56 protein-coding genes and 3 pseudogenes (2 of these 59 running past the window's edge) are annotated in these 57,174 nt (G+C 52.4%); 38 read left to right on the forward strand and 21 right to left on the reverse strand.

Features of this window, described 5'->3' with window-relative positions:
• From BSZ31_RS08165 to BSZ31_RS08220, 12 genes are all read right to left on the reverse strand, one after another.
• Positions 1–436: the 5' portion of a ferritin gene (locus BSZ31_RS08165; RefSeq protein ID WP_105028331.1), read on the reverse strand. 428 nt of this gene lie to the left of the window's left edge; the window shows 436 of its 864 coding nt (coding positions 1–436); its start codon is at positions 434–436; the stop codon falls past the left edge of the window.
• Positions 437–567: 131 nt separating this feature from the next.
• Positions 568–1,056: a nuclear transport factor 2 family protein gene (locus tag BSZ31_RS08170; protein ID WP_105028332.1), complete on the reverse strand. Its 489-nt coding sequence runs from the start codon at positions 1,054–1,056 to the stop codon at positions 568–570.
• Positions 1,040–1,849 (reverse strand): SDR family oxidoreductase, encoded by an 810-nt coding sequence (locus BSZ31_RS08175; RefSeq protein WP_105028333.1) that lies wholly within the window; start codon positions 1,847–1,849, stop codon positions 1,040–1,042. Before BSZ31_RS08175 ends, BSZ31_RS08170 begins: the two co-directional genes overlap by 17 nt.
• A gap of 12 nt (positions 1,850–1,861) precedes the next feature.
• Positions 1,862–2,440, reverse strand: coding sequence for a DUF3833 domain-containing protein (locus BSZ31_RS08180; protein ID WP_105028334.1), 579 nt, complete (start codon positions 2,438–2,440; stop codon positions 1,862–1,864).
• On the reverse strand, positions 2,437–3,822 hold the full coding sequence (locus BSZ31_RS08185) for an MFS transporter (protein ID WP_105028335.1): 1,386 nt from the start codon (positions 3,820–3,822) through the stop codon (positions 2,437–2,439). The genes BSZ31_RS08180 and BSZ31_RS08185 overlap by 4 nt, the downstream gene beginning before the upstream one ends.
• A gap of 15 nt (positions 3,823–3,837) precedes the next feature.
• Positions 3,838–4,164, reverse strand: coding sequence for a chalcone isomerase family protein (locus BSZ31_RS08190; RefSeq protein ID WP_369907288.1), 327 nt, complete (start codon positions 4,162–4,164; stop codon positions 3,838–3,840).
• Positions 4,152–4,406 (reverse strand): hypothetical protein, encoded by a 255-nt coding sequence (locus BSZ31_RS08195; protein WP_105028337.1) that lies wholly within the window; start codon positions 4,404–4,406, stop codon positions 4,152–4,154. Before BSZ31_RS08195 ends, BSZ31_RS08190 begins: the two co-directional genes overlap by 13 nt.
• Positions 4,403–5,629 (reverse strand): cyclopropane-fatty-acyl-phospholipid synthase family protein, encoded by a 1,227-nt coding sequence (locus tag BSZ31_RS08200; protein WP_105028338.1) that lies wholly within the window; start codon positions 5,627–5,629, stop codon positions 4,403–4,405. Before BSZ31_RS08200 ends, BSZ31_RS08195 begins: the two co-directional genes overlap by 4 nt.
• The gene (locus tag BSZ31_RS08205; protein WP_105028339.1) at positions 5,626–6,444 is read right to left on the reverse strand and encodes a DUF1365 domain-containing protein; all 819 of its coding nucleotides are present in this window, start codon (positions 6,442–6,444) and stop codon (positions 5,626–5,628) included. Before BSZ31_RS08205 ends, BSZ31_RS08200 begins: the two co-directional genes overlap by 4 nt.
• Positions 6,444–7,757 carry an NAD(P)/FAD-dependent oxidoreductase gene (locus BSZ31_RS08210; RefSeq protein WP_105028340.1) on the reverse strand — a complete coding sequence of 438 codons (1,314 nt, stop codon included), beginning with the start codon at positions 7,755–7,757 and terminating at the stop codon, positions 6,444–6,446. Before BSZ31_RS08210 ends, BSZ31_RS08205 begins: the two co-directional genes overlap by 1 nt.
• A 106-nt stretch (positions 7,758–7,863) precedes the next feature.
• Positions 7,864–8,667: a GTP cyclohydrolase FolE2 gene (folE2, locus tag BSZ31_RS08215; RefSeq protein WP_105028341.1), complete on the reverse strand. Its 804-nt coding sequence runs from the start codon at positions 8,665–8,667 to the stop codon at positions 7,864–7,866.
• A 21-nt stretch (positions 8,668–8,688) separates the two neighbouring features.
• Positions 8,689–9,246: a glutathione peroxidase gene (locus tag BSZ31_RS08220; RefSeq protein ID WP_240605774.1), complete on the reverse strand. Its 558-nt coding sequence runs from the start codon at positions 9,244–9,246 to the stop codon at positions 8,689–8,691.
• A gap of 233 nt (positions 9,247–9,479) precedes the next feature.
• On the opposite strand from BSZ31_RS08220, the gene BSZ31_RS08225 reads away from it, so the two are divergent.
• The 18 genes and pseudogenes from BSZ31_RS08225 to BSZ31_RS08315 all read left to right on the forward strand — a co-directional run bounded on the left by BSZ31_RS08225 (position 9,480) and on the right by BSZ31_RS08315 (position 29,458).
• The gene (locus tag BSZ31_RS08225) at positions 9,480–10,421 is read left to right on the forward strand and encodes a MerR family transcriptional regulator (protein ID WP_105028343.1); all 942 of its coding nucleotides are present in this window, start codon (positions 9,480–9,482) and stop codon (positions 10,419–10,421) included.
• A gap of 5 nt (positions 10,422–10,426) precedes the next feature.
• Positions 10,427–10,600, forward strand: a complete 174-nt coding sequence (locus BSZ31_RS08230) for a DUF2256 domain-containing protein (protein ID WP_105028344.1) — start codon at positions 10,427–10,429, stop codon at positions 10,598–10,600.
• Between the two features lie 16 nt (positions 10,601–10,616).
• Positions 10,617–12,158 carry a cryptochrome/photolyase family protein gene (locus BSZ31_RS08235; RefSeq protein WP_105028345.1) on the forward strand — a complete coding sequence of 514 codons (1,542 nt, stop codon included), beginning with the start codon at positions 10,617–10,619 and terminating at the stop codon, positions 12,156–12,158.
• 53 nt (positions 12,159–12,211) lie between these two features.
• Positions 12,212–13,207 (forward strand): glutathione S-transferase family protein, encoded by a 996-nt coding sequence (locus tag BSZ31_RS08240; RefSeq protein WP_105028346.1) that lies wholly within the window; start codon positions 12,212–12,214, stop codon positions 13,205–13,207.
• A 41-nt stretch (positions 13,208–13,248) separates the two neighbouring features.
• Positions 13,249–14,421, forward strand: coding sequence for a multifunctional CCA tRNA nucleotidyl transferase/2'3'-cyclic phosphodiesterase/2'nucleotidase/phosphatase (locus BSZ31_RS08245; RefSeq protein ID WP_105028347.1), 1,173 nt, complete (start codon positions 13,249–13,251; stop codon positions 14,419–14,421).
• A gap of 73 nt (positions 14,422–14,494) precedes the next feature.
• Positions 14,495–14,806 (forward strand): quaternary ammonium compound efflux SMR transporter SugE, encoded by a 312-nt coding sequence (sugE, locus tag BSZ31_RS08250; RefSeq protein WP_105028348.1) that lies wholly within the window; start codon positions 14,495–14,497, stop codon positions 14,804–14,806.
• Positions 14,803–15,369 carry a TIGR00730 family Rossman fold protein gene (locus tag BSZ31_RS08255; protein ID WP_105028349.1) on the forward strand — a complete coding sequence of 189 codons (567 nt, stop codon included), beginning with the start codon at positions 14,803–14,805 and terminating at the stop codon, positions 15,367–15,369. Before sugE ends, BSZ31_RS08255 begins: the two co-directional genes overlap by 4 nt.
• 6 nt (positions 15,370–15,375) lie before the next feature.
• Positions 15,376–15,924: a GNAT family N-acetyltransferase gene (locus BSZ31_RS08260; RefSeq protein WP_105028350.1), complete on the forward strand. Its 549-nt coding sequence runs from the start codon at positions 15,376–15,378 to the stop codon at positions 15,922–15,924.
• Positions 15,925–15,928: 4 nt separating this feature from the next.
• A complete protein-coding gene (locus BSZ31_RS08265; RefSeq protein WP_105028351.1) occupies positions 15,929–16,681 on the forward strand; it encodes a sulfite exporter TauE/SafE family protein in 753 nt (250 codons plus the stop codon).
• A gap of 41 nt (positions 16,682–16,722) precedes the next feature.
• Positions 16,723–17,112 carry a hypothetical protein gene (locus BSZ31_RS08270; RefSeq protein ID WP_146106641.1) on the forward strand — a complete coding sequence of 130 codons (390 nt, stop codon included), beginning with the start codon at positions 16,723–16,725 and terminating at the stop codon, positions 17,110–17,112.
• 4 nt (positions 17,113–17,116) lie between these two features.
• A complete protein-coding gene (locus BSZ31_RS08275) occupies positions 17,117–17,749 on the forward strand; it encodes an FMN-binding negative transcriptional regulator (RefSeq protein WP_105028353.1) in 633 nt (210 codons plus the stop codon).
• 150 nt (positions 17,750–17,899) lie between these two features.
• Complete coding sequence (locus BSZ31_RS17065) at positions 17,900–18,055, forward strand: hypothetical protein (protein WP_206018573.1); 156 nt, start codon at positions 17,900–17,902, stop codon at positions 18,053–18,055.
• A gap of 10 nt (positions 18,056–18,065) precedes the next feature.
• Positions 18,066–19,313, forward strand: coding sequence for a DUF2254 domain-containing protein (locus BSZ31_RS08285; protein WP_105028355.1), 1,248 nt, complete (start codon positions 18,066–18,068; stop codon positions 19,311–19,313).
• Positions 19,314–19,799: 486 nt separating this feature from the next.
• Positions 19,800–21,803 carry a GAF domain-containing protein gene (locus BSZ31_RS08295; protein ID WP_146106642.1) on the forward strand — a complete coding sequence of 668 codons (2,004 nt, stop codon included), beginning with the start codon at positions 19,800–19,802 and terminating at the stop codon, positions 21,801–21,803.
• A 93-nt stretch (positions 21,804–21,896) separates the two neighbouring features.
• Positions 21,897–23,635, forward strand: a pseudogene (argS, locus tag BSZ31_RS08300) (arginine--tRNA ligase).
• A 132-nt stretch (positions 23,636–23,767) separates the two neighbouring features.
• Entirely contained in the window at positions 23,768–27,748 is a 3,981-nt protein-coding gene (locus BSZ31_RS08305) for an FAD/FMN-binding oxidoreductase (protein ID WP_105028358.1), read from the forward strand.
• Positions 27,745–28,233 carry an HIT family protein gene (locus tag BSZ31_RS08310; protein ID WP_105028359.1) on the forward strand — a complete coding sequence of 163 codons (489 nt, stop codon included), beginning with the start codon at positions 27,745–27,747 and terminating at the stop codon, positions 28,231–28,233. Before BSZ31_RS08305 ends, BSZ31_RS08310 begins: the two co-directional genes overlap by 4 nt.
• 430 nt (positions 28,234–28,663) lie before the next feature.
• Entirely contained in the window at positions 28,664–29,458 is a 795-nt protein-coding gene (locus BSZ31_RS08315; RefSeq protein WP_105028360.1) for an RES family NAD+ phosphorylase, read from the forward strand.
• Between the two features lie 322 nt (positions 29,459–29,780).
• Here BSZ31_RS08315 and phoR read toward each other — a convergent pair whose 3' ends face one another.
• Positions 29,781–31,127: a phosphate regulon sensor histidine kinase PhoR gene (phoR, locus tag BSZ31_RS08320; protein ID WP_105028361.1), complete on the reverse strand. Its 1,347-nt coding sequence runs from the start codon at positions 31,125–31,127 to the stop codon at positions 29,781–29,783.
• Between the two features lie 40 nt (positions 31,128–31,167).
• Complete coding sequence (phoB, locus tag BSZ31_RS08325; protein ID WP_008250307.1) at positions 31,168–31,875, reverse strand: phosphate regulon transcriptional regulator PhoB; 708 nt, start codon at positions 31,873–31,875, stop codon at positions 31,168–31,170.
• Between the two features lie 184 nt (positions 31,876–32,059).
• Between phoB and BSZ31_RS08330 the strand changes: the two genes are divergently transcribed.
• The 9 genes from BSZ31_RS08330 (at position 32,060) to BSZ31_RS08370 (ending at position 40,764) form a co-directional block, all read left to right on the forward strand.
• Positions 32,060–32,485 carry a gamma-butyrobetaine hydroxylase-like domain-containing protein gene (locus tag BSZ31_RS08330; RefSeq protein WP_008250308.1) on the forward strand — a complete coding sequence of 142 codons (426 nt, stop codon included), beginning with the start codon at positions 32,060–32,062 and terminating at the stop codon, positions 32,483–32,485.
• Positions 32,486–32,503: 18 nt separating this feature from the next.
• Positions 32,504–33,244, forward strand: a complete 741-nt coding sequence (gene ubiE, locus BSZ31_RS08335) for a bifunctional demethylmenaquinone methyltransferase/2-methoxy-6-polyprenyl-1,4-benzoquinol methylase UbiE (protein WP_105028362.1) — start codon at positions 32,504–32,506, stop codon at positions 33,242–33,244.
• A 50-nt stretch (positions 33,245–33,294) separates the two neighbouring features.
• Entirely contained in the window at positions 33,295–34,308 is a 1,014-nt protein-coding gene (locus tag BSZ31_RS08340) for a Tim44 domain-containing protein (RefSeq protein WP_146106643.1), read from the forward strand.
• A gap of 78 nt (positions 34,309–34,386) precedes the next feature.
• Positions 34,387–35,088, forward strand: coding sequence for an SCP2 domain-containing protein (locus tag BSZ31_RS08345; protein WP_146106644.1), 702 nt, complete (start codon positions 34,387–34,389; stop codon positions 35,086–35,088).
• Positions 35,085–36,680 carry a ubiquinone biosynthesis regulatory protein kinase UbiB gene (gene ubiB, locus BSZ31_RS08350; protein ID WP_105028365.1) on the forward strand — a complete coding sequence of 532 codons (1,596 nt, stop codon included), beginning with the start codon at positions 35,085–35,087 and terminating at the stop codon, positions 36,678–36,680. Before BSZ31_RS08345 ends, ubiB begins: the two co-directional genes overlap by 4 nt.
• Positions 36,681–36,741: 61 nt before the next feature.
• Complete coding sequence (locus tag BSZ31_RS08355) at positions 36,742–38,187, forward strand: sodium:solute symporter family protein (protein WP_105028366.1); 1,446 nt, start codon at positions 36,742–36,744, stop codon at positions 38,185–38,187.
• 41 nt (positions 38,188–38,228) lie between these two features.
• On the forward strand, positions 38,229–39,131 hold the full coding sequence (gene cysM, locus BSZ31_RS08360; protein ID WP_105028367.1) for a cysteine synthase CysM: 903 nt from the start codon (positions 38,229–38,231) through the stop codon (positions 39,129–39,131).
• A gap of 118 nt (positions 39,132–39,249) precedes the next feature.
• Complete coding sequence (locus BSZ31_RS08365) at positions 39,250–40,065, forward strand: N-acetylmuramidase family protein (RefSeq protein ID WP_168426902.1); 816 nt, start codon at positions 39,250–39,252, stop codon at positions 40,063–40,065.
• 9 nt (positions 40,066–40,074) lie between these two features.
• Positions 40,075–40,764 (forward strand): hypothetical protein, encoded by a 690-nt coding sequence (locus BSZ31_RS08370; protein ID WP_105028369.1) that lies wholly within the window; start codon positions 40,075–40,077, stop codon positions 40,762–40,764.
• 6 nt (positions 40,765–40,770) lie between these two features.
• Here the strand turns inward: BSZ31_RS08370 and mltB are convergent, their stop codons facing one another.
• On the reverse strand, positions 40,771–41,826 hold the full coding sequence (gene mltB, locus BSZ31_RS08375) for a lytic murein transglycosylase B (RefSeq protein WP_105028370.1): 1,056 nt from the start codon (positions 41,824–41,826) through the stop codon (positions 40,771–40,773).
• A gap of 115 nt (positions 41,827–41,941) precedes the next feature.
• Here mltB and BSZ31_RS08380 point away from each other — a divergent pair, with 115 nt between their 5' ends.
• The 6 genes and pseudogenes from BSZ31_RS08380 (at position 41,942) to BSZ31_RS08405 (ending at position 47,691) form a co-directional block, all read left to right on the forward strand.
• Positions 41,942–42,862: a histone deacetylase family protein gene (locus tag BSZ31_RS08380; protein WP_105028371.1), complete on the forward strand. Its 921-nt coding sequence runs from the start codon at positions 41,942–41,944 to the stop codon at positions 42,860–42,862.
• Positions 42,859–43,548 carry a carbonic anhydrase gene (locus BSZ31_RS08385; RefSeq protein ID WP_105028372.1) on the forward strand — a complete coding sequence of 230 codons (690 nt, stop codon included), beginning with the start codon at positions 42,859–42,861 and terminating at the stop codon, positions 43,546–43,548. The genes BSZ31_RS08380 and BSZ31_RS08385 overlap by 4 nt, the downstream gene beginning before the upstream one ends.
• A 123-nt stretch (positions 43,549–43,671) precedes the next feature.
• Positions 43,672–44,420 (forward strand): annotated as a pseudogene (locus BSZ31_RS08390) (electron transfer flavoprotein subunit beta/FixA family protein).
• Positions 44,421–44,445: 25 nt separating this feature from the next.
• Positions 44,446–45,375, forward strand: coding sequence for an electron transfer flavoprotein subunit alpha/FixB family protein (locus tag BSZ31_RS08395; RefSeq protein WP_105028373.1), 930 nt, complete (start codon positions 44,446–44,448; stop codon positions 45,373–45,375).
• A gap of 50 nt (positions 45,376–45,425) precedes the next feature.
• On the forward strand, positions 45,426–47,231 hold the full coding sequence (locus BSZ31_RS08400; protein WP_105028374.1) for an acyl-CoA dehydrogenase: 1,806 nt from the start codon (positions 45,426–45,428) through the stop codon (positions 47,229–47,231).
• Between the two features lie 67 nt (positions 47,232–47,298).
• Complete coding sequence (locus BSZ31_RS08405; RefSeq protein WP_105028375.1) at positions 47,299–47,691, forward strand: DUF2784 domain-containing protein; 393 nt, start codon at positions 47,299–47,301, stop codon at positions 47,689–47,691.
• Here the strand turns inward: BSZ31_RS08405 and BSZ31_RS08410 are convergent.
• Positions 47,688–47,897 carry a hypothetical protein gene (locus BSZ31_RS08410; protein ID WP_105028376.1) on the reverse strand — a complete coding sequence of 70 codons (210 nt, stop codon included), beginning with the start codon at positions 47,895–47,897 and terminating at the stop codon, positions 47,688–47,690. The genes BSZ31_RS08405 and BSZ31_RS08410 overlap by 4 nt on opposite strands.
• Positions 47,898–48,012: 115 nt before the next feature.
• Positions 48,013–48,261, reverse strand: coding sequence for a hypothetical protein (locus BSZ31_RS08415; RefSeq protein WP_105028377.1), 249 nt, complete (start codon positions 48,259–48,261; stop codon positions 48,013–48,015).
• A gap of 90 nt (positions 48,262–48,351) precedes the next feature.
• Here BSZ31_RS08415 and BSZ31_RS08420 point away from each other — a divergent pair, with 90 nt between their 5' ends.
• Entirely contained in the window at positions 48,352–49,299 is a 948-nt protein-coding gene (locus BSZ31_RS08420) for a LysR family transcriptional regulator (protein WP_105028378.1), read from the forward strand.
• Between the two features lie 372 nt (positions 49,300–49,671).
• Here BSZ31_RS08420 and BSZ31_RS08425 read toward each other — a convergent pair whose 3' ends face one another.
• Genes BSZ31_RS08425 through BSZ31_RS08440 form a run of 4 tightly spaced genes read right to left on the reverse strand, consistent with a single transcriptional unit; the run spans position 49,672 to position 52,347 of the window.
• The gene (locus BSZ31_RS08425) at positions 49,672–49,998 is read right to left on the reverse strand and encodes a cytochrome c (protein ID WP_105028379.1); all 327 of its coding nucleotides are present in this window, start codon (positions 49,996–49,998) and stop codon (positions 49,672–49,674) included.
• Entirely contained in the window at positions 49,995–51,197 is a 1,203-nt protein-coding gene (locus BSZ31_RS08430; RefSeq protein WP_105028380.1) for a sulfite oxidase, read from the reverse strand. Before BSZ31_RS08430 ends, BSZ31_RS08425 begins: the two co-directional genes overlap by 4 nt.
• Before the next feature lie 21 nt (positions 51,198–51,218).
• A complete protein-coding gene (locus BSZ31_RS08435) occupies positions 51,219–51,812 on the reverse strand; it encodes a hypothetical protein (protein WP_105028381.1) in 594 nt (197 codons plus the stop codon).
• On the reverse strand, positions 51,805–52,347 hold the full coding sequence (locus BSZ31_RS08440; protein WP_105028382.1) for an RNA polymerase sigma factor: 543 nt from the start codon (positions 52,345–52,347) through the stop codon (positions 51,805–51,807). Before BSZ31_RS08440 ends, BSZ31_RS08435 begins: the two co-directional genes overlap by 8 nt.
• Before the next feature lie 98 nt (positions 52,348–52,445).
• On the opposite strand from BSZ31_RS08440, the gene BSZ31_RS08445 reads away from it, so the two are divergent.
• From BSZ31_RS08445 to carB, 4 genes and pseudogenes are all read left to right on the forward strand, one after another.
• The gene (locus BSZ31_RS08445; protein ID WP_105028383.1) at positions 52,446–52,649 is read left to right on the forward strand and encodes a hypothetical protein; all 204 of its coding nucleotides are present in this window, start codon (positions 52,446–52,448) and stop codon (positions 52,647–52,649) included.
• Positions 52,650–52,676: 27 nt separating this feature from the next.
• The gene (locus BSZ31_RS08450; protein WP_105028384.1) at positions 52,677–53,546 is read left to right on the forward strand and encodes a bile acid:sodium symporter family protein; all 870 of its coding nucleotides are present in this window, start codon (positions 52,677–52,679) and stop codon (positions 53,544–53,546) included.
• A gap of 162 nt (positions 53,547–53,708) precedes the next feature.
• Positions 53,709–54,884, forward strand: coding sequence for a glutamine-hydrolyzing carbamoyl-phosphate synthase small subunit (carA, locus tag BSZ31_RS08455; protein WP_168426903.1), 1,176 nt, complete (start codon positions 53,709–53,711; stop codon positions 54,882–54,884).
• A 59-nt stretch (positions 54,885–54,943) separates the two neighbouring features.
• Positions 54,944–57,174, forward strand: a pseudogene (gene carB, locus BSZ31_RS08460) (carbamoyl-phosphate synthase large subunit); it runs 999 nt beyond the window's last position.

Raw genomic sequence — 57,174 nt, forward strand, 5'->3', positions numbered from 1 at the left:
GCTTGATCACAGGCTCCGTGTGCCAATCGGAGGCGCAGCGGTACCAGTGGTTCAGGCGAATTTCACCGCAAAAATGCAGCATCAGTGTTTCAAGCGGCGGTGCCGGGTCGAATTCAAATCGCACGGCGTGCAACTCTTCTTCGGTGGGCAGCAAATCGGGGCGGAATCGGCGCAAATATTCCATCAAGACCAGCGAGTGCTTTTGCTCTTCAAAAAACCAGATTGACATGAAGGCCGAGAAGTCGCTGTCGTGTTTGTTGTCACGCAAGAACATTTCTGTGGCGGGCAAGGCCGACCACTCGGTAATTGCGTTCATCTTGATGGTTTGGGCCTGCTCTTCAGACAACTTGGAGGCATCAAACTGGTCCCAGTTGATGTCCTTTTCCATGTTCCAACGAACGGACTCCAATGACCTGAATAACTCTGGATACAACATGTTGCTCCACCTTCACTGAATAGATTTGATTTTGTGATTTTAACAAGACATGTCATGAAGCGCATGAAGATTTGGTGACACGGGGCGTTTATGTGCACATGTGTACGCCGAAACAGGTCTGATTCCCGCTTTTAGCCTGCCTGTTTTTTCAACCAGCGCATCAGTCCCCCCAGCACCGGGATCTTCTCGTACAGCTCTTCAGCCGTGTCCCAATAGTCCCTGTGTGACTGAACAAGGCCGTTTTGGTTCAATTGCAGGTGAGATGAGCCTTTGATGCACTGCACTTGCCCCACCTTGAAACGCTTCATCTCGAACAGGAAGTCCCAAGCCATGAACACTTGTTGACCGGATTGAAATGCAGTGTGCACCACAAAGCGCGGGTTGTTAACCTGATGGAACATCTCGCCAAAAATTCGCGCGATGTCCTCCACCCGGTTTACCTCATTGAATGGGTCTTTGAAGTAAGCGTTGTCTGCATAAAACCTGGGCATGTCGGCTACGGTGTGCTCGGTCAGGTGCTCAAAAAAATCGATTAGTCTGCGCAAAGGTTCAGACAATTGCTGGCGATCCAGCGGGGCCAAGCCACCTGTTTTGTTGATGGTGTTATTTGATTTGCTCATGGCCCAGTTCCGCTTTGTTTTTGTTCGCAGTAATTTTGCGCACAGCAGCAAAGTACAGTGAATACGGCAGTATGCGCAAGGTGCGCAAGGTGCGGGTGAATGCTTTGGGGAAATGGATTTCGAACTCTCCCTTCTCAAGACCGGTAATAATTTCTTGTGCGGCTTTTTCAGCAGTAATCAGAAATGGCATGGGAAACGTGTTTTTGCGGGTCAGCGGCGTGTCTACAAAGCCCGGGTTCACCACGCTTACACCCACATGGTGGGGCTGTAACTCCACATGCAAAGCCTCGGCCAGGTTGATCAAGGCCGCCTTGGTGGGGCCATAGGCCAGCGAATTTGGCAAACCCCGATAACCTGCCACGCTCGAAACAATTGCCAGGTGCCCCGACTTTTGCTCAAGTAGTTTGGGTAGTGCATTGGCCAGCACATACATGGTGCCGTTCAGGTTCACATCGATTTGTTGTTTTACTTTTTCAATGTCGAATTCTGCAACCGACATTTCCGAGTAAGTGCCTGCCATCAGCACGATCAAATCCACGCCACCCCAAGCGGCGATTACATTGTTGAAAGCCGTTTGCACAGCAGTTTGTTGGGTGATGTCCAGGGGCAGGGCGGTGGCATGTTGTAACTCACCAGCCAGTGTGGTCAGTTTGTCTGCACTGCGCGCTGACAACATTTGTTTGCAGCCTAGTTGGTCTAGCTGACGGGCCAAGGCTTCACCAATGCCGGTGGAAGCGCCCACCAGCCACACCCGCTTGTTTTGCCACTGGGTTAGTTTCGGGTTAAAGCTCATGCGGGTTCCTTCCTAATCTCGTTTGCGAAAGCTCAAAAGTACCTCGCCCAATTCAATGCCAAATTTACTCATGGTCGCTCGGTTCAGCATCACCTTGTCATCCATCTGGTACATCCAGTCATCGAACTGCACTTCATAGGTGGTGCCGTCGACTGGCAGCAGCATGGTGTATTTCCACTGAAATGCATTGCCTGAAGTTTCGCCATTGGCTTGCCCCAGCACATCGCCGGCGGTGCCAGTGTACTTGTTGCCGTCTTTTTTCAATGTCCACACCCTTTTTTGGGTGGTGCCATCGGAGTAAATAAAGTCTTCATCCAGCACGCCGGTGTTGCCATCCCAGGTGCACTTCATGACCACGGTGAAGCGCTTCACCACTTTACCCGAGCGGTCTTGAAACACACCCCATGCATCAATGGTGCCATTGAAATATTCTTTCAAGTCCAGCACCGGTTTTTCCTGTGCATAGTCTGCTGGTTGCGGGCTTGCGCAAGCGGTTAAAACCAACGCACCTGCCAGGGCTAAAAATGCCAGTTGCAGCTTACTAGCCCATTGCTGTGCCCATTGTTTTACCCATTGCTTTGCGATAGTCATGCTGTACTCCCAATTGCGGTGTTGCTTGTTGTTTGGTTCAGGCTGGCCAGGCCACTACGGCCCAATAGCACAATGGCCAGCAACTTCAATGCGCAAGGCACCAAGGCATAAACCCACAGCAGTGGGTCATTGGCCAGTTGTTGCAGCAAGCCCATGCTTTGGTAAGACTCGGTTTTTGCCATGTCGGCTGAATAGCTGAACCACTGCAAGGTACCCAGTGCAAAGCTGGGTGCCAAGGCCAGGTTGAATTTGTTGATCCAGTTCCAAAGCCCAAAGTAAGTCCCTTCGGTTTTGCCTCGCTCACCGTTTTCTTCAATCAGCCGGGCCACGAGGGCTGCGGGTAGTGACAAATCGGCGCCCAAGGCAAAGCCGGTGACTATGCATACCAACAGGTAGCCTGCCAAGTCACCTTCACCCAGCACAACTACAATGATGAAGGCGGGTATGGACAACACCATGCCCAATAACCATGAGCGCGCCAGGCCAATTTTACTGGCCAGCCATACCCAGAATACTGTGGATGCAGCACCCACTAAAAAGTACACAGCCAGCACCCATTGATCAGAATCGCCCAAGCCAAGGCGATCGCGCATGTAAAAAGGCACCAGTGTGGCAGGCAGCGCAGCGGCCAGACCGTTGCACAGAAATACACCCATTAACTTGCGAAAGTTTTGCCGACGCAATGGTTGCACGATGTCGGCAAAGCCTTTGCGAAGCGCTGCAGCCGCGCTGACCTGCGCGTTGTTGAAAGTTTCAGCAAACGGGCTCGCGGCTTGTTGTGCTGTTCGATCGGGTTGAGGCGAAAATTTCAGCAACAAAAACATGCCCAGTATCAGCATGATCGCGAACACTGTGAATATCAACCCAGCATGGGTCTCTAGTGCCAGCGATACTGCGAACACCACACCCAGAATGCCCACGCCCTCGCGCACCGCGACATAGGTTGAGCGTTCTTTGTCGGTATGGCCAAGCTCTGCTCCCCATGCTTGGTAGGCGATGCTGGCAAAGCTGTAACCAAGGTGCACCACGATCAAGCTCACCATCAGGCTGGCTGCATATTCCGTGGGTGTATTGCCCACCGGGAAAAACACACCTGCCATGCCCAGCAACAACAAAGGCACAGCCAGGAGCAAGGGCAGGGCGTAGCGGCTTCCCTGGCCGCTGCGTCGGTCAACCCACAAGCCGATGGCGGGGTCAAGCACTGCATCGAGCAGGCGCGACAACAGCAAGATGATACCCACCCAAGCGGAAGGTACTTCGTAAATGCGGGAGTAAAGGTAGGGTACCTGAATGTAAATGGGCACGGCCACCGCGCCCAGAGCCCAGCCCAGAAGGCCGTAGTTCAGCAGGTCTTTGGCGCTGGTGCGGGGCAGTTGGTTCATGTCGGCGAGGCCGTATTAGCGCTTCAAACCAATCAATTCGCGGCGCATTTCAGGCGCAGAAGTTTTTGGATCCAGCCAAATACCCATGAAAGCCTCGGCAAGTTCCGGGTCGTCCACTTTGGCCAGCGGCAAACCGTTGCGGAAAAATTGAACTCCCTTGCCCGGTGTAAAAAGGGCGCTCAAGGTGTGGCCTTTTTTTACGTCCGGAAAAATCTCGTTCAGTTTCACCAGCCAACCTTGGCGTTGCACCTCAGTGCCGGCGCCAATTTCTTCCATTTCATCAATGCTGCGCTCGGCAATGTCGCTGCCTTCAAAATCGCGGGCGTATTTCAGTTCAAGCAGGAGGGGTCACGTTTGTAGTTAAATCCTTCGGGGTCAGCGTTCGACCACAATTGCCCGTCATACACCCGCAAACCAAACCAGCGCAGTGTACCGTAGCCCATCAGCTTTGCATTCTCAATGGTTTGCGTGACCTGTTTGGGCGGGGCATTCAAGTTGCTGTTGGCCAGCGCCAAGGGTGCAGTGCCCAGCAAGACCAGGCACAGCAATGTGCGTTGAATGAACTGAATCGAAAACAACTTCATTGATTCTCCACTTTCTCGAGATAGAACTGAATGACATCGGTGCTTTCATATTCAAAGCCGGCTTCACAGTAGGCCAGGTAAAACTCCCAAGTGCGAATGAACGGATCATCAAAGCCCTGGTTTTTCACCTGTTCCAGTGTTTTCATGAATTGCACTCGCCACCGGCGCAATGTTTCAGCGTAGTCTTTTCCAAAGGCTTTTTCCGACACCACGCGCAAACCGTGCTTTTCTGCCATGGCTCTGAACTTGGCGGGCGAAGGCAACATGCCACCCGGAAAAATATACTGCTGAATAAAATCGGTGCCTTTGCGGTAACGGTCGAACAATTCGTCTTGAATCACGATGGTTTGAATGGCCGCTTTGCCGCCCGTCTTCAGAAGGCGATTCACCGACTGAAAATACGCTGGCCAGTATTCTTCGCCCACAGCTTCAAACATTTCAATCGATGCAATGTGGTCAAATTGGCCACGGCAATCCCGGTAATCTTGCAGGCGGAAGTCGGCTTGTTCTGCAAAACCCAGTTTGGCCAAGCGAGCTTTTGCGTAAGCCAGTTGCTCTGTTGACAAGGTCAGGCCCACCAGGTTTGCGCCTGCAGCACATGCTTTCTCGGCAAAACCACCCCATCCGCATCCAATTTCCAGAACCTGCTCACCAGCCTTCGGGCTCATGTAGTTGAGCATGGCTTGGTATTTGGCGTGTTGGGCTTGTTCCAAACTCAAGCTGGTGTCACCGTCAAACAGTGCACTGGAGTAGGTCATTGTGGGGTCTAGCCACAACTGGTAAAACGGATTGCCCAAATCGTAATGGGCATGAATGTTTTTCTTGGCCTGTGCTTTGGTATTGCGGTTTAGCAGGTGTTTGATTTTGTAGGCAATGCCACCCAGAAAACTGCCATAAATAACGGTTTCTACTGCTTTGCGGTTTTCCAGAAACACACCAAGAACAGAGGCAATATCGTGTGTTTCCCATTCGCCTGCAATGTAAGCTTCAGCAAAACCAATATCGCCTGCCTTCAAAGCCCGCTGGCACACAGCCCACGAGTTCAGCTTGATTTTCGCGCTGGGTTGGTCATCTTCGCCACCAAACAACAGGTGTACGCCTTCGGGAGTCACAATCTCCAGGCGGCCTTTTTTCAGTTTGGTCAGCAATTTCAGGGTCCACTGGGCCGACGAGGGTGCGTGGCTGGGCAGTTGGAACTGGGAAAAAGTAATGGCTTGAGTCATGCTTCGAGTTCAGTCTGCGTAATAGTTTGACGGGGTGGTGCGGGCTTGCCGTGAAACTTTGCGCCTTTGAGCAGAAGTTTCACCGCTTGCCAATGAATTTTTGCGATCACGGCCAATGTAAACCAACCGTATTTCAATAAGGTTTTACCCCAAAGCAGGGTGCTTGGATGCATCAGTTCTCCGCTCACGCTGGTGCTGAGCTGTTGAACTTGTCCTTCAAAATAGTTAATGCGCGCCAGTGAGTGGTCTGCACTGCTGACAAACCGGAACTCATAACGACCCGATACCGGGAAAAAAGGCGACACATGAAATTCTTTCCGGGCATGCAGCAGCATGCCTTTGTTCAATGGGGCCTTGCTTTCCGGGGCTGTTAGCAAATAGAAGTGCCGTTCACCAAAGGTATTGTTCACCTCGCACATCACGGCACGGCACTGTTGCGCGTCATTGTGGAAATACCAAAAACTGACTGGGTTGAATACGTAGCCCAGCACCTTGGGGAAGGTGTGCAAATGCACAGGGCCTTGAAGTACCAAGCCTGTTTCCGATTCAACCTTGCGCACCAAATTGCAAACAAACTCGGGAAACTTCAGCGTGTGCGCCTCGAACCCGTAATTGTGTGCCGACACCGACACCAAACCCTTGCCGTCAATTACCGGGTAAGCATGTGTGGGTTTTGGATCGGATTGAGTCGAAAAAACAAGGCGAACAAAGCAGGCGCCGGTGGTAAAACCATTTGCTTTGGGATGTGCACGGTGATGTTTCACCATGCCCCAAGCCAGTTTCACTTCATTGAGTTGAAAACGCCCTTGCGCCATCAAGCCGCCTTTTGTGTGGTTTTCGCCAACTTGTCGATCACCGCGCGCGCGGCATTCAAGCCAGAGGTATGTCCGTCTTCGTGAAACCCATATTTCATCCACGCACCTGCCAGATAGACATTGTTCAAGCCCTGAAGTTCGGCCAATGCTTGCTGGGCCTGAACCGCTGGCACATCAAAAACGGGGTGCGAATAATGAATTTCCCGAAACACCTGCTTTGGATCGGGCTGAATAATCGGGTTCAGTGTCACGAAAATTGGCGTTTTCACGGGCAGTGGTTGAAGCAGATTGCTCCAGTAGGTAACCGACACACTGGGTTGAGGATTCAGCACATCACTCAAATAATTCCAGGATGACCATGTGCTGCGGGTTTTGGGCATCAGTTTTACATCGGTGTGCAAGTACGCCACGTTGGCTTGGTACTTGATGTGTTGTAACTGGTGTTTCTGGGCCTCGTTGCCTTTGAGCATGCCCAGTGTTTCATCGCTGTGGCAGGCTAAAATCACATAATCAAATTCCTGCTCGCCCAATTTCGTTTTTACAGTCGGTTTTGTACCTGTGGAATTTACTTCCAGTACGGGGGTGCTCTGGTGTACCTCGTCGACAAAAGGCAATATTTTTTGCACGTAATTGCGCGCGCCGTTCTTAACAGTGAACCACTTGGGCCTGTCGTTCACCTGCAACAAACCGTGGTTGTGGCAAAACTGAATGAATGTGGCCAAAGGGAAGGCAAGCATTTGTTCGCTGGGGCAAGACCAAATTGCAGCGGCCATCGGGATCAAATACCAGTCTCGGAATTCAGCGCTGTATTTTTCCTCGATCAGGTAGTCGCCCAAATGCATTTTCGCCTTGCTTTGGAACAGGGCTGCACGCCCCGCATCGGCCACCATTGCGGTGGCCTCTTTGTTAAATCGCAAAATATCCAGCAGCATGCGAATAAAACGGGGGCGTAACAAATTGCGGCGTTGCGCAAACACCGTGTTCAGGTTTGTGCCTGCCCATTCAATATTCAATTCAGGCAAGCACACTGAAAAGGACATATCCGATTCCACGGTTTCAACCGAAAGTTCGTCGAACAGGCGAATCAGGTTGGGGTAGGTGCGTTCGTTGTACACCAGAAAGCCGGTGTCCACCGCCACTTGCTTGCCTTCCACTTCGATGTCCACCGTGTTGGTATGGCCCCCAATGTAATCGTTGGCTTCGAACAGTGTGGTGTGCGCGTGGTCGCGCAGAGCATGGGCAGCGGTCAGGCCGGAAATTCCGCCACCCACAATGGCAACTTTGGGCAGTAATTCTTTTGAATTCTTGATCATGTGTACTCAAAATAGAAAAAGCGAGGGTATACCAGCATCCTAACCTTTTATTTACTGCAGTAAGTGAAATTGGTTCTGGCTTTTCCAGCCAGAACCAGCTCGTTTATTAATTTTGTTTGCGTTTGTCTTCTTCAATCCAGGCCACGGCAGAGTGGTTGTGGATCGATTCAAAGTTTTCGCTTTCAATGCGGTATGCCAAAACTTTCTTGCTGGCCCTCAGGCGAATGGCGACATCACGCACCAGGTCTTCAACAAATTTGGGGTTGTCATAAGCGCGCTCTGTCACATATTTTTCGTCAGGGCGCTTCAGCAAGCCCCACAGTTCGCAAGAAGCCGATTCTTCCGCCATGCGGATCAGTTCTTCCACGGCAATACCGTCGGCCACCAGTGCTCGAATCGTGATGTGGCTGCGTTGGTTGTGGGCGCCATACTCAGAAATTTTCTTGGAGCAGGGGCACAGGCTGGTCACGGGCACCACCACCGTCATGAACACGTCTGTGTTTGCGCCATTGTTGTCGGCTTCCAAAGTCACTTCATAGTCCAGCAGGCTGGCTACACCCGATACGGGTGCAACCTTGCGCACGAAATAAGGAAATTTCATCGTGATGGTGCCGGCGTTTGAATCCAGACGTTGAAGCATGTCCCTCATCATCTGTTTCATGCCAACGGGCGTCAGTGCACTTTCCTGGGTTTGAAGAATTTCAAGGAAACGCGACATGTGCGTTCCTTTCACGTCGCCGGGCAGGAACACCGACATATCAATCGTGGCCACCGAAGGTTGTGGGCCTTCCAGTGTTTCCACAATGATCGGGTGCTTGATCGCGCGCACCCCCACTCGTTGAATGGCGATGTTGCGTTTGTCTGCACGTGATTGTTCGTCAGGTAAAAAAAGTCCGTCCGGTGCATTCATAATGAAGCGCTCCAATAATAGTTACTGCTTTGTGATTGGATGTGCATCGAGTGCACGGCGAATTGCCTGGGTAATCTGAGGGCTTGTGGGTGAGACACCGCTTTTGAAGGTGCCGACCACTTCGCCCTGGCGATTGATCAGGTATTTATGAAAATTCCAGCCGGGTTGTTCTCCGCTGGCATTGGCCAATTGTTTGTACAAAGGGTTGGCCTCATCCCCTTTCACCACGGTTTTTGCAAACATTGGAAACTTTACTCCGAATGTGTTGTTGCAAAAAGCCGCAATTTCCTTGTTCGATTTGTATTCTTGATTGCCGAAGTCGCTTGATGGAAAACCCACCACACTAAAACCTTCGGATTCGTATTGGCTGTGCACTTTTTCGAGTTCTTCATACTGGCTGGTAAAACCGCAGAAGCTCGCAGTATTCACCACCAACAAGACTTGTCCCTTGAAGTTGCAAAGTGAAATCGACTTCTCGTCTTGAAGTCTGGGAAATTCATGGTTCAGCAGGGCAGGGCATTGCAGGCCGGGCTTGGCTTGGGCAGAGTTCCACAGCAGTAAGCCAAACACCGCAATCATGCCAGCCATAACCCGCTGCCCAAGGTTTACCCGGACTGGACTAGACAGATGCTTGTCTTTACAATGCATATTATTCACTTGAATGTCTCTATATGTGTGGTTAAATCTCAGCCAATGTGCTAATTTGATTGGCAATCATGCTTTGAGTTCCATTATTATTCGTTCAGTGTGGCAAGTCAATTTGTCTAGGACAAAACAAAGATGTTGAAGTTTCACCGTGGTCAGGTTCAGGTATGAATGAGCGTGCAGATTTAAGCCAACCCTCATTTTCAATTGCAGCAGTCGAGCGGGACACGGGCTTGCCCAAAGACACGCTGCGCGTCTGGGAAAAACGCTACAACTTTCCACAACCTGGTCGGGATTCTTTCGGTGAGCGTATTTACTCCATCGATCAAGTCGAGAAATTGCGAGTCATCAAAAGGCTTCTCGATGGCGGTCACCGCCCAGGGAAAATCATTGGTTTGAGTATCGACGAACTCGTCAAGTTGGCAGAGGTCAGTAGCGCGGGTTCGAGAATGAACGTGGCGCCAGACAGCCTGGACGAATTGAATGGCTACATGGAGCTCATCAAGCGACATGATGCAGAAGAATTCCGCCAGGCGATGTCTCGCCTGGCCTTGACTATGGGTCTGCGCCGTTTTGTGGTTGAAATCGTGGCGCCCATGAATGCAATGGTGGGAGATGCCTGGGCTCGTGGGTACTTTGAAATTTTTGAAGAACACATTTACACCGAGACCATTCAGGTGGTGCTGCGCAATGCATTGAACACCATTCCCTCCACCCGAAAGGGTCCACGCGTACTGCTCACCACACTTCCCAACGAGTTGCATGGTTTGGGTTTGCTGATGGCCGAATGCATTTTTTCAATGGAAGGTGCTCAGTGCGTATCACTGGGTACCCAAACGCCCATCTACGACATTGTATTGGCTGCCCGCGCGCAGAACATCAATATTGTGGCCTTGTCATTCTCGGTGATACAAAGTTCGCCCGCAGTGCTTGAAGCGGTTGCCGAGTTGCGCGAGAAGTTGCCTCCCATGGTTGAAATCTGGTGTGGCGGTTCCTCCACAGCACTGCGCAAAAAGCCTTCAGAAGACTTCGTGCTGCTCTCCAGCCTTGAGTCGATCAGCGAGTCGATTGCAGACTGGCGACTGCGCAACAAATTCAATCAGCAGTAACTCCAGTGTCGGGCAAGCAGCAAACTTTCAAAGGCAACAAGTCGTATTTGCCCAGCAAGCCGTGTACCGTTTGCGGCAAAGACATGACCTGGCGCAAAAGCTGGGCCAGGAACTGGGATGATGTGAAGTACTGCTCCGACGCATGCCGCAAGGCTGCGCCACGAACGAGCGGCAAATAAACTGGCAGCAAACAATATGGGCAGTGACACAAAAGCAGTGGTGGTGTTGGGCGACCAACTCGATATGAACAACCCCGCGCTGCGACTCAATCCCCCGGAAAACACACACATCATCATGGTGGAGTCCGCCACCGAATCCACTGTGGTTTGGGTTCATAAGGTTCGCATTGCTTTGTTTCTAAGCGCCATGCGCCATTTCGCCGATGAGTTGCGCCATGCAGGTTACACGGTGCACTACCGCACTTTGGCAGACACGGGTAGACGCAGTCTTGTGCAGGAAGTCGCTGCACTGTGCAAGCAACACGGATATACCAGCATCGACATGGCCGAGCCCGGAGAATGGCGCTTGGAGCAAGACTTCCTGACGCTTGCCAAATCAGACAATCTCAAGTTGCGTCTTCTCGAAGACTCGCATTATTTGTGCAGCCGCGCTGAATTCGCAAAGTGGGCCAGTGGCTACAAACAGATGCGCATGGAGTATTTTTATCGCGAAATGCGCAAGCGCACGGGCGTATTGATGGAGGGTGCTGAACCGGCGGGTGGCAAATGGAATTTTGACGCGGACAATCGCAGTGCCTTTCCCAAGGCTGGTCCTGGAGACATTACGCCCCCTGCATTTTTCGAACCCGATGAAATCACTCAGGCAGTATTTGCAGAGGTTGAAGCGAGTTTTCCTGATCACCCAGGCACATTGAAAAATTTTGCATGGCCAGTGACACGTGAACAGGCTCTGCAGGCGCTCGATGCCTTCATTGAGAACCGTTTTGTCAACTTTGGCACCTATCAGGATGCGATGTGGACTGACACGCCGTTCGGTTGGCATTCATTGGTTTCGAGCGCAATCAATCTGCATTTGCTCCATCCGCTCGAGGTGATTGAAAAAGCCGAAGCCGCGTACCGCGCGGGCAAGGTGGATGTAGCCAGTGCAGAAGGGTTTATTCGCCAAATTCTGGGCTGGCGTGAATTCATGCGCGGGGTGTATTGGCTCGACATGCCGAAGATGCGCGAAGACAACCATTTGCAAGCCAAACTTGATTTGCCCAAATGGTTTTGGACCGGCAATACCCAGATGAACTGCCTGAAAGATTCGATTGGCCAAACGCTCGATTACGGCTATGCACATCACATTCAACGCCTCATGGTGATTGGCAATTTTGCCTTGTTGGCTGGGCTGGTGCCACAGCAGGTGGAAGACTGGTTTTTGGCGGTGTACGTAGATGCGGTTGAATGGGTTGAGCTGCCCAATGTGGCCGGCATGGCCTTGTTTGCAAATGGCGGGCGTTTCACCAGCAAGCCCTATATTGCCTCGGGTGCCTATATCAAGCGCATGAGCAACTATTGCAGCGGTTGCAAATACAACCCGGCCGAAAAAACAGGCGACAAGGCTTGCCCATTCACCACGCTGTATTGGGGGTTTCTGGACCAGCACGAAAAAATGCTGTCCGCCAACCCGCGAACCGGCCTGATGGCCAAAAACATTGCCCGACTGGATGAAGCCCAACGCCAGGCCCTTCGGCAAAAAGTGGCCGACACCTTCAAGAATATTGAACAACTGTAAGGCTCTGTTTTGTTAAGGTGAGGCCTTGTTGTTGCAGTTCAAGGAGTAATCGCATGGGTTTGTTGGTCGATGGTCAGTGGCAAGACAAGTGGTATGACACCAGTTCAAGCGGTGGCAAATTTCAGCGAGAAAGCGCCAAGCTTCGCAACTGGGTGACTGCCGATGGCAACGCCGGGCCCAGCGGTGTGGGTGGATTCAAGGCAGAAAGTGGCCGCTACCATTTGTATGTGTCGCTTGCCTGCCCGTGGGCACACCGTACCCTTGTTTTTCGCAAGTTGAAGAATCTGGAGCAGCACATCGATGTGTCGGTCGTTAGCCCGGACATGCTCAGCCATGGCTGGACATTCAACACAGATGCGGGCAGCACTGGTGACCAATTGTTCAACAGCGAATTCATGCACCAAATTTACACGCGCAACAAAAGCGACTACTCCGGGCGGGTCACTGTGCCGGTGTTGTGGTGTAAAAAAACCAATCAGATTGTCAGCAATGAATCGTCTGAAATTATTCGTATGTTCAATTCAGCGTTCAATGAAATCACTGGCAATCACGATGATTACTACCCTGAAAACCTGCGTGCCATGATCGATCGGGTCAACGGACTGGTGTATGACAACATTAACAACGGTGTCTACCGGGCTGGCTTTGCCACTGCGCAGGGCGCTTACGAAGAAGCCTACAACGCCGTGTTCATGGCGCTTGATTCTGTCGAAAAAATCCTGGAGAACAACCGCTATTTGGTGGGTGCAAGAATGACAGAAGCGGATTGGCGCTTGTTCACCACCTTGATTCGGTTTGATGCGGTGTACCACGGCCATTTCAAGTGCAATCGCCAAAGGCTTGAAGACTTTCCAAACATATCCAACTATGTGCGCGAGTTGTATCAGTGGCCTGGCGTGGCAGAAACCGTCGATTTTTATCACATCAAACGTCATTATTACTACAGCCATGACATGATCAACCCCACACGGGTTGTGCCCGCAGGCCCAGCCATCGACTTCACCCGTGAGCACAACCGCACGCGTTTGCCTGCAAGCCACGCCGCATAATTCGGTGGTAATCTTGGGCAACATTCATTCTCGTGTTGCTCATGGCCCGCCACCCTGAACTGCAAGGTTTTCAAGTCGATTCCGCCATTGAACGATTGCCCGCCCGTGCCAAAGTGTATGTGGTGGGCGGTGCAGTTCGCGATGCGCTGATGGGTCGCACCAGCAGAGATAGGGACTGGGTGATCGTTGGTGCGACCGTGGACAATATGCTGGCTGCTGGTTTTACTCCGGTGGGTTCAGACTTTCCCGTGTTTTTGCACCCGCGTACCCACGAAGAATATGCCTTGGCCCGCACCGAGCGCAAAAGCGGACATGGCTACAAAGGCTTTACTTTTCACGCAGACCCCTCGGTTACCCTCGAAGAGGACTTGGCTCGCCGTGACTTCACCGTGAATGCCATGGCCATGAATGCGAAAGGCGATTTGATCGACCCATTCCAGGGGTTCACCGACCTTCAAAACAAATGCATGCGCCATGTTAGCCCCGCTTTTTCTGAAGATCCGCTGCGAGTGCTTCGCCTGGCACGCTTTCTGGCCCGTTTTCTTGATTTTTCAGTGGCCGAGGAAACCATGGACTTGTGCCGGGAATTGCGGGCAAGCGGCGAGTTAAAACACCTTGTGGCCGAGCGTATATACGCCGAGTTGAACAAAGGCATGGGCGAGGTGAAGCCTTCCCGCATGATCAAATTGATCAGCAAGCTCAATGCCTGGGGTGAGTTGGCACCGAGCTGCCCTGTGCCGTTTTCTGGTTTCGACAAGCCAGAATACGATCGTTTGAATGGTCTTTCCGCCGCTGAAGCGCGCTGGGTTTATTGTCTTGGGTTTTTCCTGGATGTTGCACAGATCCGGGCTTTGGCCAAGGCATGGCGTTTACCGCGCAACACCGAAGATTTGTCGATCGTCACGCGTCAGTGCCTTGATTTTCTGGCGCAGTGTACGACCGATTCCAACAGTTTTGGCAGGTTTTTCAATCAGGTCGATCTTTACAGAAAGCCAGCCCGTTTGCGGCAGATTAACCAGCTTGTGGCCCAGCTAAGTGGTACAGGGCCAGTACACGAATTTGTCGAGAAGGCTGTCGCGGAATTGGAACAAGGGCATTACAAAACTTTTGTTGGTGATAAAATTGCTAACGCCCTGCCAAGTGAACAGGTGGCCCAAGTGGCCTCGGAAGCGCGACAGGCTTGGGTCAGTGAATTACATTCCAGATACTTTTGATTCTTGAAGTGAGGACGACCTCACCGCTCAACCTTCGATCGGGGACGGCCCCATTTGCTTGATGGGAGTTGTCATGTCCTGGTTAATTCTGTTTGTCGCGGGTCTCTTTGAAATCGTTTGGGCCATTGGCCTGAAATACACCGATGGTTTCACCCGTCTGCTCCCCTCTGCGGTCACCTTGATTGCCGCTGCAATCAGTTTTGGGCTGTTGGGCCTGGCCATGAAAACCCTGCCTGTGGGCACCGCGTATAGCGTTTGGGTCGGTATCGGCGCGGCTGGTACGGTGTTGATGGGTATTGTCTTGTTCAATGAGCCTGTCAATGCACTGCGCATTGGCAGCGTGGTGCTGATTGTGTTGGGTGTATTGGGCTTGAAGCTGTCATGAAAAATATTTGTGTGTACTGTGGCTCCAGTGCGGGCAACCGGGTTGAATACACCGAAGGTGCCAAGGCTTTGGCACGTGCGTTGGTCGACAACAATTTCGGCCTGGTGTACGGCGGGTCTAATTTGGGCTTGATGGGTGTGGTGGCCGAAGAGGTGTTGGCTTTGGGTGGCAATGTCACTGGCATCATTCCCGAATCGCTGGTGACCAAAGAGCTTGCGCACCCTGCCTTGACCGAGTTGATCGTGACCCGCAACATGCACGAGCGCAAAGCCATGATGGCCGAGCGTTCTGACGGCTTTGTCGCTTTGCCCGGTGGTTTGGGAACTTTCGAAGAACTCTTTGAAATCCTGACCTGGGCACAACTCAGTTTTCATCACAAGCCTGTGGGTGTGTTGAATGTGAGTGGCTATTACGACGGTCTGCTCGCCTTTCTGGATCATGCTCACCAGGAGGCATTCATTCGGCCCCAGCACCGCAATATGTTGATGGCCAATACCTGTGCATTCTCGTTGCTTGAAGCTTTCAAAACGTACAGCGCGCCCGCGGTCGTAAAGTGGGTTTAACCGGCCATGCAACACGCCACTCGATCAGCTTTTCAGATTCGGGATGCCTGCCTGGCCGACATGCCCGCCGTGCAGGCTTTGTATGCGCATTATGTACTTCATGAGCTGGCCACATTTGAGCTGGTTCCGCCGACACTGGAAGAAATGTGTGCCCGACGGCAAGCCATACTCGAGTCCGGTTTGCCTTATCTGGTTGCACAAATCGATCAGGAGATTGTTGGTTACGCCTATGCAGCCAGTTACAGGCCCAGGCCCGCTTACCGCTACACCGTTGAAGATTCAGTGTATTTGACACCAAACCACAAAGGCATGGGTCTGGGTGCGGCTTTGCTTGGTGAGGTCATTCGCAGGTGCGAGCAAGGCCCGTGGCGGCAAATGGTGGCGGTAATTACCCAGGGAGGCACAGCAGGTTCGGCCGAGTTGCATCAAAAACTGGGCTTTCTGGAAGTTGGGCGCATGCCCAACGTAGGCTACAAATTCAATCGTTGGGTGGGCACGCTCATCATGCAACGTGCTTTGGGAGAGGGTGGTAATTCTTCACCCGATCCTCTTTAAGGAAATGGCTCTGAACATTAACGACTACACCCTGATCGTCGGCTTGGCATTTTTGGTAGCAGGTTTCGTCAAAGGCGTCACCGGCATGGGTCTGCCCCCAATCGCAATTGGTTTAATGGCGGTCGCGGTGGCGCCAGTGCAGGCTGCCGCGCTCATTGTTGTTCCCTCCATGGTCAGCAATGTGTGGCAAATGCTGATTGGCCCAGGTTTTTTGATTGCCTTGCGCCGCTTTGCCGGTTTACTCGTCATGGTGTGTATCGGCGCTGCCTTCGGGGTTGGCGTTTTGACCGGTAGCACGCCTTCGTATGCCACCCTGGCTTTGGGTCTGGTGTTGTTTGTGTACGCCGTGTTGGGTCTGTTCAAGTTCAACATGCATGTGAATGCCAGCCAGGAAAGCTGGGCTTCGCCCCTGGTGGGTGGGCTTACCGGGTTTCTGGCGGGTGCAACCGGCGTTTCATCGGTGCCTTCCGCACCGTACATGAATTCTTTGGGTATGGACAAAGACGAGTTGTTGCAGGCTTTGGGTTTGGTATTCACCGTGGGCACCTTTGCACTGGCAGTGGGCCTGTACCTCAAGGGGCGGTTTGAATTGGCTGCGGCCTGGGAATCCACTTTGTGCCTGATACCCACCATGGCTGGGGTGCTGGCGGGGCAAAAATGCCGAGCCCTGTTGAGCGCAGAGACTTTCAAAACCGTGTTTTTCCTAGGCTTGCTGCTATTGGGCAGCTACATGATTGCCCGTGTGCTTTGGCTGTAGGCTGATATACACTGAGAAGTCAAACACCCTGGGAGAAAAGCATGCGTAGCATGTGGGTAGCAGTGTGCATCATGGCGGGCGCTGCTGGTTTGCTCAACACAGGTCAACTTTATGCCGCACCTATCACAGTCGAGAAAGCACTGGCCCGTTTGAATCAGGAAGTGCAGGTTCAAATGAAAGTCCGTTCCAGCAAATTGCGCACCGAGCGCGATGAAATCGACTTGAATTCACACACCAGTTTTCGGGATCCAGCCAATCTCTCCGTGGTCATTGATGGTCGCGTGGCGGCTTGGTATTCGTATCAAGGTATTCACGACTTGCCAAAATTCTTTTTTGGTAAAAATATTGTGGTGTCAGGTGTGGTTGAGCAATTTGGCGATCAAACCCGAATCCTTGTTGTCGACCCAGCCCAAATTCAAATCGTGAAGTAGGCTCATGTATTTGCCCAAGCAGTTTGAGGAAACCTCGATTCCGGTGTTGTTGAATTTGATCAAGGCTCACCCCTTGGCCACTGTCATTACGATGTCAACTTCGGGGCTGAACGCCAACCATATACCCATGGTAGTGGCGGAAAATGTGGGTGCAACAATGTTGTTGCGCGGCCATGTGGCTAGGGCCAATCCAATCTTGGCTGATTTGGCGGTGTCATCACAAACTTTGCTGGTATTTCAAGGAGCCGAACATTACATCACTCCCTCCTGGTATGTCACCAAGCAGGAAACAGAAAAGGTGGTGCCCACCTGGAATTACGCGGTGGTGCATGTCAAAGGTCAAATGCGGGTTGTGGATGATGCAGCATGGCTACATCAGCAACTGGAAGATTTGACTGCGCAGCAGGAAGGCACGCGAGATCGGCCTTGGTCTGTCAACGATGCACCTGCCGAATTTCTGGATCAAATCAAGCAGGCGATTGTGGGTTTTGAAGTTCAAATCGAGAGCATGGTTGGCAAATGGAAAGTCAGTCAGAACCAGCCGCCCAAAAACAGGGCGACCGTGGTAGAGGGGCTGGAACAGGAAGGCACCGAAAAAGCCCTTCTGATGCGCGATTTGGTGAAGAAAAACCTTTAGGCGAGTTGGGTACACACAATGCCTTCTTCCCGGCTAAAAAGCGGTCAGTGTTTGTGTTGTGGGCGCGTTACCGCGCTGACCTTTCATCACCTCATTCCTAAAAAATTACATCGACGTGCTTTTTATCGAAAAAATTTTGACAAGGAAACCTTGAATCAAGGCGTCAATATTTGCAGGCTTTGCCACGATGGTATTCATGATTTGTACGATGAAATGAAATTGGCCAAGCAATTTTCAAGCGCCGAGACGCTGCTGGCCGATGAAGCCCTTCAAAGGCATTTTGCCTGGGTGGCCAAAAAGAAATAAGGACCGTTCGATGCGAGAAAACCTGTTGTTCCACTGGAATCGAATTGGAGAAAAACTGTGGGTGAAGCCCTTGTTGGTCAGCATCCTGTCAGTGGCCTTCGCATTTGTGGCCTCCCTCGCTGATCAAACAGATTCGGTAGCCTGGGTTCCCAATATCAGCACTGAATCTATTGAGGCCCTGTTGAACTTGGTCACCTCAAGCATGCTGGTCATTGCCATGTTTGCGGTGGGGGCTATGGTGACCGCCTACGCATCAGCCAGCAATTCCGCCACGCCACGCGCTTTTTCCGTTGTTTTGGCTGATGACACTTCGCAGAATGCCTTGTCGATTTTTATTGGTGTTTTCATTTATGGCGCCGTCGCCCTGGTGGCTTTGAAAAATGACGTATACGATCACGCTGGCCGTTTTGCCCTGTTTATCGTCAGTGTGCTGGTGTTTGCGCTGGTTATCTTGACCTTTATCCGCTGGATGGACAGCATTGCTCGCCTCGGTCGCATGGGCAACACAATCGACAAGGTCGAGGTGGCTGTGGCGAACTCGTTTTCTGTGTGGTGGAACCAGCCACGTCTGGGTGCTTCGCCATTTTCAAATCAATCCTCCATAACAGGGGAGCCGCTTGCACTGCCCAAGGTGGGTTACTTGCAACGTGTGGATATGGCAACGCTTCAGGCTGTGGCTGCGCAACATGACTTAAAAATTTTTCTTTCAGTATTGCCGGGCAAATTTTGTACGCCCAGTAACCCGGTTGCACAGGTGCAGGGTTTGAGCCCCGACAACATGCAGTGTCTAGACGAGTTGTCCAGCGCGTTTCATTTGGCTGATCAACGCACCTACGATCAAGATCCTCGTTTTGGTTTGGTAGTGCTCTGTGAAATCGCATGTCGGGCCCTGTCGCCTGCCGTCAACGACCCGGGCACAGCAATCGATGTGGTTGGCACCGTAACCCGACTGTTTCACTTGTGGGTTCGTGCACGGCAGGCTTCGACCACAGAGCCCCTTCATGACCGCATTTTCGCGCCCGACTTGCGGGAACAAGATCTGTTTGATGATGCGTTTAACGGTTTAGCCAGAGATGGTGCGGGCTTGGTTGAGGTGTCAATTCGCTTGCAAAAAGCGTTTCAGGCCATCTCCGGGTTTGGTGACAACGATCTTCGGGACGCCAGTATTGAACATTCCCAGCGCGCTTTGGCCCGCAACGAGCTCTCCATGACTTTGCCGCAAGACATTGAGGCAGTTCGAAATGTCGCTCGCTTTTGAATGAAGCCAACAGGTTTATTTTCTGGGTTTGTGTCTGAATACCGCAACTGAATGAAAACGATTGTTTCGCCACGGAATATTTAACAATTCACCACAGTCAATTCAAATACTTTGTGCGATAACTAGTCGCATGTGCAATGTGGGATTGCACGGACTTCAACTGTGCTAACCCAAAAAGTGCATTGAGATTAGACACTTTTGGGTGATACGCCGCTAAATTGACATGACAGAAATTGCACAAGGCCTCGAAGAACTTGAAAGATTGGCCAATCTGTACCGTACCCAACTCCTGGATACTCCGCCGGAACCCGAACTTGATGCCTTGGTGCTTCTTGGCGCGCGTGTTTTTAACACAGCGTACTGTTTGATCTCGCTTGTTGATCGGGACCGCTTGTGGTTCAAGGCGAAAGCCGGGCTGGCAGTGTGTGAAGCAGATCGAAGCGTATCGTTTTGTACTCACACCATACAAAGCGATGAGCCTATACAATCAATGATGCCTCGATTGATCCGCTATACCGCGGCAATCCTTTGGTGGAGGGGGAGCTGAATCTGCGTTCTTACCTTGGAATACCTCTTCATTCTTCAAACGGCTCCCGGATCGGCAGCTTTTGCGTGCTGGATATTGCACCGCGATCTTGGACTGACACCGACGTTCAGGTAGCCAAGAAAATGGCAAATCTTGCTGAGTTATTGCTACACAAAGGCAATTCCGCAAGCGCCGCCCGGTCCGTCAAGGGCACAGAATTGCATGCCGAATGGGCCCGTGACCTAAGTGGCGACAAGGTCATCATGGACATCACTTTGTCCAGGTTATTGGGTTTCAACAGTGAAACCGCCGTGACGAAAGACTGGTTTACTCGTCAGGTGTTCGACTGTGATCGCGAACGAGTCCTGGAAGAACGTAGTCGCGCATCTGGTGAGTTCTTTGATTATCAGATGGGATTGTCCGACGGCACTGTGCTGAGTATTCGAGAGCAAGTAAGGATTGTTTGCGATGAAGCCAGCGCCCAGAAACGTGGCTACTTGAATATTCATGTGATGACGCGAGCGCACGATTTACCCAGTGACAGTGACAGTGACAGTGCCACGCCCGATCAGCTTGAATTGCTGGTGTGGCCCGATCATTCCGCCTGTTATTTGCCGAACAAAAATTTTACAAAATTCAGACTGTTCGATATTTTGCATCCGGCCAACATCGCTGATTTTTTACAGGCTTGCAAATCCGTGAGAAATCAAGGTGGAGTCCGGGCATTTACCGTGCAAATCAAGAACAAAGCGAACTATTACAGTAGTTTCAGTGCCAATTTAAGTTGGGTTGACGAGTATTTGGATTTGTCAGACGGGTTTTTCAGGCTAACTCTGAATCGCGTGTTGCTCAGCCCAGAACTTGATCTGAAGCGTTACTACAATTCCTCGTTGTCAAACGCTTTCAAATCGTTGCCTGGTTTTTTTTATCACCGGGCATCAGGAAGGGTTCACCTGTCATCAAAACTTCAATCTCTCTTGGGATCCCCGGGGGACTCTCTCTGTATCGATGAAGTAATCGCCTCGATTGAGGCGTTCTCTGGTCTGAATTTCCGGGACGAGATTACTTTTTGTCTGGAGAACTCAATCTCAAAGAAAATCGAATTCAAGCAGCTTAGTTTTGGGGTGACCCGCTGGTATCAAATGGTTATCGACATTCAGGAGGACGGGTTTACAGCGCAGCCCAATCTTAGTTTCTTTCTGGTGGATATTACAGAGTCCAGAGCGGCGCGGCTTGACGCAGAAATGAACAACTTTACCCGAGACCTTGTTCTCCAGAACGTAAGTGATGGCGTGCTCGAGCTCGATGATACTTACTCCATCGTGTTTGCGAATCGGCAAGCCAGGCTCATCCTATTTGGCCAAGTTGAGGTTTTCAAGGCAGGGGTGTCGGTGAGGTCAATTTTCTCCGGTTTGTCGCAGAGAATACTCCAACAAGCGATGGTTCAGTTGAAGTATGAAGGCGCTTCCGACGGCCATGACTTGTTTGTTCCGTCCACCGGAAAAATGGTGAAAGTTCGGTTCATTCGAGGGAACCATACCAATTACTGTGTGCTCAACGAAATCACCGCCCTGCGCCGAGTTGCGCAACAACTTGAAATGGCCACGCAAACATTGTCAATCATTGATTCGCCCGTGGCCGTGCTCGAAGCCAAAAAGGACTCCCCCAACTCTTACGGTTTCGTTTACCAGAATCACGCATTTCAATCAATTTTCGGCACTGCGCCGGGAGCTACGCTGAAGACCGCGCCGGAATGGTTTGCGCAAGCTGTATTTGGTCACAGCGGCAAACGAAAATTAAGTCAGTCGTTCATGAAGTGGGTCAATGCCACTATTCCATTGTTCTACGCCGACAAATCAGGTCGGCAAATGTCCTGCATTGTGGAAGTGCGGCCGATTACTGAAAAACTGACGCTTCAGCGCAATGTGTTGGTTGTCATGCGAAATATAGTGCCTCGGCAATGAGCAATCGTTGAGCCCGGAGGGCTTGACAGGGCCGTTGCGTGAGAATACTTGCTACAATCAGAGGCTTAGCTCAAACCTGCCTGAACTGTCCCCATGCTTGCCCAACAACGAAATACGCTGATCGCCGCATTCGAAGCGGCCGCTGCCGCTGCCCTGAACCAGCCTTTTGAGGGGGTGGTTACGCTGGAAAAACCCAAAGATGCCAGTCATGGCGATGTGGCCTGTAACCTGGCTATGCAATTGGCCAAGCCTGCCCGGCGCAACCCCCGTGAGCTTGCCCAACTGCTTGCCGACCATGTCAAAGCCAACGCCGACTGCGCGAATTTGGTCGACGCCATTGAAATTGCAGGTCCAGGCTTTATCAATATTCGTTTGAGTCAAAAGGCCCGTGTTGCGGTGGTGGCGCAAGTGCTGGAGCAAGGCGCTGAGTTTGGAAAGTCTCCAGCCCATTCGGGCGAAACTGTCTTGATCGAGTTCGTGTCGGCCAACCCCACTGGGCCCTTGCATGTGGGGCATGGTCGGCAAGCTGCGCTGGGTGATGCCATGGCTGCTGTCATGCAAACCCAGGGCTGGAAAGTTCACAAAGAGTTTTATTACAACGACGCGGGCGTGCAAATTCAAACTTTGGCCACGTCCGTTCAGGCCCGCGCCAAAGGGCTCAAGCCCGGTGATGCTGAATGGCCCGAAAGCGCCTACAACGGCGATTACATTGCCGACATTGCAGCCGACTTTCTGGCCGGCAAAGAAGTGAAGGCCGCCGACGGCGAGCCCGTCAAAGGCAGTGGCAACGCTGACGACTTTGAATCCATTCGCGCTTTCGCGGTGGCTTACCTACGTGCCGAGCAAGATCTTGATTTGAAGGCCTTTGGCGTTAATTTCGATCAGTTTTACCTGGAAAGTTCTCTGTATTCCGAGGGCAAGGTCGAGCAGGCCGTGGCCCTCATGGTTGCGTCTGGTAAAACTTTTGAGGAGGGCGGAGCCCTTTGGCTGCGCTCAACCGATTACGGCGATGACAAAGACCGAGTCATGCGCAAATCTGAAGGTGGTTACACCTACTTTGTGCCCGACGTGGCTATCACATCCAGAAATTCAAGCGTGGCTTTGGCAAGGTCATCAATATTCAGGGCACCGACCACCACGGCACCATTGCGCGTGTTCGGGCGGGTTTACAGGCCTGCAATGTGGGCATTCCGCAGGGTTACCCCGATTACGTTCTGCACAAAATGGTCACGGTGATGAAAGGCGGGCAGGAAGTCAAAATTTCCAAGCGTGCCGGCAGTTACGTGACCGTGCGCGACCTGATTTGCTGGTCGGGCGGTGTGGATGAAAGCCAGCCCATGCTAAGCCAGCCTGAAGCCTTGACCAAGGGGCGCGATGCCGTACGCTTCTTCCTGGTCAGCCGCAAGGCAGACACCGAATTCGTATTCGATGTAGATTTGGCCCTGGCCCAGTCCGATGAAAACCCGGTGTATTACGTTCAGTATGCCCATGCCCGAATTCACTCCATTCTGGATCAGGCTGAAATCGACCTGGCAGGCTTGAACAATGCAGATTTGAGCCTGTTGGGCGCACCTTCCGAGCTGGCTTTGCTTAGAACGTTGGTTTCTTACCCGGACATTTTGTCCAAGGCAGCTGAAGAGTTGGCGCCACACCACATCGCGTTTTACCTGCGTGAACTGGCTGGTGCATTTCATACTTTTTACAATGCTGAGCGCGTCCGTATCGACGACATAACCCTTAAAACCGCCCGTGTGGCCTTGTTGGTGGCTGTGGCTACTGTGTTGGCCAACGGCTTGGCAGTGTTGGGTGTTTCAGCGCCCAAGCGGATGTAATCTAGTTCTGGGATTTTTGCCTCAAAACCCTTGTCGAATAAGGGTTTTGAGTCGTCCTTGATGAGTCTTTACTCTAGGCGCAAGCACGCTGTTTTTGGTACCATAAAAGGCTAAGCAGTCTAAAGGTTTTGCATGAACGCACCCGTTGAATTAAACACATTGAAACCCTCAGCCGGCGAAACCGCGCGGCTTCGGGAAATTCCATACAACTACACCTCGTTTTCGGACCGTGAAATCGTGATCCGCCTGCTGGGTGAGTCGGCTTGGAACATTCTTCAAGAGTTGCGCCAGGAAAGAAAAACCGGCCGATCCGCCCGCATGTTGTTCGAAGTGTTGGGCGATATCTGGGTGGTTCGTCGCAATCCGTATTTGCAAGATGACTTGCTGGACAACCCCAAGCGCCTGACCGCGCTGATCGAGGCATTGTTTCACCGCTTGAGTGAAATTGACGCTCGCCGGGTTGAAGTGAAGGACGCTGCGATAGAAACCGACTCTGAGGATCGCAGCGCCAAGGTACGCGAATTGTTGACAGTGGCTGAAAAGGCCGTGTTCGAGTTTCAGCGCGAGCTGGAAGCCATGGCGATTTTGCGCGGCCACGCCCGCAAGGCCTTGGGCGAGCACACTGCAAAAGACAACATCAAATACGATGGTTTGTCCCGTGTTTCACATGTAACTGATGCAACCGACTGGCGCGTGGAGTACCCCTTCGTGGTGCTCACCCCCGATCGAGAATCTGAAATTCCCGGTTTGGTGAAAGCCTGTATCGACTTGGGCCTGACCATCATTCCACGTGGGGGCGGCACCGGTTACACCGGTGGTGCAGTGCCACTCACGGCCATGTCAGCCATTATCAACACAGAAAAGCTGGAAGAACTCGGCCAGGTAAAAATGGAAGTGCTACCGGGCTTGAGCCAAGAGTACGCTACCGTGTTTTCTGGTGCCGGTGTAGTCACCAAGCGCGTGTCGGAAGCCGCGGAGGCTGCGGGCCGCGTGTTTGCAGTCGACCCCACATCCGCAGAAGCCAGCTGTATTGGCGGCAACATTGCCATGAATGCCGGCGGCAAAAAGGCTGTGCTGTGGGGCACTGCGCTCGATAATCTGGCCTGGTGGAGAATGGTTGACCCGCAAGGTGACTGGCTTGAAGTGACCCGCGTGAACCACAACCTGGGCAAAATTCACGACGCACCTTTTGCCGAGTTTGACCTGGTGTGGTCCGATGGTCGCCAGGCCCCGAACGCCAAAATTCTGAAGACCGAACGTTTGACGGTTGAGGGAGCACGATTCCGCAAAGTGGGTTTGGGCAAAGACGTGACCGACAAATTTCTGGCAGGCCTGCCTGGCATCCAGAAAGAAGGTTGTGACGGGCTGATTACATCCGCCAAATGGATTTTGCACCGCATGCCCAAGCACACCCGCACGGTGTGCCTGGAGTTTTATGGCCAAGCCCGCGATGCAGTGCCCTCGATTGTTGAAATCAAAAATTACCTCGACGGTGAAGGCAAAGCCATGGGCGCCATTTTGGCGGGCCTTGAGCATCTGGACGAGCGCTATTTGCGCGCGGTGAAGTACAGCCCCAAATCCAAGCGCGGCGCTTTCCCGAAAATGGTGTTGTTTGGCGACATTGTGGGCGACGATGAAAACGCGGTGGCCCAAGCTGCATCTGAAGTCGTTCGCCTGTCCAACGGTCGCGCTGGTGAAGGTTTTGTGGCAGTCAGCCCTGAAGCCCGCAAAAAGTTTTGGCTGGATCGCGCACGCACAGCGGCGATTGCGCGCCACACCAATGCCTTCAAAATCAATGAAGACGTGGTCATCCCCTTGCCGCGCATGGGTGAATACACCGACGAAATTGAACGCATCAACATTGAACTGTCAATTCGCAACAAGCTGAAGCTGGTTGCGGCATTGCGCTCGTTTTTTGAAAAGCCGCTCACGTTGGGCAAAACCGACGAAGTCGATTCAACCAAGTTATCTGTTGAAGACTTGGTGGGTGATCGTGTGGGTCGCGCTGTTGAATTGCTTGAATCGGTACACGAGCGCTGGAGCTGGTTGCTGGGCAACATGAACATGCCGCTGGCACAAGCCAACCCGGTTTTGAAAACCTTGGGGTTGGGTCACCTGGATGAAAACCTGGCGCATCGCCTTGCAGACCAGCCAGAAGCCACGGTGTTTGATGTGCTGCAAGACCGCACCATTCGCGTGAGCTGGAAAACAGAACTGCGTCATCACCTGAACCGCATTTTTGAGGGTGGTGTATTTGTACCCGTGATGGAAGAGTGCAAGGCCATTCACAAGCAAGTATTGCGTGGCCGCCTGTTCGTGGCGCTGCACATGCACGCTGGGGATGGCAATGTGCACACCAACATTCCGGTAAATTCCGATGATTACGAAATGCTGCACGAAGCAGAGCACACCGTGGATCGCATCATGCAGATCGCGCGGAATCTGGATGGCGTTATTTCTGGTGAACACGGCATTGGCATTACCAAATACCAATATCTGACCAAGGAAGAGCTACAGCCATTTCAGGATTACAAACAGCGCATTGACCCGGAAGGTCGATTCAACAAGGGCAAACTGCTGCCTGGCGGCGATTTGACCAACGCTTACACGCCCAGCTTCAACTTGATGGGCCATGAAAGCCTGATTATGAGCCAAAGCGACATTGGCTCCATTGCCACTTCAGTGAAAGACTGTTTGCGTTGTGGCAAATGCAAGCCCGTGTGTTCTACGCACGTGCCGCGCGCCAACCTGCTTTACAGCCCACGCAATAAAATTCTGGCCACCTCGTTGTTGGTCGAGGCTTTCCTTTACGAAGAACAAACCCGTCGTGGCGTGTCCATCAAACATTGGGAAGAATTTGAAGATGTGGCTGACCACTGCACCGTGTGCCACAAGTGCTTGACCCCTTGCCCGGTCGATATTGACTTTGGCGATGTGTCCATGAACATGCGCGCCTTGTTGCGCAAGATGGACAAGAAAAGTTTTAACCCAGGCACGGCCCTGGCCATGACTTTCCTGAATGCGAAAGACCCGGCCACCATCAAGGCCATGCGTGTGGGCATGACCGGTATTGGTTACAAGCTGCAACGCGGCGCCTACAAGGTAGCCAAATCGCTGGGCATGTTGAACAAGCAAACAGCCAAGCCGCCTGCTACAGTGGGCAAGGCGCCGATTCGTGAGCAGGTGATTCACTTCATTAACAAGCCCATGCCCGGTGGATTGCCCAAGAAAACGGCACGTGCGCTGCTCGACATCGAGAACAGTGATTACGTACCGGTTATTCGCAACCCGAAAACCACGCAGGCGGATACCGAAGCGGTGTTCTACTTCCCTGGTTGCGGCTCGGAGCGCTTGTATAGCCAAGTGGGTTTGGCCACGCAAGCCATGTTGTGGAATGTGGGCGTGCAAACCGTGTTGCCGCCCGGTTACCTGTGTTGCGGCTACCCGCAGCGCGGGGCTGGGCAGTACGACAAAGCCGAGAAAATGATCACCGACAACCGCGTGCTGTTCCACCGCGTGGCCAACACATTGAACTACCTCGACATCAAAACCGTGGTGGTCAGCTGTGGCACGTGTTACGACCAGTTGCAGGGTTATGAATTCGAGAAAATTTTCCCGGGCTGCCGCATCATCGACATCCATGAATTTTTGATGGAAAAAGGTGTGAAACTGGACAATGTGACGGGTACGCAGTACATGTACCACGACCCTTGCCACACGCCCATGAAAACTTATGACCCGCTGAAGGTTGTGAACCAGTTGATGAACAGCGAGTTGCAAGGCCAGAACATCACGAAAAATGATCGCTGCTGTGGCGAGTCAGGCACATTCGGTGTGTCTCGCCCGGACGTGGCCACGCAGGTTCGATTCCGCAAGGAAGAGGAAATGCGCAAGGGTGCCGACAAGCTGCGCGAGAAAGCGCCTGAAGCCGATGTGAAAATTCTGACCAGCTGCCCTTCTTGCCTGCAAGGTTTGAGCCGTTATAGCGATGACGCCAATCTGCAAGCCGATTACATTGTGGTGGAAGTGGCCAAGCATGTGTTGGGCAAAGACTGGTTGCAGAACTACGTGAAGGAAGCCAACGATGGCGGTATCGAGCGTATTTTGGTATGACGCTGAACAAGTCGGCTGAAAATATCGTTGATGAAGGTGCTCAACATCCCAATTGCCCCCTGTGTGCCACACCGGGCGGTGATTGGGTGTTCAATTGCAGCAAATTCCGGGTTATTGAGGCGGTCGACGCAGATTACCCCGGCTTTCTTCGCTTGGTGTGGAACGACCATGTGCGTGAGTTTTCCGATTTAAGCCGTGAAGACCGCATGCTTTGCATGGACGCGGTGGCGTTGCTCGAGCAGTTCGTGCTTCGTGTTTTCAAAGCCGACAAGGCGAATATTGCAACGCTTGGCAATGTGGTGCCGCATTTGCACTGGCACGTCATTCCGCGTTTCACTGACGACAAACATTTTCCCGCACCCGTGTGGGCGACTGCCAAACCCGGAGTCTCCTTATCGCCCCGCCAGCAGTGGGTGCTCGATTCGAAACCAAAATGGATGCTGGATTTGCGGGCTCAATTGCTGGCTGCGTTTCCAATTCAGTGAATAAGTAAAATGAGCCTGGAAAGGTTTAAATGCTGCGCCATCTGGCCTAAGCAAGACTTCTGATTCCGGCTTGATGCTTCTGGCTTGGGGCATGCGAAACGCGAACGCGTCTTCGCATCGACTCCTTGCGGAGTCGCCCCGCGCTGCGAAGCCGCCGGGAAGCCTTGCAAAGCCGGCCAGCTGGCGCAGCACTTAAACCTTCTCCCAGTGCAAGCCGCATTTATCGCGTGTCCAAAAACATAATCTTTTCAATCGGATTGATTCTTCACCGTCTAAATCACAATCAATCTGGCAAAGTATTATTCAAGCAATTCGAAACGCGCGTCGTTTCCACCTTTGTCTCAACATCAGCAACAACAATATGTTTTTTGCAAATGTATTTGGTACGAAACTTTTGAATCAACTACGAAACGAATCAGGGATCTGCTAAATGTTTAACATAATGGATTTAAGTTTTAGTTTCCACGAATCGCACGCTGTTGAGCTATTTAAGAAGATTCGTAAATTTGCAAGACCCTCTTTTGAAGTTCCGGAATCGATCAAGGATGATATTGAGAAATATTTGAAGGTGACAGAGGAATATTGCACCTCTGAACTGACAATAGGAAAAGATAGATATTACCGCGCACGCAAACACGATTTTGACCAACTCAAAAACTTCAGCAAGAAGAACATGGGACCCCCAGCCCCGGAGATCGCCAGTATCGGACGAGCCCAGATGGCGGGAGTTTCGGTATTGTATTTGGCTGAAAGTCCTGAAACCGCTATCGCTGAGGTTAAACCGGATGTTGGAGAGCTGATCACGGTTGGAGTTTTCAAACTGGTATCAAAAGCGAAGACAAAAATAATAGACCTTACGAATATAAGATCTCCTGAAGACCCTGTTGAGAAATTTAGAAAACAGTTAAACGGAGATTTTCTGAGGGATTATTTTGCCCTGCAGGATTTGTCTGTAAATGCGTTTTCAGGTCCGGTTCATCCTCGGGATCCTCGTGCATATTATGCACATGCAATGTGGGTTCAACTTCTTCAGCGCAGGGGTTACGATGGTGTGGCATACCGAAGTGCAGTTCATGCAAATGGCACTTGCTTTGCCGTTTTTGATCAATCCAAATTTCAGTGTACCCAGACTCATTTGCATAAAGTGGAGGCGATAAAAGTCGAAGCAAAGCGAATGAAATTGTCAAAGCTGGACAAACAATACATCGAAAATCAGAAGAGTTGAGTCTCTTTGTGGGACTCAAGAGCTTGTCGAATCACTGTCGCGGGTTGGTGTTTGAGGTTTCTGTTGACAGTCCGAGGAGATAGTGAGATTTGGGTGCTGTGCCGCCTTGCCGGCTTTGCAAGGCTTCCCGGCGGCTTCGAAGCGCGGGGCGACTCCGCAAGGAGTCGATGCGAAGACGCCTATGCGTTTCGCATGCCCCAAGCCAGAAGCATTAAGCCGGATCAAGAAGCATTGCTTAGGCAAGGTCGCACAGCATCCAAGTCGAGCACCACGCTGAAATTCAAATCGAACTCAACCCAGTAACAATCGTACCCAGCAGCAGTCAAACAACCGTCGCTTCAGCAAGCGCAGGCTTGGAAGCCGCGCCAGCCTTCGCCAACGGCATCAGAATGGTGAAGGTACTGCCAGCATTCGGTCTGCTTTGAATGTCCAGTTCACCATCGTGGCGTTGCACCACATGCTTCACAATCGCCAAGCCCAAACCTGTCCCGCCGCTTTCGCGTGAACGGCTGCGGTCTACGCGGTAAAACCGTTCGGTCAATCTCGGAATATGTTCTGCTGAAATACCAATGCCTGTGTCGCGCACCACGAAAGCAGCGCAGGCCTTGCCAATTTCGTTTTCTGCTCGCCGTAGCGTAATCGTAATGTTTCCCTTCTCGGGGGTGTAGCGCACTGCATTGGTCACGATATTGGAGAACGCGCTGAAAATTTCGGCCGAATTTCCAAACCCCATCAGGCCTTTTTCCACATCCACGGAAATATTGTGTTTGCCGGCCGACAGCTGTTGTGCTTCATCGCCTGTTTTTTGTGCAATTCCGCTTAAGTCAACTGGCTCGCCACCTTCGCCTGCGTTGGGCGAGGATTCCAGCGCCGACAAGGCCAACAGGTCCTCCACCAGGTTCTGCATGCGGTTGGCCTGGGTGTACATCAAATTCAGGTATTCGGTTTGCTGTTCTTTGCTCAAAGGCAGATCGCGGAAGGTCTCCAGAAAACCGCTCAACACCGTCAGCGGGGTTTTCAGTTCATGCGACACGTTGGCGATGAAGTCACGGCGCATACGTTCCAGTTTTTCTACCTGGGTTACATCACGCGACAGCACCAGCATTTGTTTGTCGCCGTAGCTGACCAATTGCACCGACAAAACCTTACTGCGGCTGCGTGGCGCGGTCATTACCAGGGGTTGTTCCCAAGAGCGGCTGCGAATGTACCTGGAAAAGCTTGGGTTGCGAACCAGGTTGATCAATGGCTGCCCAATATCACTTCCCAGTTTCAAACCCAGGTGGTCTTGGGCCGTGTCATTACACCAGGAAATATGGCCTTCAGAATCAAGCGTCACCACGCCATCGGGCAGGGCTTGCGCAGCAGTGCGAAATGACACCAAGGCATTGGTGAGTGCCTGTTGCTGGCGTTGGTGTAAACGCAGGTAGCGAAACAGCTTCGCGGCCAGGTCATCCCACCAGCCAGACACATCGGGCACGTTTTCAACCTTGAAGTTGTCCAGCCATTCAATGATTCGAAGGCCGGAGCGTACATGCAGGGCATAGATAAAAAGCGAGGCCAAAATAGACCCCGCCACTGCACCTTTGTGGCCAGCAATCATTTGACCCACGATGGCGGCTGCACCCAGCACCATGGCCAACAGTATCAATCGAAAAAAGATGAACGCCATAGGTGCGTATTCTAGGGGAATATCCCTTCCAGGGGAGCCCTTAGTTTAGTGCACCTTCATTTTGCGTTGCAGTAAAACGGTAGCCGGCACCGCGAACTGTTTCAATCAGGCGGTCATGGCCAGAAATGGTCAAAGCCTGGCGCAAACGTCGAATGTGCACATCCACGGTGCGTTCTTCAACAAAAACATGGTCCCCCCAAACTTGGTCCAGCAACTGGGTGCGGCTGTGTACGCGCTCTGGGTGGGTCATGAAGAAGTGCAGCAAGCGGAATTCAGTGGGGCCCATGTCAATGATCTTGTCATGGCCCATGATGCGGTGAGTCACCGGGTCTAGTTTCAGGCCATGAACTTCCACAATATCGTCGGTCAGCTGCGGCGCACGGCGACGCAGCACCGCTTTGATTCGTGCCAGCAATTCCTTGGGCGAGAAGGGCTTGGTGATGTAATCGTCTGCGCCCGCTTCCAGGCCATCTACCTTGTCTTGTTCTTCCGTACGCGCGGTCAGCATGATTACTGGTACATGGCGCGTACGCTCGTGGCCGCGCAGTTCGTGCGCAAATTGAATGCCGGTTTTACCAGGCAGCATCCAGTCCAGCAGCACCAGGTCAGGCAATTCCGCGGTGATCAGGGTTTTGGCCTGGTCCGCATCGGCGGCCCGCAGCACTTTGTGACCTGCAAAGCTTAAATTGACGGCAATCAATTCTGCAATTGCGGGTTCATCTTCGACAACTAGGATGGTGCTGGACATCTCGTTCTTCCTCTTCTCTGGCATATTTGTGGTCTGCAATGCCACCTAAAGTAGTGGATTTCCATGACAGTAATATGACACTTGAATGAATCGTCATCAAATTAATCCCGTGCCGTGGTGTAGACCGCTGTTGGTCTTGATGAGATACACTTGAGGATTACGCATTCCAAAGACCCTAAGCAGCATGGAAACCACCAATATCCCCACCCCCACACGCATTGTGGTACATCAAAAATCCAAGGTGCTCGAGATTGAATTCGACACTGGCGCCTGTTTTAACCTGCCATTCGAGCTCTTGCGCGTGTACTCACCGTCCGCTGAAGTCCGTGGCCACGGCCCCGGACAGGAAACCCTGCAGGTGGGTAAAAAAGAAGTGACGATCAATAACCTGGAGCCGGTGGGCATGTATGCCATCAAACCCTTTTTCTCGGATGGTCATGATTCAGGCTTGTTTAGCTGGCAATACTTGTTGTGGATGGGCGAGAACCAGGAAGGTTTGTGGGAAGACTACTTGGAACGCATGAAGGCTGCCGGCGCTAGCCGCGAACCCAATGCGCCTGAAAACATCCCATTTGAACAAAAGAAGGGCGGCGCCTGCGCAAGCCATTAATCAACGCCACACATCAATATGAACGAAAAAATCACCGATTTCGGCTTCGAAAAGGTTCCGGAAGACCAGAAAGCCAAGAAAGTAGCCGAGGTATTTGACTCCGTGGCGGCCAAGTACGACATCATGAACGACCTCATGTCGGGGGGTATGCATCGCTTGTGGAAGGCCAGCACCGTGCGTGCAGCAGGTGTTCGCCCCGGTATGAAAGTGCTTGATATTGCGGGCGGTACCGGTGATCTCAGCAAGGCTTTTCTGGACAAAGTGGGCCCAAGCGGCGAAGTATGGCTGACCGACATCAATGAAAGCATGTTGCGTGTGGGTCGCAATCGCATGATTGATCACGGATACTTGCCGAAAATGGCCCTTTGCGACGCTGAAAAGCTCCCATTTCCCGACAATTACTTTGATGTGGTTACCGTGGCTTTCGGTTTGCGCAACATGACCCACAAAGAGGTGGCCCTGAGCGAAATGCGTCGCGTGATCAAGCCGGGTGGGAAGGTATTGGTCCTTGAATTTTCGAAGGTGAATCCCCTGCTGGCCCCGGCTTATGATTTGTATTCTTTCCAGGTATTGCCCAAAATTGGTCAGGTTGTGGCGCAAGACAGTGCCAGTTACCAGTACCTGGCGGAGAGCATTCGCATGCACCCGGATCAGGAAACCCTGAAAAGCATTATGCTTGAAAGTGGGTTCGATCAGGTGAAGTACACCAACTTCACTGCGGGTGTGGTCGCGCTGCACCAAGGAACCAAATTCGCCTGAGTTTGTCTACTGGCTACACGCGAAAAATTAATATTCTGGAGGCTTTTGCTTTGAAAACCCGTGTTTGGTCTGTTCGATTGTCTGTCTTGGCTGTAGTAGCAGCCTTTCTGAGTTTGGGTGCTTTGCCTACCGATGCCGAGGCCAAGCGCTTGGGTGGCGGTGGCAGTTTTGGCCGCCCTGCGCCTTCCCAATTCCAGAAGTCTCCATCCACTGCGCCTTCTGGCACCACTTCCACTGCGCCCAGCAAGCAGCAGGCCACCAACCCTGCGGGCGCTACCGCAGGTACGGCAGCCGCGCCCCGTAACCGTTTCCTGGGCCCCTTGGGTGGCCTGGCAGCCGGTTTGGGTCTGGCGGCTTTGTTTGGTTATCTTGGCTTCGGCGCGGGCATGGCTGAATTCCTGGGCACCATGTTGATGATTGCTGCAGCGGTGTTTGCCGTCATGTTTCTGGTGCGCATGCTGCGCGGTCAGCAGGCAGCCAAACAGCGCCCCGCGTACAGTGCACCTGGTGCAGCAGGTTCACCCAACAACAGCTATCGCGAAGCGCAGCAAACGCCGCGTTACAGCTCGCCCTCGAATCCCGTTAACGACCCCGTCCCTGGCATGGGCGCACCACGCAGCGATCAAGGTTTCGGCCAGTTTGGCAACGCATCGGCTTTTGATGCACCCATGCCAGCGGCAACACCCGTGAAAGACCTGCCAGCCGGGTTCGATGAAGCGAATTTTGTCAACAGCGCCAAGAAGTTTTTCGTGACCATGCAGGGTGTGTTTGACCAGGGCGATATTGCTGGCCTGCGCGAATATTGCAGTGATGAAGTGGTTGACCACCTGCGTGCTGAAATTGAAGCCCGTGGCAACGCGGTCAACCGCACCGATGTGGTTACCCTGGATGCCCAGCTGATCGGCTTTGAAACCGATGTGGATGAGCAAATTGCCACAGTTGCATTCACTGGCATGTTAAGGGAAGAGCAAGACGCGGCCGCTGAAGAAATAAATGAGTTGTGGATTATGAGCCGCCCGGTGGCGGGCGGTGGCTGGGTGCTTTCAGGCATTCACAATCTGTAATTTTTGAACTTACCCGCCGGGCTTGGCCTGCCCGGCTGGGTTACACTCAAACAAATTTTTGATTGTTGGAAGTGTGCCTTGGCCAGTCCCCCCGTATTGTTTTTTCAGTTTGCCTCCAAACTGCTCTCCTCTGGTCCATCCAAAGGTGCGGCGGGTCAATTGTTCTCCGCACCCTTGAATTTGATGTCAGCCACCATCACTCAGACCGTGTGCCTGGTGCTAAACCATTTGCTGGATCAGCAGCGCAGCAGCAAAACAAAATTGCAGAAGGAAGCTGGCAAGGTGCTGGTGTTGGGCATTGCCCCCATGCAGCTTCAGTTGCGTGTGAACGACCAGGGGCACTTTCAGGCCAGTGTACCCAGCAATGGTGTGGCGGCACCGGCCGATACCACTATTTCCATGCAATGGGCCGATTTGATTGGTTCGGTGAGCAACCCCAACAGCATGTCGAGAAAAGCGGCCGTTGAAGGCGATATGGATTTCGCGCAAACAGTGTCCACGGTGATCAACGACTTGAGCTGGGACCCAGAGCGCGACTTGGCCCGTGTGGTAGGCGATGCACAGGCTGTGTGGGTTATGAACACTTTGTCTGCTTTGGGCACCAATGCGCGTGATGTGGTACAACGTTTCAAAAGCAATTTGCGCGAATACGTGGTGCACGAAAAAGCCATGGCACCCACGGCATCCGAGTTCGATGCGTTTCGCGATGAAGTCAACCAACTGCGCGATGAGCTAGCCCGCCTTGAAAAACGTTTGGCCAAGTTGGGTGCGCCCAAATGAAGATTCGCCGTTTGGCACGCATTGCGTTGGTGGCCCGAAAGTATGGCCTGTTCCTGATTGCCGCCGACTCAATCAACAATCGCTTGGCCAAGTGGTTTCTCACGCTGATTTCTTCCCGCTCGCATGTGCAGGCCCCGCGTGGCGAACGCATGCGCCGGGCGCTTGAAGACCTGGGCCCGTTGTTTGTGAAGTTTGGACAATTGCTGTCCACCCGGCGCGATTTGTTGCCCGAAGACGTGGCCGACGAGTTGGCCAAATTGCAAGACCAAGTGCCCGCGTTTTCCTCCGAGAAAGCCCGTGAATTGATTGAAGCCAGCCTGGGCCGCCAAATTGACGACATGTTTCTGGATTTCCAGAACATCCCAGTGGCCAGCGCCTCGATTGCCCAGGTTCACTTTGCGATAATCAGGACTGGCGAGCACGAAGGCAAGAAGGTGGCGGTGAAGGTATTGCGCCCCGGCATGATCGAGGTCATCGACAAAGACCTGGCCTTGATGAAAACCGCTGCGCGCTGGATTGAAAAAATTTCATCCGATGGCAAGCGCTTAAAGCCCCGGGAAGTGGTGGCCGAGTTCAACAAATACTTGCACGATGAACTGGATTTAATGCGCGAAGCGGCCAATGCCTCGCAGTTGCGTCGTAATTTCTCGTCCACTTCGGGTAGCGGGCACCTGCTTCGTGTGCCTGAAATGTATTGGGACTATTGCTGCAGCACCGTGATTACCATGGAGCGCATGCACGGCATTCCGATTTCCCAAATCGAGCGGCTTCGCGAGAACAACATTGATTTGAAAAAACTGTCCCGCGAAGGCGTGGAAATTTTTTTCACCCAGGTGTTTCGCGATGGTTTTTTCCATGCAGACATGCATCCCGGCAATATCTATGTGGGTGATCAGCCTGAAGATTTTGGTCGATACATTGCACTTGATTTCGGTATTGTTGGCACCCTCAGCGATGTGGACAAGCAATACCTGGCGCAAAACTTCCTCGCATTCTTCCGGCAAGACTACAAGCGTGTGGCTGAATTGCATGTGCAATCGGGTTGGGTGCCCAAGGGCACGCGCATTGATGAGCTTGAATCCGCCATTCGGGCCTGCATTGAACCCTTTTTTGGTAAGCCATTGAAGGAAATTTCGCTGGGACAGGCCTTGATGCGTCTGTTTCAAACCTCCCGCCGCTTCAACGTCGAAATTCAGCCACAGTTGGTGTTGCTGCAAAAAACCTTGCTGAACGTGGAGGGTCTTGGCCGCCAGCTTGATCCTGACCTGGATCTTTGGAAAACCGCCAAGCCGTATCTGGAAAACTGGATGCACCAGCAAATCGGTTTGAAGGGTTTTCAGTCCAGCCTGCAATGGGAGGCCGCCCAGTGGTCACAAATTTTGCCAGCCTTACCGCGACTATTGCACCAAACACTCACCCATTCAAATGGGCGGGTTGACGATCAAATCGAACAATTGGTGAAACAGCAAAAGCGCCTGAACCGGGCCCTGTTCTGGATGGTTCTGATGCTGGCGGTGCTTTTTGGTGTGGTTGCACTTGATTTGTTGTGGCCCTTTTTAATCGGCTATTCAGGCCCCAAAGGTCTGTTCTAGCCCTGCGCATGTTTCTTGCCTATAATCCGAAATCATTTTTTCTCTCTGGTGGGTTTTCAAGATGTTGCTTGCCTCCGTTGTAGCGTATTTGCTGGTTTCTGTACTCATTGGCCTGTATGTGGCCAGAAATGTAAGTAGTGCGGCGGATTACGCCGTGGCTGGCCGGCATCTTTCCCTGCCGATTGTGACTGCCACGGTTTTTGCCACCTGGTTTGGCTCGGAAACCGTGCTGGGCATTTCTTCCACCTTTGTGGAAGAGGGTTTGAGCGGCATTGTGGCGGATCCGTTCGGCGCATCCATGTGCCTGATTCTGGCTGGTCTGTTCATCGCACCGAAAATTTATCGCCTGAATTTGCTCACCTTGGGCGACTATTACCGCGTGCGTTACAACCGGGTAGTTGAAATTTTCTGCAGCGCCTGCATTGTGGTGTCTTATCTGGGTTGGGTGGCGGCGCAAATCAGTGCACTGGGATTGATCTTCAACGTGCTCACCGATGGTGCAGTTTCCCAAGAATGGGGCATGGTCATTGGCGCCAGTGTTGTGCTGATCTACACGCTTTTTGGTGGCATGTTGTCAGTCGCTGTTCTCGATTTCATCCAGATGGTGGTCATTGCGGCGGGCCTGGTTTACATCATGTGGATCGTCGCTGATTTGGCCGGTGGTGTGGGCACTGTGGTTGAGCATGCTGAAGCCGCGGGCAAATTGCAGTTCTTCCCCGAAGAGTTCAGTTATGTGCTGTGGGTGCCATTCGTCGGCGCATTCCTGACCATGGCCTTTGGCTCCATTCCCCAGCAGGATATTTTCCAGCGCATCAGTTCTGCCAAAGACGAGAAAACTGCCGTGCGGGGTGCTGTATTGGGTGGCTCCATGTACTTTTTCTTCGCGTTCATCCCGGTGTTTTTGGCCTACGGCGCTATTATGATCGACCCTGAAACCTTCACTGCGATGATTTCGGAAGATTCGCAAATGGTGTTGCCCAACCTCGTTTTGATGCATACACCCTTGTTTGCGCAAATCGTGTTTTTTGGTGCACTCATTTCTGCAATCATGAGCACGTCCAGCGCCACTTTGTTGGCACCCTCCGTGTCGTTTGCAGAAAACATCGTCAAGAACATCTATCCAAAAATGGACGACAAGGCTTTGTTGTTGACCATGCGCATTTCAGTGTTCGTGTTCACCATCATTGTGGTGGCCTTTGCCATCAACAGTGAATCTTCAATTTTCGAGATGGTGGAAAGCGCCTACGAAATTACTCTGGCTGCTGCATTTGTTCCGCTGGTGTTTGGTCTGTACTGGTCAAAAGCAACCTCACAGGGTGCAGTGGCATCGATTGTGGTGGGTGTGAGCAGTTGGTTGATTGCCAAAAACTTCTTCCCCAGTGAAATTTGGCCGCCCCAGCTGTTGGGCATGGTGCTGGGTTTGTTCACCATGATCATCGCTTCATTGTTGCCGCAGTGGATCGAGCACAGGCCAGCGCTGCGTGACGGTGTTGTGCACCTACATTAAGCTAAAATAGCCGGATTACCTTTGTTGAAAGTGATCCGGCTGTGAAATACCTCACCATTGAAGACACCATTGGCAACACCCCGCTGGTGCAGTTGCAACGTTTGCCTGGCAAGGCCAATGCCGACCGTGGCAATGTGATTCTGGGCAAACTGGAGGGCAATAACCCAGCCGGTTCAGTCAAAGACCGCCCAGCCATTTCCATGATCAAGCGTGCCGAAGCTCGCGGCACAATAAAGCCGGGCGATACGCTGATTGAGGCCACTTCAGGCAACACTGGTATTGCCTTGGCCATGGCGGCCGCCATTCGCGGTTACCGCATGGTGCTGATCATGCCTGAGCACCTTAGCATTGAACGTCGCCAAACCATGCGTGCCTTTGGCGCAGAAATCATTTTGACCCCGCAAAAAGGGGGCATGGAGTACGCACGAGACCTGGCCGAACAAATGCGTGACCAGGGCAAGGGAGTGATTCTTGACCAGTTCGCCAACGAAGACAACCCACTTGCCCACTTTGAAACCACTGGCCCTGAAATTTGGCGCGATACAGCTGGCCAAGTGACTCACTTTGTAAGCGCCATGGGCACCACCGGTTCGATTATGGGTGTTTCGCGTTACCTGAAAAGCCAAAACCCCAATATTCAAATTATTGGGGCTGAACCCAGCGAGGGTTCGCAAATTCCGGGCATTCGCAAATGGCCGAAAGAATACTTGCCCAAAATTTACAAACCCGCAGGTGTAGACCGTGTGGTTCAAGTCACCCAGCTTGAGGCCGAGGAAATGGCCCGAAAAATGGCAGCCGAAGAAGGTATCTTCTGTGGCATTTCAGCGGCTGGTGCGGCGCACATTGCCCTGAAAATTGCGGAAGAAGTTGAAAACGCAACCATCGTGTTTATCGTGTGTGACCGTGGTGATCGTTACTTGTCCACGGGTGTGTTTCCGGCCTAAGGTGAGCGAAATCAAAATTTGTACCCCTGAATGATTGCTGTGTAGGCTTTTCAGTTAAACATCAATTCATCAAGGTAGAGCAAAAGGCATGATTTCAAGATCTGTAGGTCGAGGTGGTGTGAATAACCCGGTGGATGTCAAGTGGGTTCAAGAAAGATTAAACAACTGTAACGCGAAGATCACGGTTGTGGTGGACGGTGTGTTTGGTCCTACAACTGCTGCTGCGATTGACTATTTTCAGGGGCGATTTCTAGGACTGAGACCTAATGGTTTGGTCACCCCCTCTGAAAGTACCGCGATCAAGTTGTCTCAAACTCCGATGGGATGTTGGGCACCCAAAGATATGCTTCAATTGCCCTCCAAAGGCACAACGGCCACCATTCAAGCAACTGATTTCGCGAGGGCTGCTGGCGCTTTGAATGTAAGTTTAGCCACTATAAAGGCGATTGCTTCGGTTGAGTCTAAGGGCAATGGATTCGATACAGAGCGTCGACCAGTCATTCTGTATGAACCCCATCTGTTTTCCCGACTCACCAACCGAAAGTATGACGAGGCGTTTCCCCTGTTGTCTTCCAGGGTGTGGAACAAGGCTTTATACAATCAGGGTGGGACATCCTATGAAAAGCTCGAGGTTGCAAGTGCTTTGGATAGATCTGCCGCTTTACAGTCTTGTTCATGGGGGGCTTTTCAGATTCTCGGTATGAATTACAAGCTGTGTGGATTTTCCAGTATTGATGCAATGGTTCAAGCCATGTTCAAGAATGAAGGAGAGCATTTGTTGGCGTTTGTCCGATTTGTTCAAAGCCAAAGACTTGACCAGTTTCTGCGCAATAAGGATTGGGCAGCATTTGCAAATGGTTACAACGGACCTCTGTACAAACAAAACAAGTACGACGAGAAAATTGAAAAGGCCTACAAATCATTCGCTCAATAAACAATAGCCATGCACAAAATTAAATCCTTTCAAGTCGCTTGCTTGCTGGTGCTTTTTTTCCCTTTTTCTATAACTTTGGCTGTAGAGAAGTCTGCTTTCTCCTTGTCGCCTAATTCTCTACAGCAAACACCAAATCCGTCCCTAAAAAGTGTCGTGTTTGGCATAAACGTGCTGGGAATTGTGATTCCGAAAAGTGTTTCAGATCGTTGTGGTTGTTTATTGGTTTGGAACGGAGTTCACTGGAATGAAGATGCCTACTATGCGACCTATGGAGAGAATGTTTTAAATAGCAACGGTTTTTACAGACCCTACAACCACTCGCCGAAGGCTTATTTAATTCGATTGGATAAAACCGAATGGTCGAAGCTTAAAAAGTCGAATCAGTTCTATGAATCTTTCAAGCCAACACATTTCGATAGTTTGTCTGTGATTCAGCTTGATTCGCCGCATGCTCCTTTTGTGTATGTAGAAGCGAGTTCAAAAGGAAAGCTTGAGGTGTCACGTCTTGAAACGCCGCAAGACGTGTCTCCGAACGTGGAAGCTTGGTTGAAGAGGGCCATCTACAAGGCGGATAACAAAATTATCAGGCTGAGCCTTACCTATGACTTGTATCAAACAGGAAGCGGGAGAGAACCAGGTCCCTTCACGGTTGATTATCAATTCAAAGACGGCAACTGGCACGCACTTCAATCGGAATAGTGGTCTTCAATTCAGCATTTCCCTTCTAAGTTTCAACGCTTCGCTGAGTTCCAGTACCGCGTTGGCATAGAAGGAGCTGCGGTTGTAACGGGTTACCACGTAAAAGTTATGCCCACCAGCCACAAAGGCAGGCTCGCCCTCTCCACGCACCAGTTCAATCAGCGCCAGTTTTTCATCAGGCTGTGTTTCGCCATTTAACTTCACGCCTTTTTGTTGCATCGCCGCCGGGGTGAAGGTGGGCACAATGTCGGGTGCCAGCAGTTCCTGCAAATTGTCGGCATGTTCTATGTCCACCAACACACGAGTGGCTTTGCCAGTTTCCCACCCGTGTACTTTCAGAAAATTGGCCACGCTGAAAATTGCATCGCGGCGGCTGTGAAACAAATCCACGATGCCGTCGGCGTCGCCGTCCACGGCAAATGCAGTCCATGAGCTGGGCATGAATTGGCCCAGCCCGATAGCCCCCGCATACGAGCCTTTCACCTCAAGCGCATCCAGGTGAGTTCTATTGCACAACGCAATAAACGCCTCGAGTTCGCTTAAAAAGAATTCAGAGCGGTCACGTTGGCCTTCAGGGTAGGCAAAGGCCAGCGTGGCCAGGGAGTCGAGCACCCGGTAGTTGCCAATGTGTTGCCCGTAAATGGTTTCCACGCCGATAATGGCCACAATTACCTCTTGCGGAATGCCGTATTTGGCTTCCGCCTCTTTCAAAGTGTCCAGGTTTGCATCCCAGAACTCCACGCCTTTGCGAATGCGGTAAGGTTCTACAAAGTTGTTTCGGTATTTGTCCCAGTTTCGAACACTCTTGGTTTTTGCTGGCTTTACTGCCTTCACCACCTGTGGCAAGAGCTCAGCCTGCTTCAACAGTTCCAGCGTCATCGCCGCAGGTATTCCTTCTTTGGTTTGCAGGCGCTCTGCCAAGGCAGCAGCATTCTTGTGCTCGGCAAAGTTTACCTTCTGGGCGTCTTGGGCGTGCACAGCTTGAGTGCACAGGGCTGTGCTGATTAGAATGGAGGCAAAGCTTGTTAAGATTCGTTGAGCAGTCACAAAAGGAGTCAGCATGTCCGGTATCGGTGTAGTCAAAAGAAGTAGTGGTCGACCCGGCGCATGTTTGCTTGAATTGGCAGGTCTGTTGTTCACTATAACCCAGCATTCCCGTGCTGTTTGGGCCTAAGCCATGACCACAGCCTATATTTCCCATTCTGATTGCGCCCTGCACAACCCTGGTCTGGGCCACCCCGAGAGCATGGCTCGTTTGCGGGTGATTCGTGAAAAATTGCAGGCCTCCGATTTGTGGCCGCGCCTGGTTCATTGCGAGGCGCCCGAGGTGCCATGGTCGGCTGTGACGGCAGTACATACGCCCGCATATGTAGAAAGCATCAAAGCCCGTTTCCCCTTGAAGCGGAATATTGACATCGATGGCGATACCACTTTGTCAGAATTTTCGTTGGATGCAGCACGTCGCGCTGCGGGTGCCTGTGTGCATGCAGTCGATTTGGTCATGGCCCATGCTGTGAACAATGCTTTTTGTGCCGTTCGCCCGCCCGGGCACCACGCGTGTGTGGACCGTGCCATGGGCTTTTGCGTGTTCAACAACGTCGCAATTGCTGCGCAGCATGCCATTGATGCCTATCGGCTTGAGAGAGTGCTTATCGTGGACTTTGATGTACACCACGGCAATGGCACCGAGCATGCATTTGCCAACAACCCCAAGGTGCTGATGTGCAGTACTTTTCAATCGCCTTTGTATCCTTTCAGTGGCGGGCTTGATGGTGCGCGCAACATGGTGAATTGTCCCATTCAACCCGGTGGTGGTCGCGAAGAAATCAAACACGCCATTCAAACCCACTGGGTAGATGCGATTGATCGCTTCAAGCCACAGTTGGTGTTGGTCTCAGCCGGGTTTGACGCCCATGAAAGCGACCCATTGGCTGACATGACCCTTAGCACTGAGGACTATGGCTGGATCACCCAATTCCTCAAGCGTGTCGCTGAAGAATATTGCGATGGCAAACTGGTCAGTACGCTGGAAGGGGGTTATGAACTGGAGGCTTTGGCCGATTCTGTATATGCCCATGTGGAGGCGCTTGCATCGTGATTTTTTCAACCCCCGCGCCGTATTCCGAAAATCGATTGAGTGAAATGTTGGCGCGCAATGCGCAATGGGCTGGGCAAATTACAGCGCAAGATCCCGATTACTTCAAGCGGCTTTCTGCTGGGCAAAGCCCGGCCTTTACCGTGATCAGTTGTTGCGATAGTCGAGCCGATCCCAATACCCTGCTGCAAAGCAATCTGGGTGAATTGTTCGTATACAAAAATGTGGCCAATCAGGCTGGTTTGAACGATCTGAGTTTGCAAACTGCAATCCAGTTTTCCATTGACAGCTTGAAAGTGAAGCATATCCTGGTGTTTGGGCACCACAATTGCGGTGGCGTTCGTATTGCCTTGGGTTTGCATGCGGGCGGTGCACCTGGCGATTGGCTGGAAGGTGTGCGTGAGCTGGCCCACGATCATCAGTTGTTCAACCCGGCCTCGCCTGAGCAAGCCAACCGGAATGTCGACAAACTGTGTGAGCTCAATGTGATTCAGCAGGTGAGACTGGCTGCGTTGAGCCCAGCGGTGAATGCCGCCTGGGGTCGGGGCGAACCGGTGGCTGTGGGTGGCTTGGTGTACAGCCTGTCAACCGGGCGGGTCATTGATCTGGATTGCACGATTCGAAGCCGGGCCGAGATCGATGAGCGCTGCTTTTCAGCCATGAAAGCGATCTGCGCACGCTACCAATAACCTCGACAAACCCCCCCTTAGAGTGTAGACTCTATGAAAAATCGAACGATCGTGCGTTTTTTCTGAAAACGCTTCGTATAATCACATTCACACATTATCAATTTCAATTATGGGATGGCTTGCATGAAGATCCTGGTACCCGTTAAACGCGTAGTCGACTACAACGTAAAAGTGCGCTGCAAAAGCGACGGTTCTGGTGTGGATATCGCCAACGTTAAAATGTCGATGAACCCCTTCGACGAAATCGCCGTTGAAGAAGCCACGCGCCTGAAAGAAGCTGGCGTGGCCACTGAAGTGATTGCCGTAAGCTGTGGCGTGGCCCAATGTGTTGAAACTTTGCGCACCGCTGCTGCCATTGGCGCTGACCGTGGCATTCTGGTTGAAACCGATGTTGAGCTGCAGCCCCTGGCCGTTGCAAAAATCCTCAAAGCGATTGTTGAGAAAGAAGGCATTGACCTGGTCATCATGGGTAAGCAAGCCATTGACGACGATTGCAACCAGACCGGCCAGATGCTGGCTGCTTGGCAGACATGCCACAGGGCACCTTCGCATCCAAAGTGGTTGTTGAAGGTGGCAAAGTGAATGTAACCCGTGAAGTGGATGGCGGCCTGGAAACGGTTAGCCTGAGCCTGCCAGCGGTTGTAACCACTGACCTGCGCCTGAACGAGCCACGCTATGTGACTTTGCCCAACATCATGAAGGCCAAGAAAAAACAGATCGACACCATCAAGCCCGCTGACTTGGGCGTGAATGTTGATCCACGCATCAAAACCCTGAAAGTGAGCGATCCGCCCACTCGTTCAGCCGGTATCACCGTGCCCGATGTGGCCACGCTGGTCGACAAGCTGAAGAATGAAGCGAAAGTGATCTAACACAGGGAATACAGGAGCACAAATCATGTCAGTACTCGTAATTGCAGAACACGACAATCAAAGTATCAAGCCCGCTACGCTGAACACCATTGCTGCGGCCCAGAAAATTGGTGGCGACATTCACGTGTTGGTCTCTGGCAAGGGATGTGGTGCTGCCGCTGAGCAGGCTGCCAAGGCTGCCGGTGTAGCCAAGGTATTGCTTGCAGATTCTGATTCACTGGGTGACCAGTTGGCAGAAAATCTGGCTGCGCAAATTCTGGCCGTGGCCGGTAACTATGGTCACATTTTGGCACCCTCAACCAGCGTGGGTAAAAACGTGTTGCCGCGCGTTGCTGCCAAGCTGGATGTTGCACAAATTTCCGACATCATCAGCGTTGAAAGCGCAGACACCTTCACACGCCCAATTTATGCTGGCAACGTAATCGCCACGGTTCAGTCTTCTGACGCGACCAAAGTAATCACCGTGCGCACCACCGCATTCGATCCAGTTGCAGCCGTTGGTGGTTCTGCTGCCATTGAAACCTTGAGCGCTGCTGCCGATTCTGGCAAGTCCACATTTGTAAGCCGCGAAGTGGCCAAGAGCGACCGCCCTGAACTGACCGCCGCCAGCACCATTATTTCCGGTGGTCGTGGTATGGGTTCGGCTGAAAATTTCAGCGTGCTGAATCCCTTGGCCGACAAACTGAACGCTGCCATTGGCGCTTCACGCGCAGCAGTGGATGCAGGTTATGCACCCAACGACTGGCAGGTTGGTCAAACCGGCAAAATCGTGGCGCCCCAGCTGTACATGGCTTTTGGTATTTCCGGTGCCATTCAGCACCTGGCTGGCATGAAAGACAGCAAGGTGATCGTGGCCGTGAACAAAGATCCCGAAGCACCAATTTTCGGCGTGGCCGATTACGGTTTGGTGGGTGATTTGTTCGACGTGGTGCCTCAACTGACCGAGAAGTTGTAATCAAGAAACTGTAAACAACGTAAAACGCAAAGCTGTATCAGGAGACGACAATGAGTTACAACGCCCCAGTCAAAGACATGATGTTTGTCTTGAAAGAATTGGCCGGCTTGGATCAAGTATCCCAGTTGCCCGGTTGTGAAGATGCAACCGAGGAAACTGTAGATGCTGTTCTGAATGAAAATGCGAAGTTCACCAGCGAAGTGGTAGCCCCTCTGAATTGGTCGGGCGACGTGGAAGCCGCCAACTGGAAAGACGGCGTTGTAACCACAGCCAAAGGCTTCAAAGAAGCATTCAAAGCCTTTGGCGGGCAGGGCTGGCAGGGCCTTCAGCACCCCACCGAATTCGGCGGTCAAGGCTTGCCCAAGCTGGTGGCAACACCGTGCATGGAAATGGTCAACGGCTCCAACCTCAGTTTTGCGCTGTGCCCCTTGCTAACCGATGGCGCCATTGAAGCGCTGTTGGTGGCAGGTAGCCAGCAACTGAAAGAAACTTACATTCCCAAAATGATTTCAGGCGAATGGACCGGCACCATGAACCTGACCGAGCCACAGGCTGGGTCAGACCTGGCGCTGGTGCGTTCCAAGGCGGTGCCTCAAGGCGATGGGACTTACCGCATTTCTGGCCAGAAAATTTACATCACCTACGGTGAACATGACATGGCCAAGAACATCGTGCACCTGGTGCTGGCCCGCACCCCCGATGCGCCCGAGGGCGTGAAGGGCATCAGCCTGTTCGTAGTGCCCAAATTCATGGTCAATGATGATGGCTCTCTGGGCAAGCGCAACGATGTGTATTGCGCATCCATCGAACACAAGCTGGGCATCAAGGCTTCCCCAACTGCTGTGCTGCTGTACGGCGACAACAAGGGCGAAGTGGGTCAAGGTGCAATCGGCTACCTGGTGGGTGAAGAAAACAAGGGTTTGCAGTACATGTTTGTGATGATGAACGCCGCCCGTTTCCAGGTGGGTGTTCAGGGTATCGGTTTGGCCGAGCGTGCGTATCAAAAAGCCGTGCAGTATGCCAACGACCGTGTGCAATCCCGCCCTGTTGATGGCTCGTCAAACGAAGCGGTTGCCATTATTCACCACCCCGATGTGAAACGCATGTTGATGAGTATGCGTAGTCAGGTTGAAGCTGCGCGCGCCATGGCTTGCGTGGCAGGTGCCGCTTACGACGCAGCGCACTACCACCCGGATGAGGCTGCACGCAAACAGAACATGGCGGTGTATGAATTCATGGTGCCGCTGGTGAAAGGCTGGTCTACTGAAATGAGCATCGATGTCACCTCCACGGGTGTACAGGTGCACGGAGGCATGGGCTTTATTGAAGAAACCGGTGCAGCACAGTACTACCGCGATGCGAAAATCCTGACCATTTATGAAGGCACTACAGCAATTCAGGCCAACGACTTGGTTGGCCGCAAAACCTCACGCGATGGTGGTGCAATGGTTAAAACCTTGTGCGCCGAGATTGCACGTACTGTGGTTCAGCTCAATGAGTCAGGTTCTGCTCATGCCAAGGCAGTGGCAGCTCGCCTGGACGCAGCTCGCGCTTCGTTCCTGGATGCGGCACAGTTTGTAGTCGACAACATGAAGAGCAATCCCAACGCAGTGTTTGCGGGTTCAGTGCCTTACTTGAAATTGGCTGGCACCACTGTGGCTGGCTGGCAAATGGCGCGTGCGCTGTTGGCTGCAGAAGCGAAAATCAAGGCCGGCGAAACAGACAGTTTCTACAGCGACAAGATTTTGACTTCTCGTTTCTTTGCTGACCATGTATTGAACACAGTGCCCGGTTTGCGCGACAGCATTGTGAATGGTTACCAGGGTGTTACAGAAATGGCTGTTGCGAATTTCTGATTGACCCTGGTTGTTCTGTCATTGAGAAGCCCCTCACATCGAGGGGCTTTTTGTTTATGCTGAATGCATGAATTATTCTCACCTCGCTGACCTGGTGTTGCTGATCCACTTTGCCATTGTGCTATTCGTGGTGGGTGGCTTGCTGCTGATCGTATTGGGCAATTTCTTGCGTTGGTCTTGGGTGAACCACTGGTGGTTCAGGGGCATGCACTTGCTGGCAATTTCAGTGGTTGTTCTTGAAAGCTGGCTGGGCATTGAATGCCCGCTCACCACACTTGAAAACTGGTTGCGACTGCGGGCAGGGCAGGGTGTTTATCAGGGCAGCTTCATTCAACACTGGGTGCATAGCGTGATGTTCTACCAAGCCCCGGGCTGGGTGTTTGCCTTGGCCTACACCCTGTTTGCCCTCGCTGTCGTGGCGGCTTGGTGGCGCTGGCCGCCGCAGCGAATTTGCAGTTAATACTTTGTTTTTGGGTCATGCATTGCCTTGGCAATCGCTTGAATCACAACATCGTGGTGTGTGGTTTGTTGGGCAATTTCCGTTGTCTTGGCGGCCTTGGCTTTCTCGCATTCGGTCATCGATTGATTCGCCGGGCTGTTTGCCAAAGCAAGGGTGGATGCGGTGCTTAAGGCGATTGCAAAGCAAGTTTGTGCGAATGTTTTCATGGCGGTCTCCAGTGGTTGAAGATTCGGTACGACCTCGTACCGAATCCAGTTCCACTGTGCGACCTTTTGAATGACAAACTTCCCACTGCATGATTACAGTTGTGTCATTCTGGTCTTACCAACCCCCAATGCTAGCGCCGGCTGCATCAAATCCACCGATCGCGCCGTCGGAGAACCAGCCTGAAAAGTCCAGTAAATCCGCAGTTTCAGTCACAAGTACTGTGGGTAGTTCAGTGGCTTGGGCCAGGCCAATTCCAGCCAAAACAAGCAGCAAAATTAATGTTGTCCTGAGTGCTTTGTTTGCGGTTTCAAACAGGTTCCAGTTCAGGTCCAGGCCAGTGAGGTTTTCGGGCCATTCGTTCATGATTCACACTCCTTTTGAGATGGTGTGAAGTCATGGTATTGATGTACATTGTGCAAATAAACTACCGGTATCGAATTACACCATTGCGCCATGAGCAACAATTTCAATGAACTTCAAGCGGCTGAAACCTTCCTGATGGTGGTCAACACTGGCAGTTTTGCGGCTGCGGCCAAGCTGAAAGGCGAGAACCCGTCCAGTATCAGCCGGGCAATTGCGCAGCTCGAGGCTCATTTGAATATCCGTCTGCTTAACCGCACCACGCGGCAGGTCAAAATTACCGAGGCGGGCGAAATTTATAAACTGTATGCGCAGCGCATGCTGGAAAGTCAGCAAGAGGCGCGTGATGCGATTACCCAACTGCAAAGCGGGCAGCCGCACGGAACCGTTCGTATCAGCCTTCCGGTGATCGTGGGCGAAAAGATACTCGCACCCCGCCTGCCTGAATTTCATGCCAAGTACCCCGATGTGCAACTGCAAGTGGACCTCTCCAACCGCAACGCAATGATTGTAGAAGAAGGCTTTGATATTGCTTTGCGTGTTGGCTTGTTGCAAGACTCCACCTTGCGGGCCCGCAAAGTGGCCACCATTTGGCGAAAGTTGTATGCCGCGCCTGCTTACCTTGAAAAGCATGGCGTACCCCAAACCCCGGCAGATCTGGTTCACCACCAGTGCATTGCATTTTCTCAGCGCGGCGACCAAAAAGAATGGGAGTTCTGGCCTAAAAATGGCGCGCAGCCCAGTCAAAAGCACCGGGTGATTTCATGGCTTACCTGTTCCAGTCCAATGATGGTGGTGCGTGCCATTCAGTCGGGTCTGGGTTTGGGTCGAAGCGCAGACTGGATGCTGCAGGGCGCCTTGGCACGTGGCGAACTGGTTGAAATTCTTGCAGATTGGTATTGCGACAACCCGGCCACAGGCGGTTTGCCCATGTACTTGGTGTTTCCACCGGGTTTAAGCAGCCAGTTGTCCCTGAAAACCCGGGTGGTCGCCGACTTTCTGGAGCAAATTGTTCGCACAGAATTCAAAAAGGCAGATTAAACCGCATTTTGCTGACAGCGAATCTTTCAGCCATCGGCTACATAGCTGAACAACAAAAAATATTCTCAGAGACACAATGCTCGGCAACACCTGCATCACGATCGGTATGGGTTTAAGCCTGACCGTGGAAGATTTTCGACGCACCGCATCACACCTCCGGTTGCGATGGAACTGTAAATCAACGAAGCCGTGAAGCAGGCGGTGATGCGCGCATGGAATTCAACTTACACCTTTGGTAAGTACCTTTCCCCAACTGCGGAGGCATTTTGTTATTTCATACTGGAGCGAGGTGAGCCCTTTTTGATCTCCGAATTTCAAGAGCATCACCTCAACCTGATGCAAAATACAATCAAGCCTTGACGGCAAGCAAACCTACTTGCCTGCCGCTGCCTTGGCAACATACTTGGACAGCACTTTGATCTGCTCTGCCGTCAAACTGTTTTTGTAAGAAGGCATTTGTCCCAAGCCATCCCGCAAGGCCCTGGCCACTTGGTCTTCGCTGGGTTTCAGTTCATCCAGTACCGGCCCTATTGCCCCTTCAGAACCTGCATCTGCCAAGGTGTGGCACACAGCGCAAGCAGGCACTGCTTGAGAGGTGAAAAGTTTCTTACCCAAGGCCATGTCTTCTGCTTCCCCTGCCGAGGCTGCTGTTGCAAAGGACAGCACCAGGCCGAGCATCCATACAGTCTTTGATATCATGCCACACTCACTTTGATTGAATGGTCCAGCCAACTGTTGTTGTTGTAACCACTTTTGTTTTCAACACGGGCTTCGGGCTGGCTTTCACCGCTTGTGTCGGTCGCGCGGCTGGCCAGCTGGTATTCACCCGGCTTCAAATCGGCTTCCAGTACAAACTGGCGCCATGCATATTTGCCAAGGTCTGGACCTACAAACTTCGCAGCAGTCCATGTTTTCCCGCCGTCAGTGGACACCTCAACACCCTTCACTGCATGGGTACCCCCGAAGGCCACACCGTGGATTTGAACGCGCCCAGCCTTGATGGCGCCATCCTCCGGCAAGGGTGCGTTGATCCAGGACTTGATCGACATCTGTTGAACCGAAGGCAGGTCTGGACCAGACGTGCCCCCGATGGGCGTGATCCGGTAACCGTGCGACATGATCTTGGCCTTGGTTTCCTGTTCGGTGAATGCCAGGCGCTTGATGTACTTGATGTTGTTCACACCGGTAAAGCCCGGCACGATCAGGCGCAAAGGTCCGCCATGTGCCAGGGAAATGGGTTCGCCATTCATTTCCCAGGCCAATAGTGCGTCTTCCATGGCATCAGCCGACACAGATCGTTCCACAATTACACTCAAGGGATCCAGCCCGTCTGGCAACTTTTCACCACCTGTTCCTGTCATGTATTTTGCACCTGCTTTCACGCCACCGTGGGCTTGAACCAGTGCGCGAACGGGTACGCCGCTCCACACCACACAGCCAGCCGCGCCCACTTTCCAGGGGGTGCCGCTTGGTTTGTGCGGGAAGAATCCACGCCCGTTGCCTGAACACTGCAGCACCATGGCGGTTGTCTCAAGCCCCATGGTTTTCAGTTCGGCCAGTGTCAATTTTGCGGGTTTGGCAACCCCGTCAATTTCCACCACCCAGGCATCCCGATCTTTCAGGATTTCAGCATCGGGAGGTGGTAGATTGTTGCGAACAAACAGTTGGTCGTTGGGTGTAATAACGCTGGTGCCATAGGCGCTTCGTTTGGTCTCCAGTGTGTTGTTGCTATGTACGATAATGTCGCCAGGAATTTTCCAGTCGGCGTAACCCGGCAGGGGTTTTGCGTCTGCGGCAAAACCAAGTTTGGTCCAGCTGGCCAGCCCCGCCATGGCCATGGCCGCGACAGTACCCTTAAGCACATGTCTTCTGGCATTCGATGAAATTGTGTTTGACATCTCGTTCTCCTTTGGTTTGTTTTAACTGCTTTTTGCTTCAATCAATGCACGGTTCGCGGCTGAAATCGCCTTCTCTTTCTGTGCAACCATTACAACTGCCTTGCCATCAGCGTTGTGCCTGACCTGCCAGTACACATCACGCCACCAGCCACTGCCTTGTGGAATGTGAACACCTTCCTCAAAGGCAAACAAGGTGACCATGCCGCCCTTCTCAAAAAAGGTTGTCAAGTGATACGCCAAATTTCCGTCGATATCGCAAGGGCGCATCAGTTGCGCGAAGCCGGGCACTGGCTTGTTGGCGGGCAAGCCAAACTTTGGCATCAGTTCAGCTGATGTTATGAACTGTCCCCTCAGGGTTCGTTCGTAATATTCATGCTCAATAGCTCCGCGGACCAGTTCCGGTGGGCGAAGCGCAAAGAACCCGCCGCCCACCATTGCGAACAGGCCCAGTGCCAACAAACCGCTGACAAGCGGCGTGCGCCAATAGCGTTCGCGTTTGTACAGGCTCGAGGGGGCTTCGCTTGGCTGGTACGCCAGGGACAATTCAGCACGGGCATTCAGATCGAACTCGCTGTCGATTGATGCGTCAGGAAAAGTGTTGCGAGGGTCATCCATCTTTAGACCGAAGAAGAGTAGTAATTTTGTTGGACGAATCAACGGGAGGCGCAGGATTCATGACTTGCTTCAACGCGTCGCGCGCACGGGCCAGTCTGGACATCACGGTGCCTGGCGCAATTTCAAGTGCCTCGGCAATGGCCATGGTGCTCATGTCATCGAAGTAATACAGCACCAGCACTTCGCGATGAATGGGTGCAATTCTGGCCAAGGCCCGAACTGAATCAATACGGGAGTCGCTGTCCGGCGCGAACTGATCAATGTTGCCGTTTGCTTCGTCGTCCAGTTGCGAGGTTTTTGGTTGTGCGTGGCGGATCACGCAGCGCCGCATGATGCGAAACAACCAGGCTCGCGCCAGGGATTCATCTTTTAACTGTTTGCGATGCTTCCATGCCAAAAAATAAACATCCTGAACAATGTCTTCAGCCAGCACCTTGGAGCCCGTCAACGCCCATGCACTGCGTATCAAAAAGCGGTAATGCTCTTTGACCCACTGGTTGTATCTGCTTTCGGCGCTGGACAGAAAAAGGCTCATAGTCGTATAAGAGCACAGATGCGAGCATCTCATTCCATGGTTTGCAAAATAAAAAACCGGTTGCCACAGGGGGATGCTTAAAATGTGAACTCAAGTCCATGTGGGCGCAAATTGTGGTGGGCGGTTTGCTGTTGATTGCGTTGGGCATCGAATGCACGCTGACCACGTTCGAGAACTGGCGGCGGCCTGGTGGCGATGGCCGCCAAGGTGATTGGAACTATTTGATCGGTCGGGTGCAAAAAGGCGGAAAAAACGTCAATTTGCTGACAGCGCATGGGTTCGGCATCGGCTACATTAGCTGAACAACAAAAAATATTCTCGGAGACACAATGCTCGGCAACACCTACATCACGATCGGTTTACCGGTTTCCCTTTTTATCATCATGATCGGTATGGGTTTAAGCCTGACCGTGGAAGATTTTCGACGCATCAAAGAACAGCCCAAAGGGGTGATCGTTGGTACGGTGTTGCAACTGCTTGGTGTGCCTTTGCTGGGGTTTGCAATCGGTGGCATTTTCGGTGGCGGTGTCATGGCGGCCGGTCTGGTGCTGAGTGCAGCCATGCCCGGCGGTACTACTTCGAACGTGCTCACTTACCTGGCCAAAGCCAACCTGGCTTTGTCAATTACGCTCACCGTGCTGGCCAGCCTGCTTACCGTGGTGACCATTCCGTTCTACATGGCCTACGCTTTGCCCATGTTTGTAGGCGAGGGCACGCAGCTTGAACTTCCATTTCTGAAAACCCTGCTTACCATGATGGTGATCGTGATTATCCCAGTGTGTATTGGCATGTTTATTCGTGCCAAGAAGCCGGAGTTGTCACAAAAGTTTGAACCGGCAATCAATAAATTCGCGGTGTTTGTGCTGGTTGCAATTATTGTGTTGATCGCAATCAGCGAGTCTGAAAACATGCCTGGCTGGTTTGCCGAGGCCTGGATGCCCGTGATGGCGCTAAATTTTGCTGCCGTCGCTCTAGGTTTGCTGGGCGGAAAAATTAGCGGCTTGAATGCCCGAGACAGTTTGACTGTGTCAATTGAAATGTGTGTGAAAAACTCGACACTGGGTTTGACCATTGCGCTGTCATTGCTGGGCAATGCTGAAATAGCTGTTCCGGTTGTTGTTTATGGCTTGTTGATGTACGCCACGGTGGCGGTGTTGTGTTGGTATGGTCGACGCATCGCGGCCTCAAGCCCTGCTTAATCCCCCGAAAGTTCTTCAAAGTTCTCGATAGGCCACACTTCGGTGTGGCCGAACCCGGCTGTTCCGGGTATAATTCTCGGCTAGCTGAATGATTCTTAGGCAAAAAGCCTGCGCGGGTGTTATTTGTCCCCGGGTGTTTTGTCGCATCTATTGGAGTTTCCCTTGTCGAAATTAGTCGCAAGCGCCCACCCGCGCGCCTTGCTCGCGCTCGCAGACGGCACAGTATTCGAGGGCATTTCTTTTGGCGCCCCCACCACGCAAGTGGGTGAAGTGGTGTTCAATACATCGCTCACGGGTTATCAAGAAATCGCCACCGACCCATCCTACTGCCGCCAAATTGTCACCCTCACTTACCCTCACATCGGCAACGTTGGCACCAACCCTCAGGACGAAGAATCCGCCGGGTTGCATTTGTCTGGCCTAGTCATCAAAGACCTGCCTGAACTGGTGTCCAACTTCCGTTCAACAATGCCCTTGGCTGATTACCTGAAAAAGCATGGTGTGCCTGGCATTGCTGGTATTGATACCCGCAAGCTGACCCGTATTCTTCGTGAAAAGGGCGCCCAGAATGGCTGCCTTTTGACTGAAGGCAGTGGCGAAACCTTGAGCGCTGAGCGCGCCATTGAACTGGCCAAAGGCTTCCCTGGTCTGGCTGGTATGGACTTGGCCAAGGTGGTTTCCTGTACAGAAGCCCATGAGTGGGTTGAAGGCGAATGGGCTTTGGGTGTGGCTGCTGAAGAGCCCCATTTCCAGACTGGCGAGCGCCCACATCATGTGGTGGCATTCGACTATGGTGCCAAGCGCAATATTTTGCGCATGCTGGCCCAGCGTGGCTGCCGCGTAACAGTGGTGCCGGCTCAAACCCCGGTGGAGAAAGTACTGGCCCTGAACCCCGATGGCGTGTTCTTGAGCAATGGCCCAGGCGACCCCGAGCCCTGCGACTACGCCATTTCTGCCATCAAGCATATTCTGGACAACACCAAACTGCCCGTGTTTGGCATTTGTTTGGGCCACCAGCTTATGGCTTTGGCCAGTGGTGCCAAAACCATGAAAATGAAGTTTGGCCACCATGGGGCAAACCACCCGGTACAAGACCTGAAAACCAAGCGTGTGGCCATTACCAGCCAAAACCATGGTTTTGCTGTAGATGCCGATTCATTGCCTGCCAACCTGCGCGTTACGCATGTGTCCTTGTTCGACGGGTCTATCCAGGGCCTGGAGCGAACTGACCGTGCAGCCTTTTGCTTCCAGGGCCACCCGGAAGCCAGCCCAGGTCCGCACGATTTGGCAGAACTGTTCGACCGTTTTATTTCAGACATCAAGGCAGCCAAGGCGTAATACGCTCTTGTGCAAACCTGTTTGAACCGTATTGAAATTTTTAAAATTAAAGGGAAGTTATGCCAAAGCGTAACGATCTAAAAACAATCCTGATCATCGGCGCGGCCCCATTGTGATTGGTCAGGCCTGCGAATTCGACTACTCAGGTGCTCAAGCCTGTAAAGCGCTTCGCGAAGAAGGCTATAAAGTGGTGCTGGTCAACAGCAACCCTGCCACCATCATGACTGACCCGGAAATGGCCGATGTTACTTACATCGAACCCATCACCTGGCAGGTTGTTGAGCGCATTATCGAGAAAGAACGCCCCGATGCCGTGTTGCCCACAATGGGTGGTCAAACTGCCTTGAACTGCGCGTTGGACTTGGCCAAGCACGGCGTGCTGGCCAAATACAATGTCGAGTTGATTGGCGCGAAAGAAGAAGCCATTGAAAAAGCTGAAGACCGCTTGAAGTTCAAGAACGCCATGACCAGCATCGGCCTGGATTCTGCGAAGAGCGGTGTGGCCCATTCCATGGAAGAAGCGCTTGAAGTGCAGGCCAGCATCGCCAAGCAGGTTGGCAGCAACGGTTTTCCGGTCATTATTCGCCCCAGTTTTACTTTGGGCGGAACCGGTGGTGGCATTGCCTACAATGCTGAAGAATTCGAAACCATTTGCCGTCGTGGTCTGGAAGCATCCCCCACGAACGAACTGTTGATCGAAGAAAGCCTGATTGGCTGGAAAGAATACGAAATGGAAGTGGTGCGCGACAGTGCAGACAACTGCATTATCGTGTGTTCCATCGAAAACCTGGACCCCATGGGCGTGCACACCGGCGACAGCATTACCGTGGCGCCTGCACAAACCCTGACTGACCGCGAATACCAGTTGATGCGCAATGCTTCCATTGCCATTCTGCGTGAAATTGGCGTGGATACCGGTGGTTCTAACGTTCAGTTCTCGATCAACCCGGCCAATGGACGCATGATCGTGATCGAAATGAACCCGCGTGTATCGCGTTCATCGGCTTTGGCATCCAAAGCCACGGGCTTCCCGATTGCCAAAGTGGCAGCCAAGCTGTCTGTGGGTTACACCCTTGATGAATTGAAAAACGACATCACCGGCGGCTTGACCCCCGCGTCGTTCGAGCCTTCCATCGACTACGTGGTCACCAAGATTCCACGTTTTGCATTCGAAAAGTTCCCCACAGCCGACGACCGCCTGACCACACAGATGAAGAGTGTGGGCGAAGTGATGGCCATGGGCCGCACCTTTCAGGAAAGTTTCCAGAAAGCCCTGCGTGGCCTGGAAGTTGGCGTGGATGGTTTGAATCAGAAAACAACCGATCGCGAAGTGATCGAACGTGAATTGGGTGAACCCGGCCCCGAGCGAATTTTTTATGTGGGCGATGCGTTTGCCCAAGGCTTTAGCCTGGAAGAAGTACACCAGTTGACCAAAATTGATCGTTGGTTCCTGATTCAAATTCAAGACATCGTGGACACGGAACTAGAGCTGGAAACCAAAACGCTGGCGGATCTTTCCGAGCCAGTGTTGCGCTTACTCAAACGCAAGGGCTTCTCTGATCGTCGCTTGGCTTATTTGCTGGATGTGTCGGAAGCTGAAATCCGCAAGCTTCGCCACCAGCACAATGTTCGCCCTGTGTACAAGCGCGTAGACACTTGCGCTGCCGAATTCAAGACCGGCACCGCTTATATGTATTCCACCTACGAAGAGGAATGCGAAGCCGCGCCCACTGACAAGAAAAAGATCATGGTGCTGGGCGGTGGCCCCAACCGAATTGGTCAGGGTATTGAGTTTGATTACTGCTGCGTGCATGCCGCCATGGCACTGCGCGAAGACGGCTATGAAACCATCATGGTCAACTGCAACCCTGAAACGGTTTCTACCGATTACGACACTTCCGATCGCCTGTACTTCGAGCCATTGACGCTTGAAGACGTGCTTGAAATTGTTGCCATTGAAAAGCCCGTGGGTGTGATTGTTCAGTACGGTGGTCAAACGCCATTGAAATTGGCGAAGTCACTCGAAGCCAATGGTGTACCCATTATCGGTACCAGCCCTGAAAGCATCGACATCGCCGAAGACCGCGAGCGCTTCCAGAAGCTGCTGACCAAGCTGAACCTGCGCCAGCCGCCTAACCGCACTGCACGCACTGAAGCCGAGGCCATTGCACATGCCCAGGAAATTGGTTACCCACTGGTGGTGCGCCCAAGCTACGTGCTGGGTGGCCGCGCCATGGAAATTGTGCATGAGCAGAAAGACCTTGAGCGCTACATGCGCGAGGCCGTGAAA

Origin of the sequence: Limnobacter sp. SAORIC-690, from assembly GCF_002954425.1 — a bacterium.
Taxonomy (GTDB): Bacteria; Pseudomonadota; Gammaproteobacteria; order Burkholderiales; family Burkholderiaceae_B; genus Limnobacter; species Limnobacter profundi.

Bases quoted from the DNA above. Each gene is read 5' to 3' on its own strand.
- BSZ31_RS08170 (WP_105028332.1), bottom strand. From the start codon at position 1,056: ATGAGCAAATCAAATAACACCATCAACAAAACAGGTGGCTTGGCCCCG.
- BSZ31_RS08175 (WP_105028333.1), bottom strand. From the start codon at position 1,849: ATGAGCTTTAACCCGAAACTAACCCAGTGGCAAAACAAGCGGGTGTGG.
- BSZ31_RS08180 (WP_105028334.1), bottom strand. From the start codon at position 2,440: ATGACTATCGCAAAGCAATGGGTAAAACAATGGGCACAGCAATGGGCT.
- BSZ31_RS08185 (WP_105028335.1), bottom strand. From the start codon at position 3,822: ATGAACCAACTGCCCCGCACCAGCGCCAAAGACCTGCTGAACTACGGC.
- BSZ31_RS08195 (WP_105028337.1), bottom strand. From the start codon at position 4,406: ATGAAGTTGTTTTCGATTCAGTTCATTCAACGCACATTGCTGTGCCTG.
- BSZ31_RS08200 (WP_105028338.1), bottom strand. From the start codon at position 5,629: ATGACTCAAGCCATTACTTTTTCCCAGTTCCAACTGCCCAGCCACGCA.
- BSZ31_RS08205 (WP_105028339.1), bottom strand. From the start codon at position 6,444: ATGGCGCAAGGGCGTTTTCAACTCAATGAAGTGAAACTGGCTTGGGGC.
- BSZ31_RS08210 (WP_105028340.1), bottom strand. From the start codon at position 7,757: ATGATCAAGAATTCAAAAGAATTACTGCCCAAAGTTGCCATTGTGGGT.
- folE2 (WP_105028341.1), bottom strand. From the start codon at position 8,667: ATGAATGCACCGGACGGACTTTTTTTACCTGACGAACAATCACGTGCA.
- BSZ31_RS08220 (WP_240605774.1), bottom strand. From the start codon at position 9,246: ATGATTGCGGTGTTTGGCTTACTGCTGTGGAACTCTGCCCAAGCCAAG.
- BSZ31_RS08225 (WP_105028343.1), top strand. From the start codon at position 9,480: ATGAATGAGCGTGCAGATTTAAGCCAACCCTCATTTTCAATTGCAGCA.
- BSZ31_RS08235 (WP_105028345.1), top strand. From the start codon at position 10,617: ATGGGCAGTGACACAAAAGCAGTGGTGGTGTTGGGCGACCAACTCGAT.
- BSZ31_RS08240 (WP_105028346.1), top strand. From the start codon at position 12,212: ATGGGTTTGTTGGTCGATGGTCAGTGGCAAGACAAGTGGTATGACACC.
- BSZ31_RS08245 (WP_105028347.1), top strand. From the start codon at position 13,249: ATGGCCCGCCACCCTGAACTGCAAGGTTTTCAAGTCGATTCCGCCATT.
- sugE (WP_105028348.1), top strand. From the start codon at position 14,495: ATGTCCTGGTTAATTCTGTTTGTCGCGGGTCTCTTTGAAATCGTTTGG.
- BSZ31_RS08255 (WP_105028349.1), top strand. From the start codon at position 14,803: ATGAAAAATATTTGTGTGTACTGTGGCTCCAGTGCGGGCAACCGGGTT.
- BSZ31_RS08260 (WP_105028350.1), top strand. From the start codon at position 15,376: ATGCAACACGCCACTCGATCAGCTTTTCAGATTCGGGATGCCTGCCTG.
- BSZ31_RS08265 (WP_105028351.1), top strand. From the start codon at position 15,929: ATGGCTCTGAACATTAACGACTACACCCTGATCGTCGGCTTGGCATTT.
- BSZ31_RS08270 (WP_146106641.1), top strand. From the start codon at position 16,723: ATGCGTAGCATGTGGGTAGCAGTGTGCATCATGGCGGGCGCTGCTGGT.
- BSZ31_RS08275 (WP_105028353.1), top strand. From the start codon at position 17,117: ATGTATTTGCCCAAGCAGTTTGAGGAAACCTCGATTCCGGTGTTGTTG.
- BSZ31_RS08285 (WP_105028355.1), top strand. From the start codon at position 18,066: ATGCGAGAAAACCTGTTGTTCCACTGGAATCGAATTGGAGAAAAACTG.
- BSZ31_RS08305 (WP_105028358.1), top strand. From the start codon at position 23,768: ATGAACGCACCCGTTGAATTAAACACATTGAAACCCTCAGCCGGCGAA.
- BSZ31_RS08310 (WP_105028359.1), top strand. From the start codon at position 27,745: ATGACGCTGAACAAGTCGGCTGAAAATATCGTTGATGAAGGTGCTCAA.
- BSZ31_RS08315 (WP_105028360.1), top strand. From the start codon at position 28,664: ATGTTTAACATAATGGATTTAAGTTTTAGTTTCCACGAATCGCACGCT.
- phoR (WP_105028361.1), bottom strand. From the start codon at position 31,127: ATGGCGTTCATCTTTTTTCGATTGATACTGTTGGCCATGGTGCTGGGT.
- phoB (WP_008250307.1), bottom strand. From the start codon at position 31,875: ATGTCCAGCACCATCCTAGTTGTCGAAGATGAACCCGCAATTGCAGAA.
- BSZ31_RS08330 (WP_008250308.1), top strand. From the start codon at position 32,060: ATGGAAACCACCAATATCCCCACCCCCACACGCATTGTGGTACATCAA.
- ubiE (WP_105028362.1), top strand. From the start codon at position 32,504: ATGAACGAAAAAATCACCGATTTCGGCTTCGAAAAGGTTCCGGAAGAC.
- ubiB (WP_105028365.1), top strand. From the start codon at position 35,085: ATGAAGATTCGCCGTTTGGCACGCATTGCGTTGGTGGCCCGAAAGTAT.
- BSZ31_RS08355 (WP_105028366.1), top strand. From the start codon at position 36,742: ATGTTGCTTGCCTCCGTTGTAGCGTATTTGCTGGTTTCTGTACTCATT.
- BSZ31_RS08370 (WP_105028369.1), top strand. From the start codon at position 40,075: ATGCACAAAATTAAATCCTTTCAAGTCGCTTGCTTGCTGGTGCTTTTT.
- mltB (WP_105028370.1), bottom strand. From the start codon at position 41,826: ATGCTGACTCCTTTTGTGACTGCTCAACGAATCTTAACAAGCTTTGCC.
- BSZ31_RS08380 (WP_105028371.1), top strand. From the start codon at position 41,942: ATGACCACAGCCTATATTTCCCATTCTGATTGCGCCCTGCACAACCCT.
- BSZ31_RS08395 (WP_105028373.1), top strand. From the start codon at position 44,446: ATGTCAGTACTCGTAATTGCAGAACACGACAATCAAAGTATCAAGCCC.
- BSZ31_RS08400 (WP_105028374.1), top strand. From the start codon at position 45,426: ATGAGTTACAACGCCCCAGTCAAAGACATGATGTTTGTCTTGAAAGAA.
- BSZ31_RS08405 (WP_105028375.1), top strand. From the start codon at position 47,299: ATGAATTATTCTCACCTCGCTGACCTGGTGTTGCTGATCCACTTTGCC.
- BSZ31_RS08410 (WP_105028376.1), bottom strand. From the start codon at position 47,897: ATGAAAACATTCGCACAAACTTGCTTTGCAATCGCCTTAAGCACCGCA.
- BSZ31_RS08415 (WP_105028377.1), bottom strand. From the start codon at position 48,261: ATGAACGAATGGCCCGAAAACCTCACTGGCCTGGACCTGAACTGGAAC.
- BSZ31_RS08420 (WP_105028378.1), top strand. From the start codon at position 48,352: ATGAGCAACAATTTCAATGAACTTCAAGCGGCTGAAACCTTCCTGATG.
- BSZ31_RS08425 (WP_105028379.1), bottom strand. From the start codon at position 49,998: ATGATATCAAAGACTGTATGGATGCTCGGCCTGGTGCTGTCCTTTGCA.
- BSZ31_RS08430 (WP_105028380.1), bottom strand. From the start codon at position 51,197: ATGTCAAACACAATTTCATCGAATGCCAGAAGACATGTGCTTAAGGGT.
- BSZ31_RS08435 (WP_105028381.1), bottom strand. From the start codon at position 51,812: ATGGATGACCCTCGCAACACTTTTCCTGACGCATCAATCGACAGCGAG.
- BSZ31_RS08440 (WP_105028382.1), bottom strand. From the start codon at position 52,347: ATGAGCCTTTTTCTGTCCAGCGCCGAAAGCAGATACAACCAGTGGGTC.
- BSZ31_RS08445 (WP_105028383.1), top strand. From the start codon at position 52,446: ATGTGGGCGCAAATTGTGGTGGGCGGTTTGCTGTTGATTGCGTTGGGC.
- BSZ31_RS08450 (WP_105028384.1), top strand. From the start codon at position 52,677: ATGCTCGGCAACACCTACATCACGATCGGTTTACCGGTTTCCCTTTTT.